Below are 57,178 nucleotides of genomic sequence, written 5' to 3'. Positions count from 1 at the left end.
GGCAGATCCCCGAGATGTACTACGAGGCCGCCTCCGTGGATGGTGCCTCGAAGCTCGCGAAGTTCTTCCGCATCACCCTCCCGCTGCTCACGCCGATCATCTTCTTCAACGTGGTGCTGCAGGTCATCAATGCCTTCCAGTCGTTCACACAGGCGTTCGTGGTCTCCGGCGGCACCGGCGGGCCCTCGGATTCGACGATGTTCTACACGCTGTACCTGTACATCAAGGGCTTCACCCAGTTCGACATGGGGTACGCCTCCGCGATGGCCTGGCTGCTGCTGATCATCGTCGCGATCTTCACCGCCATCAACTTCTTCGTCTCCAAGTTCTGGGTGTTCTACGATGACTGATCTGCAGAGTCGACCCGCCGCCGTCCCCGCGGACGAGGCCCCCGCCCGGGTGGTCCCCAGGCCCCGTCCCCGCCGTCTCATGCGCCGCGGTCTGCGGCACGTGGTGATGATCGTGGCGAGCATCGCGATGGTCTACCCGCTGCTGTGGATGGTGGTCTCATCCCTGCGGCCCAATGAGGAGATCTTCCGCAACCCCAGCCTGTTCCCGCTGAGCTTCGATCTGTCGAACTACGCGCGGGGCTGGGAATCCCTCGCCCAGCCGTTCTCTCATTACCTGATGAACTCCACCCTGCTGGTGCTGGGATGCGTGATCGGCAACCTGGTCGCGTGCTCGCTGACCGCCTACGCCTTCGCGCGGCTGAAGTTCTGGGGCCGCAACATCGCCTTCGCGATCATGCTGGCGACCCTCATGCTGCCGATCCACGTGGTGATCGTGCCGCAGTACATCATGTTCTCCCAGACCGGCTGGGTGAACACGATGCTCCCGCTGATCCTGCCGAAGTTCCTGGCCACCGACGCCTTCTTCATCTTCCTGATGGTGCAGTTCATCCGCGGCATCCCCGTGAGCTGGACGAGGCGGCTCGCATCGACGGCTGCGGCCACTTCCGGATCTTCTTCCAGGTGATCCTGCCGCTGATGCTCCCGGCGCTCGCGACCACCACGATCTTCACGTTCATGTGGATGTGGAACGACTTCTTCGGCTCCCTCATCTACCTCACCACCCCGGACAACTTCACCGTGCCGCTGGCGCTGAAGTCGTTCCTGGACACCCAGGGCTCCTCCGACTGGGGCGCGATGTTCGCCATGTCGGTCGTGTCGCTGATACCGCTGTTCCTGGTGTTCCTGTTCGGCCAGCGCTTCCTGGTCAAGGGCTTCGCCACCACCGGCATCAAGTAGTCCCTGTCCCTGTCCCTGTCGCTGCCCGCGCTCGTCCACTCCCGTCCTCCGCACCCTCAGGAGATCCATGCCCACCCGCTATGCCGTGATCGGCACCGGTCACCGCAGCCAGATGTACCTCGATGCGATCGCCGGCCCTCACGCCGATGTCGCCGAGCTGGTCGCTCTGATCGATGTGAACCCCAGCCGTCTCGAGTACCACCGCGACCGGCACGAGGCCTTCGCGCAGGTGCGGCTCGGCGGGCCGGACGAGCTCGAGCAGATCATCGCCGAGGAGTCGGTGGATCGGGTGATCGTCACCAGCGTGGACCGGCTGCACGCCGAGCACGTGGTCCGCGCCCTCGAGGCCGGGGCCGACGTGGTGGTCGAGAAGCCGCTGACGATCGACGCCCCCTCGGCGCGCGCCATCCAGGAGGCGATCGACCGCACCGGCCGCTCCGGTGGTGGTGACCTTCAACTACCGCTACAGCCCGCGGAACACCGCGCTGAAGCAGATCATCGCCTCGGGAGAGATCGGCGAGGTGGTCTCGGTGGTCTTCGAATGGGTGCTGGACACCCAGCACGGCGCGGACTACTTCCGGCGCTGGCACCGCGACAAGGCCAACAGCGGCGGCCTGTTCGTGCACAAGGCCGCCCACCACTTCGACCTGGTCAACTGGTGGATCGCGGACACCCCCGTGCAGGTCTACGCCCGGGGCGGGCTGCGCTTCTACGGTCAGGAGAACGCGAGCGCCCGCGGCCGGGCACCGCTGCCCGAGCGCGGCACGCACGACGGCGTCCACGACCCCTTCGAGCTGGACCTCCGCTCCGACGAACGCCTCGAGGCGCTCTACCTCAAGGCCGAGGAGCACGACGGCTACCGGCGCGACCAGTCCGTCTTCGCCGACGGGATCACCACCGAGGACAACCTCACCGCGCTCGTGGACTACCGACGCGGCGCCGTGCTCACCTACGCCCTGAACGCCCACAGCCCGTGGGAGGGATACCAGGTCGCGGTCAACGGGACCGCCGGCCGGGCCGAGCTCGAGGTCGTCGAGCGGGCCGAGGTGGTGCCGCAGGGAGAGGACGGTCGATCTCACGTCGACCCCAGCGCCGTCGCGGTCACCACTGCGGAGACCGGGGCGCGCGAGCGCGGTGAGCGCCTCGTGGTCCAGAAGCACTTCGAGCCGGCCCGGGAGGTGGAGATCCCCGAGGGCGTCGGCGGTCACGGCGGCGGCGACGCGCTGCTGCTGAGCGACGTGTTCGTCGGCCCGGTCGAGGACGAGCTGGGACGCCCCTCCGACCACCTCGACGGAATCCGTTCGATCGCGGTCGGCATCTGCGGCAACCTCTCCCTCGAGACCGGGGCGCCAGTCGAGGTGGACGCCGCGCTGGGCATCGATCTCGGGCGGGAGCAGGTATGAGCGCTCCCGCTCCCGATGCCGCTGTCCCTGCCCGGGTAGCGCTGATCGGCACGCGCGGCTTCGGCACCTCGCACCTGCGCAACCTCGCGCGGCTCGAGGAGGAGGGGGTCGCGCGGCTGGTCGGCGTGGTGGACGTGGCCGAGCCGCCTGCCGAGCTGCAGACGATGCACCACCGCTCGCTCGGCGAGCTGCTGGATGCTCTGAGCGGTCCGGACCGGCCTGAGATCGTCATCATCGCCACTCCGATCGACACCCATGTGCCGCTCGCGACCGAGGCGCTCGCCGCCGGGCTCGACGTGTACCTCGAGAAGCCGCCCGTGCCGGCGCTCGAGGAGCATTGGACCCTGCTCGCAGCGGCAAAGGATGCGGGACGCTCGGTGCAGGTGGGCTTCCAGGCCCGCGGCGGTGCCGGCGTGGATACGCTGCGCCGCGAGGTCGCCGGCGGCGCCCTGGGCACCGTCACCGCCGTGCACGTGCACGGCGCGTGGCAGCGCGACCGCGCCTACTACGCCCGCTCCGCCTGGGCGGGGAAGCGGCGCCTGGCCGACGGTCGACGGGTCGCCGACGGGGTCGCCACGAACCCCCTGGCCCATGCCGTGCACGCCGGGCTCGCGATCGCCGGGATCGATGAGATCGCGGACGTCGCGGAGGTCACCACCGAGCTGCGCCGCGCCCACGACATCCAGGCCGACGACACCACCTTCCTGCGCATCGACCCCGTCGCCGCGGGTTCCGCGGTGGTGTGCGCCCTGACCACCACCGCGCCCGCGCAGCCCAGCCCCTGGGTCGAGATCAGCGGCCCCGGCGGCTCGCACCGGCTGTTCTACACCGAGGACCGCTCGGTGCGGACCTTGGCCGACGGGACCGTCGAGGAGCTGACCCACGAGCGCATGGACCTGATGGAGAACCTGATCGATCATGTGCGCGACCGCGAGGTGGCGCTGCTGTCCCCGCTGGCTGCGACCGGGGTGTTCAGCGCGGTGCTCGAGGCGATCCAGTCCGTGCCCGACCCGCTGCCGATCGAGACCGGCGTGACCTGGGTGGGGGAGGGCGCGGCCGCGCATCCCGTCGTCGATCACATCGAGGACACCCTGCAGGAAGCGCTCGAGGTGGGCCGGCCCTTCAGCGAGCTCGGCGTGAGCTGGGCCCGCGAGGACGCCGTGCACCGCTGGACCCCGCCGGCCGCCTGAGCCGGTCTCGAGACCGCAGGGGACCGTCTAAAGATCTCGCCCGGCCGCGGGCCGCGCACGGGCCGGTCCCCTCAGCCGGCGAGGGCGCGTGCCTGTCGTCGGGCGCGATGGCGCACGATCGCCAGCACGACGGTGTGCACCAGCATCACCACGGCGGCGGCGAGACCGCCGCCGACGAGCAGGAACGACACCGCGCTGCTCGCCGTCGGGCTGTTCCACAGACCCGAGATCAGCGAGAGCACGTCAGACGACATCATCGCGAGCGAGGCGACGAGCGTGACGAGGGCCGGCACGATCAACGCGTACGGCGACCAGCGCGAGGCCGCGCCACCCAGAGCCACCAGCGCCCCGGCGAGCACGAGCACCACGACCATCGGCTGGACGTCGAGCCGGAACATCCTCATGGCGAAGGCAGCACCTTCGGCGACACCGCGGAAGAGCAGCCCCGCTCCGAGCAGCAGCATCAGCGGGACGACGACCAGCCCGGCGACCGACGCGGCGACATGCGGGTCGGGACGCCGACGGGCGACCAGCAGCCCCAGCCCGAGCCCGCCCATCAGCGGGTGCAGGATCAGCGGGAGCCCGTAGACCATCCCGTCGAGGAACTGGGGCGGGATGACCTCCGCGGCGGTCATGTACACCTCGAGCATGAGCGCCGGGACGATGGAAAGCACGATGCTGACCAGGCCCAGCACCCCGACGGCGAGGAGTCCCGCCGAGCTCGCGATGCCGGTCGCGACGACGCTCGCCAGCAACAGCAGCCCCAGACCCACCCCGAGGAGGATCCGCGACCCCATCGGCGTGCCCAGGAGCTCGACGGGAGAGGAGTCCATGAATCTGCGGGTTCATGAAGTACTGCAGCCAGCCGGAGCCGCCATAGGAGAGCAGGCCCGTCGCGATCGGGGTGACGATCAGTGCATAGACGACGGTGAGCAGGCGTGCGACGAGGCCGGAGCCCCTCATGCGCACAGCGGCCGCCGGGGGCGCGTCAGCGCGGTGGGTGGGCTCCGCTGCGGGGTCTCCGCCCGGGGCCCCCGCCGCCTCGCTCGTGGTCCCCGCCTCGTGATCGATGGGTCGTGGATCGGTGCTCATCATGGCCTCCAGGTGCCGTCGCTCGAAAAGGAGGTCCCGAGACGCCCTGCCAACTTGCACGGTTCCCCTGAGCGAGAGCATAGGTCGTCCGCTGCGCGGGGGCGCGGTCCGTGACCTTCTCGTGAGCCGGCCCGGCCGGCGGACCAGTCGCGATAAAATTGCCAGGCAGCGGCCTGCGGCGATCTTCCAGGGCCGGATCACGACGAGTCGAGGAGAACCGGGTATGGCCGCAACCGGCACTGTGGGCATGAAGGACGTGGCGCGGCATGCCGGGGTTTCCGTCGGCACCGTCTCCAACGTCCTGAACCGCCCCGACATCGTCTCCCCGGATCGTCGCGAACGGGTCGAGGCGGCGATCGCGGAGCTCGGGTACGTGCGTAACGACGCCGCCCGGCAGCTGAAGATGGGCCGCTCGAGCACCGTCGGCGCGATCGTGCTGGATTCCGGGAACCCCTTCTACACCCAGCTCGTGGGCGGGATCGAATCCGCGGCTGAGGATTCACAGCTGATGGTGATCGCCGGCAGCACCGGCAACCGGGAGCAGCGTGAACGGCTGTACCTCTCCCTGTTCGAGGAGCAGCGGGTGCGGGGGATCCTGCTGGCCTCCACCGGGCGCAGCGCGGGGATCGTCGAGTCGATCCGCGGTCGCGGCACGCCGGTGGTGCTGGTCGAGAGCGAGCCCGATGCGCGCGGCTCCTCGGTGAGCGTCGACGGCATCGCCGGCGGCGAGATCGCCGTGCAGCATCTGGCCGGGCTGGGGCGACGGCGTATCGGCGTGGTCGCCGCCCGCCAGGACCTGCGCCAGGTCGCCGACCGTCTGCGCGGAGCGAGGCGCGCCGCCGAGGCGGCCGGCATCGAGCTGGAGGTGCTCGAGGCCGCGGACCTCACCGTGCTCGCCGGGCGCACCGTGGGCGAGGCGGTGGTGGCACGCAGTGCCGCGGAGCGTCCCGACGCCGTGTTCTGCGTGAACGATCTGCTCGCGGTCGGCGTGCTGCAGGCTTTCGCCTTCCGCCACCAGGTCGCGGTGCCGGAGGAGATCGCGCTGGTGGGCTACGACGACATCGCCTTCGCCCGCTCCACCGTGGTGCCGCTGACCTCCGTGTCCCAGCCCGCGGATCTGATGGGTCGCACCGCCCTCGCGCTGCTCGAGGAGGAGATCGCCGACGGCACCGCCCCGCCGCGGCACGTCAGCTTCACGCCGACGCTGGTGGAGCGGGAGTCGACGACGGGCTGAGGGGCGCCGCCCCACGGTCACCGGATCAGAGCGGGGAGCTCTGCTCCGTCGTGCGATGCATGGGCATCAGCCGGTGCAGCTGCGTGACGTGCTTCGGCTCCAGCTCGTCGAGGGAGTGCGCGCCCAGCAACTTCATGGTGCGCACGATCTGCTCGGAGAGGATCGCGATGGTGCGGTCCACGCCCTGCCGGCCGCCGGCCATGAGCCCGTACAGATAGGCCCGACCGATCAGGGTGAACCGTGCGCCGAGCGCCACGGCTGCCACGATGTCCGCGCCGTGCATGATGCCGGTGTCGATGCCGATCTCGGTGTCGGCGCCGATCTCGCGGGCGACCTCCGGCAGCAGGTGGAAGGGGACCGGGGCGCGATCGAGCTGCCGCCCGCCGTGGTTGGACATGATGATCCCGTCCACGCCCAGGTCGGTGAACGTCTTCGCGTCCTCGAGGGTCTGGACCCCCTTGACCACGAGCTTCCCAGGCCACAGGCCGCGGATGATTTCGAGGTCCTCGTAGGTGATGGTCGGATCCATCGCGGAGTCCAGCAGCTCGCCCACGGTGCCGCCGGTCGAGGAGAGCGAGGCGAACTCGAGCGTGGGGGTGGTCAGGAAGTCGACCCACCACCAGGGGCGCGGGAGCGCGTCCAGCACGGTGCGGGCCGTCAGCTGCGGCGGGATCGAGAAGCCGTTGCGGGTGTCGCGGAGCCGTGCTCCGGCCACCGGGGTGTCCACGGTGAACTGCAGGGTGTCGAAGCCTGCCCGTGCGGCGCGCTCCACCAAGTCGTAGGAGACCTCCCGCTTACGCATCACGTACAGCTGGAACCACTTCCGGCCGTGGGGTGCGGCGGCGGCGACGTCCTCGATCGAGGTGGTGCCCAGCGTCGACAGCGTGAAAGGGATTCCCGCGGCCTGGGCGGCGCCCGCTCCGGCGGTCTCGCCCTCGGTCTGCATCAGGCGGGTGAAGCCCGTCGGCGCGATCGCGAAGGGCATCGCGCTGGGGCCGCCGAGCACCTGCCGCGACGTGTCGACCTCGGAGACATCCCGCAGCACTGCGGGGTTGAACTGCACATCGGCGAATGCCTGCCGGGCACGGCTGAGCGAAAGCTCCGATTCCGCGGCGCCGTCGGTGTAGTCGAAGGCGGCCCGAGGGGTGCGACGCTTCGCGATCGCCCGCAGATCCTCGATGGTCAGCGCGGCGTCGAGCCGGCGCCGACGGGCGTTGAGATCGGGGGCCTTGAACTTCATCAGCTCGAGCAGTTCGCGGGGCTGGGGGAGCTGTCTTCTCATGGGTCGTCTGCTTTCGATAGGCGCGACGTGGCACTAGGCCGTATGGCGTGATGATCCTGGAACGTACGACAGATCAACGGGCGGGGATCGACGGGCTGAACCGCTCCAGCTCCATGCTCGCCCGCACCAGCTCGCGCAGCGAGCCGTGTCCACCGGGGACCGCGCCGAGCGTGCGGGCCTGCAGGGCGACGTTCCCCAGCGCGGTGGCCTCCATCGGGCCCGCGACCACGTCGATGCCGAGGGCGTCGGCGGTGAGCTGGTTCAGCAGGGCGTTGCGGCTCCCGCCGCCCACCACGTGCAGCTGCTCCGGCAGCGGCATCCGGGTGAGGCGGCAGGCGGTGTGCAGCTCCTCCCGGTAGGTCTCGGCGAGGGATTCGAGGATGCAGCGCACCAGCTGCGCGGGCGTGCGGGGGTGCTCGTCCTCCCCTTCGAGGGGGCGGGCGGCGAGCATCACCCGGTCCGCCATCCGGCCGGGGGCGAGGAAAGCCGGATCGGTGGGATCGATGCGGAAGCGATGGGCGGGCATCACGGCCGCGGCGGCCAGCAGATCGCCGAGGTCCACCCGGGCGCCCTCCTCCTCCCACTGCCGGATCGACTCGCTGACCAGCCACATCCCGGCCACGTTCTTGAGGAAGCGGGTGGTGCCGTCGACTCCGCCCTCATTCGTGAATCCGGCCTCGTGCGCGGCCGGGGTGCTGACCGGTGCGCTCAGCTCGAGCCCGATCAGGGACCACGTGCCCGAGGAGATGAAGGCGACGGGGTGCGCGTCCTCCGCGGCGGGCACGGCGAGCACTGCCGAGGCGGCGGTGTCGTGGGAGCCGACGGCGGTCACCCGCACCTGGCCGATTCCGAGCTCGGCCGCGAGCTCCGGCAGCACCGTGCCCAGGCGCTCGCCGGGGAGATCAGCGGGGCCAGGAGGTCCGGGTCCACACCGGCAGCGGTCAGGAGCTCCTCGGACCATCCCTGCCCGCCCACAGCGAGCATCCCGGTGCTCGAAGCGTTCGTGCGCTCGGTGCGCCGCTGCCCGGTGAGCAGGTAGCCGAGGAGGTCAGGGACCATCAGCAGCGTCGAGCCGGGGGCAGCGTCGCCGGGCGGTCGTCGGCCACCAGCTGGTAGAGGGTGTTGAAGGGCTGCTGGGCGATGCCGGTGAGCGCGTACTGGCGCTCGCGCGGCACCTGCTCCGCGAAGGAGTCCGCGACGCCGTCCGTGCGGTGATCGCGGTAGGCGACCACTTCGCCGAGGACCTCGCCGCTGCCGGGGACGGGAGTCCCGTCGGCCGCGACGGTGTCTGGGCCCACCAGGCCGTAGTCCACCGCCCAGGAGTCGATCCCGATCGAGGCGAGGCCGTCCAGGCCGCGTTCGACAGCCCCTGCGTGCGCGGCTCGCAGCCCCTGCTTCACCTCCGCCCACAGGGCGTGGATGTCCCAGCTCAGCTGGCCGTCCTCGTCCCGCAGCCGGTTCTCGAAGCGGTGCGCCGCGATCAGCTCGACGCGGCCGTCCGCGAGGATGCCCAGCATCACCCGGCCCGACGTCGCCCCGAGGTCCACCGCGGCGACGGCCAGCGGGCCGCGGGCTGCCTGCGCCCCGCTCATCGTAGGAACGCGGCCGCGACCCCGGCGTCGACCGGGATGTGCAGGCCGGTGGTGTGCGAGAGGTCCCCCGCGGTGATCGCGAAGACGGCGCTGGCGACATTCGCGGGCAGCACCTCGCGCTTGAGCAGGGTGCGCTGGGCGTAGAACTCGCCGAGGTTCTCCTCCTCGACCCCGTACACCTTCGCGCGGGAGGCACCCCAGCCGCCGGCGAAGATGCCGGAGCCGCGCACCACCCCGTCGGGGTTGATGCCGTTGACGCGGATCTGGTGGCCGCCGAGCTCCGCTGCGAGCAGCCGCACCTGGTGGGCCTGATCGGCCTTGGTCGCCGAGTAGGCGATGTTGTTGGGCCCGGCGAACACGGAGTTCTTCGAAGAGATGTAGATGATGTCCCCGCCCATGGCCTGGTCGATCATCACCCGGGCCGTCTCGCGGGAGACCAGGAACGAGCCCCGCGCCATCACATCGTGCTGCAGGTCCCAGTCCTTCGCGGTGGTCTCCAGCAGCGGCTTGGACAGCGACAGGCCAGCGTTGTTGACGATCAGGTCGAGCCCGCCGAAGGCGAGGACCGCCTCGGCGACGGCCTGCACCACGGCCGCCTCGTCGGAGACGTCGGCGCGCAGCGCCACCGCCTTGTCGGGTCCGCCCAGCTCCTCGGCGACCTGCTCGGCGTTCTCGAGGTTCAGATCGGCGATGACCACGCAGGCGCCCTCGGCGACGAGCCGCTCGGCGGTCGCCTTCCCGATCCCGGAGCCGCCGCCGGTGACGAGCGCGACCCGGGTCGCGAGCGGCTTGGGTGCGGGCTTGCGCTGCAGCTTCGCCTCTTCGAGGGCCCAGTACTCGATGCGGAACTTCTCCGACTCGTCGATCGGGGAGTAGGTCGAGATCGACTCCGCGCCGCGCATCACGTTGATGGCGTTGACGTAGAACTCGCCGGCCACTCGCGCGGTCTGCTTGTCCGCGCCGAAGGAGAACATGCCCACGCCCGGGATCAGCACGATCGCCGGATCGGCGCCGCGGATCGCGGGGAGTCCGCCTCGGCGTGACGCTCGTAGTAGGCGGTGTAGTCGGCGCGGTACGCCTCGTGCAGCTCCTTGAGCCGTGCCACCGAGTCCTCGAGGCTCGCGTCGGAAGGAAGGTCCAGCACGAGCGGCTTCACCTTGGTGCGCAGGAAGTGGTCGGGGCACGACGTACCCAGCTCGGCCAGCGGTGCGAGCTTTTCACTGGCGAGGAACTCGTGGACCGCCTCGGTGTCGGTCCAGTGCCCGACCATCGGGGCGTCGGTCGAGGCCAGCCCCCGCACGAGCGGGAACAGGGCCGACGCCTTCGCCCGGCGCTCCGCCTCGGGCAGTGCAGCGCGGGCGGCATCATGCGCCCCGAACGGCTCGGACGATCCGGTGCGCTCGAGGAACTCCGTGGCCTCGCGGATGATCCGCAGCGAGTTCTCCTGCGCCTGCTCGGAGGTCTCGCCCCACGCGGTGATGCCGTGCCCGCCGAGGATGCAGCCGATCGCGGCCGGGTTCTCCTCCTTGATCGCAGAAATGTCGAGGCCCAGCTGGAAGCCGGGACGGCGCCACGGCACCCACACCACCGTCTCGCCGAAGCATTCGCGGGTCAGGCGCTCGCCGTCGGCCGCGGTCGCGAGAGCGATCCCCGCATCGGGGTGCAGATGGTCCACGTGCGCGGCGTCGACCAGGGCGTGCATCGCGGTGTCGATCGACGGTGCGGCCCCGCCCTTGCCATGCAGGCAGTAGTCGAAGGCTGCGACCATCTCGTCCTCGCGGTCCACCCCGGGGTAGACCTCCTTCAGAGCCCGCACGCGGTCCAGGCGCAGCACTGCGAGGCCCTTCTCCTCGAGGGTGCCGAGGTCGCCGCCCGAGCCCTTGACCCACAGCAGCTCGGTTTCCTCGCCGGTGACCGGATCGGTCGCGGAGCCCTTGGCGGAGGTGTTGCCGCCGGCGTAGTTGGTGTTCGCCGGGTCGGCGCCGAGCTCGTTGGAACGGGCGATCAGAGCGTCGATCGTCTCGCGGGCAGTGGTCATGGCGAGAGGACTCCTTCGGGAGATCACGAGATGGTTCAGGCAGTTGTCGAAAACGCGGCGCGAGAGGCGCGCCGACGGGGAGCGCTCAGGCGCCCCAGCCGGCCTGGTTGCCGCCGACGCGCTCGGCGGCGACCTTCTCCTCGTAGCCGCTGGCACGGAACGCGGCGAAGGGATCGGCGGGCAGGCCCCGCTCTTCGCGCAGCGCGGCCAGGGCCGGGCGCACGTCGGTCCAGAACGCGTCCATCAGAATCGCGTTGGCCTCCATGACGTCGTTGCGCTCCTGCGCATCGGCGAGGGCCTCACGATCCACCAGCAGGGTCTTCGCGAGGGTCTCCTGCACGTTCAGCACGGAACGGATCTGGGCCTGGATCTTGGACTCGAGGTAGTGGCACTGATCGAGCATGAAGTTCACGCCCGCCTCGGGCCGGTGCGCACCCTGCTGCACGATTTCGAACAGGATGCGGAACAGCTGGAACGGATCCGCAGAGCCGACGATCAGGTCGTCGTCGGCGTAGTTGCGGGAGTTGAAGTCGAAGGCGCCGAGCCGGTTCTGGCGCAGCAGCTGGGCGACGATGAACTCGATGTTCGTACCGGGGGCATGGTGGCCTGTGTCAAGGACGACCAGCGCCTTCTCGCCGAGGGCGAGGCAGTGCAGCAGGCTCGTGCCCCAGTCCGGGACGTCGGTGTGGTAGAACGCCGGCTCGAAGAACTTGTACTCGAGCACCAGGCGCTCGTCGTCCCCGAGGCCCTGGTAGATCTCCTGCAGCGATTCGGCCAGGCGGTCCTGGCGGGCGCGGATCGAGTCCTGGCCGGCGTAGTTGGTGCCGTCGGCCAGCCAGATCTTCATCTCCTTCGAGCCGGTGGCGCGCATGACGTCGATGCACTCGAGGTGATGGTCGATCGCGCGCCGGCGGATGGTCTTGTCCCCGTTGGTGAGGGAGCCGAACTTGTACTCCTCGTCCTGGAAGGTGTTGGAGTTGATCATGCCGATGCGCACGCCCTGCTCGTCGGCGAACTTCTTCAGCTGCCCGAAGTCCTCGACCTTGTCCCAGGGGTAGTGCAAGGAGACCCGCGGCGCGGAGCCCGTGAAGGCGTTGGTCTGGGCGGCGTCCGCGATCTTCTCGAAGGGTCGCGCGGCGTGCCGGGGTGCCGAACACCTTGAAGCGGGTGCCGGAGTTGCCGTAGCCCCAGCTGGGCACCTCGATCGTGAAGTCGGTGAGGTCGCGGGCGACGTCGGCGGGGAAGGCGGTGGGTGTGGTCACGGTGGCGGGCTCCTCGGAGAACATGCCCCGCACGGTCCTGCTCCTCAGCGATGAGGGCAGGGATCCGGGCGGGCCAGAGACGGCTGCGGTCGGAACATCGGTGGTTGAAACGACTCAAGTTCGAGAGTAGCATCGTCGCCGCGCTCCCGACAAGGGAATGCGCAGCGGCTGATGGTGTCCATCGGCCGCGGCAACGACGCCAGCAAGTCGGCACCAGGGAGGCCACCGTCATGATGTCCCCAGATCACCGCGCCCAGAGCGGCGAGGCGCCGGGAGGGCCCATCGCCTCCGCACAGGGAGGGCGCAACTCCGCCGAGCCGCCGGCGCCGCGGTGCGCGGCTGGAAAGCCACGATCGCGGTCTCGATGTCCAACTACATCGAGGCCGGATCCATCATTGCGCTGGCCACCAGCCTCACGTTCTGGCAGGAGTACTTCGGCTTCTCGAACTGGATCGTGGGCCTTGTCGCGGCGCTCTCGGCCAACGCCTTCGGTGCAGGAATCGGTGCGCTGATCGGTGGGCCCCTCGGCGACCGCTACGGCCGCAAGTTCATCTACACCTACGACCTGATCCTGTACATGGTCGGCACACTGTTCGTCATCTGCGCGGTGCAGGCGTGGATGCTCGTGCTGGGCGTCATCCTCACCGGCATCGCCGTCGGCGCCGGCGTGCCCGTCGCCTGGACGTACATCGCTGAGCAGGCACCGCACAAGAGGCGCGCTCGCCATGTCGGCACCGCGCAGCTCGCCTGGTCGCTCGGGCCGGCCATCGTCTTCGCACTCGCCACTGCGCTCGTGCCGCTGGGCCTGTTCGGCTCCCGCATCATCTTCGTGCACCTGTTCGTGATCGCCTTGATCACCTGGTGGGTGCGCCGCGGACTCGCTGAATCCGATATCTGGACCGCGCAGAAGAAGGAGCGCGACGAGGCGGTCGCCGCGGGCCGCAGCGTGAAGCACCGCGGGCTGCGCGAGCTCCTCTCGCATCCGAAGAACATCACGGCCCTCCTCTTCCTGGTCGGCGTCTACGCCCTGTGGAACACGGTCGCCGGACAGATGGGCATCTTCATGCCGCGCGTCTACGAGACCGCAGGCGTCGCTGACCCCGCGCACCAGAACCTCCTGCAGGTGCTGCTGTGGACCATGACCGTGGTCGCCACCTATCTCGGCTTCATGCTGCTCGGCGACAAGGTCGACCGACGATTGCTCTACGGGATCGGCGCCGGGCTGGGCATCGTCGCGTGGATGCTCCTGGTGTTCGCGCACGTCACCACACCCCTGCTCATCCTCTTCGCGGTCCTCTGGGGCATTTCGGCTGGCATCGGCGCGCAGGCCTTCTACGCCCTGTGGACGGCCGAGATGTTCGCGACCGCATACCGAGCGAGCGCGCAGGGCGTGCTGTTCTTCGTCGCCCGCATCGCCGTGGGCTTGCTCAGCTACTTCTTCCCCGTCCTTCTGGCCTCGCAGGGCGTGCCGGCAGTCGGCATGATCATGATCGCGCTGCTGCTCGCCTCTCTCGTCATCGGGGTTGTCGGCGCGCCGAACACGCGCGGGAAGACCCTCGAGGAGATCGAGGTCGAGCGCTACGGCGAGCGGGTGCAGGCCTGAGAGGGAGCCCTCCCTTGCCGGATGTGTGGTGGTGGCATCGAGCCAGGTTCCACGCCGTGAAGGCGGTCGAGGAGCGTCTGCATGTCCAGCTGGCCGATCTCGCGCCCGGGCCGTCGCCCGTCGCGCGGTCTCTGACACTGTCAACGCCTTTTTTGGAGGAAGTCGTATGGGTATGTCCGCGCATGACACGAATGCACAAGGTCCCGTGAACGGTTCCAGCACAGGTGCGGCAGAGCCCGCCCCAGACCTGGCCGCACTGCTCGCCACCAGCCCCGCCCGCAGCCCTCACCGCTGCTGCTTCCTGCTGCACGTGCGCCCGGAGAAGCTCACCGAGTACGTCGCCGCCCATCAGGACGTCTGGGAAGAGATGCGCACTGCGCTGACGGATGCCGGCTGGCGCAACTACTCGCTGTTCCTGCGGGCGGAGGACGGCATGGTCGTGGGCTACTTCGAGGCCGACGACGTCGACGCCGCGCAGGAGGCGATGGGCCGCGCCGCGATCTCCCCGCGCTGGGAGGCGGCGATGGGGAGTACTTCGCCCCCGGCGGCGGGGAGAAGCAGGTGCTGCCGCAGTACTTCCACCTGCCCTGAGCGTCCACACATGGCGGACAGCGCTTGCCGTGCGGCTTGTGCTGTCGCATCCTTCTCGGATCACCTCTCGTCCCGACCCGCAGGAGACCCCGTGCCCGCCATCTCGGACACACCCCAGCCCGCCGTCCCCATGCGCGATCGCCTGCCCGCCCTGCGCGGCGCCGCCACCTGGGACGAGGTCGATCCCGCCGCGCTCGCGGCCTGGGACGCCCCGTACGGCCCGCACGAGCAGTGGGACCTGCGCATCGAGGACCGCGAGGTCCCAGGCCCATACGGGCCGGTGCCCGTGCGGGTCTACACCCCGGCCGCCCCCGCGACCGCTGCACGGCCGGTCCTGGTGTGGTGCCACGGCGGAGGCTTCATGCACGGGGACCTCGACATGCCCGAGGCCGACGCGGTCGCCCGCGGCGTCGCGGGCCGCGCGGGAGCGGTCGTCGTCTCGGTCGACTACCGGCTGTGCGACGAACCGCCCGAGCTCGGCGGTCGTCGTGCCCGCCGCCTCCCCGGCCCCGAGGTCGTGGTGCGCGCCCCGATCCCTCTCCAGGACCTGGTCGCAGCGGTGCGATGGACGCGCCAGAACGCGACTGAGCTCGGGATCGACGGACAGCGTCTCGCGCTCGGCGGGGCGAGCGCCGGCGGGAACCTCGCCGCGGCGACCACGCTCCACCTCGCCCAGCGGGGTGAGAGCCCGGCGGCGTCGCTGCTGCTGTACCCGGTCGCGCATCCGGTGAGTCCCGAGCCCACCGCGGAGGAGACCGAGGTGCTCGCGGGCGTCCCCCAGATGATGCGGTTCAACCGGTCCACGATGACCCTGATGTCGGAGAACTACCTCGGCAGGCCGCTGGCTGACGCCACGACCGACGACTTCCCGGGCCTGGGCACGCCCGAGCAGCTGTCCGTGCTGCCCCGGACGTATATCGAATCGGATGAGTTCGACGATCTGCGCATCAGCGCGCGCCGGTACGCCGAGCAGCTCACCGCGGCAGGCGTCGCGGTCGAGTACGTGGTGCGCGAGGGCGTCGCCCACGGCCATCTGAACCGGATCGGACTGCCCGAGGCCGCGCAGACCATGGACCGCCTGGCCGAGATCCTCACCGACCTCTGACCCCGGCACTGCCCCGAGAGGACCTTCCCCCGATGACCGTCACCGCCCCCGCCGAGATGGAGCGCCGCCTGCGCACCCTCGCCGACGCCACCTCCCACGGACCGCTCAGCCCGCAGGACGAGGCCGCCTGGAACGCCCCCTACGGCCGCCCCGAACGCTGGGACCTGCGCATCCAGGACTGGGAGGCACCGGGCCCGCACGGCCCCGTCCCGGTGCGGGTCTACACCCCGATCGCCCCGGCGAGCGGTCCGCGTGCCGTGCTCGTCTTCTGCCACGGGGGCTCCTTCCAGCACGGGGACCTGGACATGCCCGAGGGCGACCACACCGCTCGCGGGGTAGCCGGCCGGGCCGATGCCGTGGTCGTCTCCGTCGACTACCGGCTGTGCGACGAGCCGGCCGGTGGCAGCCCCGCCCGTCAGCTCCCCGGCACCGATCCAGCCCTCGAAGTGCGCGCACCGATCCCGTGCGATGACGTGATCGCCGCGGTGGACTGGACCCGCGCCCACGCCGAGCAGCTCGGCATCGACCCGGACCGCCTCGCGCTCGGTGGGGCGAGCGCCGGTGGGAACCTCGCCGCGGCCGCCTCGCTGCGCCTGGCCGCGCAGGGACGGGCCCCCGCGCTGTCCCTGCTGATGTACCTGGTCGCGCATCCGCTGAACCCTGAGGCCACCGAGGAGGAGGCCGCGGCGCTCGCCGAGTTGCCCGAGATGCTGCGTTTCACCCCGCAGAAGATGCGCCGCATGAGCGAGAACTACCTCGGCGGGCCCCTCGAAGACGCCACCGCCCACGACTTCCCGGGCCTGGGCACGCGTGAGCAGCTGTCCGTGCTGCCCCGCACCTACATCGAGTCCGACGAGTTCGACGACCTGCGCACCAGCGCCCGCCGCTACGCCGAGCAGCTCGCCGAGGCCGGGGTCGAGGTCGAGTACGAGGTGCGCGGCGGCGTCACCCACGGCCACCTGAACAAGATCGGTCTGCCCCAGGCCGCCGACTCCCGCGATCGCATGGCCGCCCTGCTGAAGGAGATCTGAGACAGTGGAGCACGGGATCCTCACCGACCGCGCCGGCACCGCCGCCGCCTACGCCGCGGGCGCCGACTACGTCGAGCCCACCATCCTGCACAACCTCCTGGTCCAGGACGCCGACGGGACCTGGCAGGAGGCGCCGCTGACCGACGCCTGGCAGCCGGCGCCCCTCCTTCGCCGTCATCGCGCCGGCTGGCCTCGGCCTCGCCGACCCCGCCGCCGACCCCGGCGTCATCGCCGGTCACCTGCGCCTGGTGATGACCGCCGCGGCCCGGCGTGCCCGCCCCGGCGCCACGATCGTGCTGGGCAGCGGCGCCGCACGATCCACCCCCGAGGGCGTGGACCCCGCCGCGGCGCGGGCCCAGCTCGCCCGCTCCGTGCGCCTGGCCCGGGACCTCGCCGCCGAGCACGGCCTCGAGGCGATCCTCGAACCGCTCCACCGCGGGGAGACCGACCAGATCAACAGCATCGCGGAAGCCATCGCCTTCCTCGACGAGCACGATCTCGGCGACATGCGCGTGGTCGCCGACCTCTTCCACATCATGGCCGAGCAGGAGAGCCTCGAGGTGGTGCGCGAGCACGCCGGACGCGTCGCCCACGCCCACATCGCCGACACCGACCGTCGGCCGCCCGGCCAGGGCGACTGGCCGCTGCGCGCCTTCCTCGCCTCCCTGCGCGAGGGCGGCTACCGCGGCGCCGTCTCGATCGAATGCCACTGGCAGGACCTCGCCGCCGAGGCGGCGGGCGCGCTCGCCGCGCTGCGCGAGGCCGACGGGATCCCCGCCGCCCCCACCACCCGCGAGACCCCCGAATCGCAGGCCGCTGCCGGTGAGCTGGTCACCGTCTCACCCGCCCCCACCACCGCCCGCACCGCGCTGATCAGCCACAACGGCGGCTGGTGCTGGTTCCAGGACGAGCGCGCCCTGGTCGACGCCGCGACCGGCACGCTGCTGCTCGGAGCAGTCGCCTCCACCGGCGGGGCCGACGGCGAGCGGCGCGGAGGGGACGTGAACCTGCACGTGGTGGACCTCGACCGGCTCGGTGAACCGGGCTCCGCCCGCACCGTCGTGCTCCATGAGAGCCTCGAATCCGATGACCACGACAACCCGGCGCTGTGGCGCCGGGCCGACGGGCGCTGGGTCGCCGTCTACAGCCGTCACAAGAGCGACGACCTCACCCGCTGGCGGGTCAGCGAGACCGCCGACCCGACTGTCTGGGGCGAGGAGCGAGCGCTGGACTGGACCACTCTGTTCGAGTCCCCGGAGCAGATGCGGACCCTCGGCGGCGGGCGCGGCGTCACCTACCAGAACGTGCACCGTCTGGACGGCGTGCTGCACTGCTTCGTGCGCGCCATCAACGATGACCCCTGCTATCTCGTCTCCCACGACGACGGCGAGACCTGGGAGTTCGGCGGACGCCTGCTGACCCGCGCGAAGGTCGGCTACGTCAACGGATACGCCCGCTACGCCTCCGGCACCCACCTCGGCGCCGAGGACCGGATCGACCTGGTCATCACCGAGCACCATCCCCGCGACTACGCCACCTCCATCTGGCACGGCTACCTCGCAGGCGGCCGCCTGCATCGGGCCGACGGGACCGCGGTGGGCGAGCTGGGCCGCGGCCTCGCACAGACCGCGCCGCGGGCCGAGGACCTCACCTGCGTGCTCGCCAGCGGCTCCACCTGGGGCGGCGCCACGATGACCCACGCCTGGACCACCGACCTGCGACGCTTCGCGGACGGCACGCTGGTGGCGCTGATGACCGCCCGGGCTGACGACACCCTCGGCACCGACACCAGTCGCCGCGAGACCGCACCGATCGACCACCGCTTCCTGTGGGCCGTGCTCGCCCCGGGCCAGAGCGAATGGCAGGTACGCCACCTCGCGCACGCCGGCCCGCAGCTGCTCGCCCACGAGGAGGACTACACCGGCCTCGGCACGATCGACCCGTCGGACCCGGACTCCCTGTGGATCTCCACCGTGGTCGATCCGCGCGACGGCACCGCGCTGAGCGTCCACGAGATCTTCCACGGCCGCACCCGCGATGCCGGGAGCAGCTGGACCTGGACCCCGGTCACCGAGGGCTCGGCCGTGAGCAACTTCCGCCCGATCGCCGTGCCCGGCGACCCGGAGCGTGAGGTGCTCTCCTGGTACCGCGGCGAGATGCGCTCCTCGCAGAACTACGACGCGGAGGTGCTGGTGCGGGTGGACGCACGACGCCCCCGCGCGTGACCGCCTGGTCGGTCGTGGCAGCGACCCGCTCCTGAGGCCGCCCGCCGCTCTACAGTGATCCCATGTCAGCAGCCAGGAATGCACGTGAGGGCGCCGAGGCCGTCGAGGATGCCGCACAGGACGTCACCGAGCATCCCGCCTTCCAGGCCGTCGCCCGTGGCGGCTTCGTGATGAGCGGGATCGTCCACGCCCTGATCGGGGCGATCGCCCTGCGCATGGCCTTCGGCGGCTCCTCCGAGAACGCGGACCAGTCCGGTGCGCTGCAGGCGATCGCCTCGGCGCCGGGGCGGGAACATCCTGCTGTGGATCGGCGGGATCGCGATGGCCGCGCTGGCGCTGTGGCACCTGGCCGAGGCATGGTTCGGCGCCCGTGCCTCCTCCCGCGAGGCGAAGAAGCGGGTGTGGCACGTGGTCAAGGCGCTCGGCAAGGCCGTGGTCTATGCGGCGCTGGCCGTGACCTCCCTGCGCTTCGCGGCCGGTGCCGGCAGCGATTCGGGGGAGCAGACCTCGTCGATGACCGCCGGGCTGATGGGCAGCGCCGGCGGGCGCGCCGCCGTGGTGGCGGTGGGCCTGGTGGTCGTCGTGATCGGCTTCGCCCACGTGTACATCGGCGCGAGCCGACGCTTCGAGGACCAGCTGCGCGTGCCCCGCGGCAAGGAGGTGGCCCGCGCGATCGTGGTGACCGGCGTGCTCGGCTACATCGCCAAGGGCATCGCCCTGGTGGGCGTGGGCCTGCTGTTCGGCTGGGCCGGCCTCGGCGCGGATCCGGAGAAGGCGACCGGGCTCGACGGCGCGCTGAAGACGATGGCCGATCTCCCCGCCGGTTCCGTGGTGCTCGCGATCATCGGCGCCGGACTCGTGCTCTTCGGCCTCTACTCGGTGCTGCGCTCGCGCTACGCGCCGATGTGAGCTCAGCCCACCGCCGGATACCGCAGCAGCACCGCCCCGTGTGGGGGATCCGCACGTCGAGCGCGGTCGAGCCGGGGGCGACGCCGCGTGCCTCGTCGGACTGCACGCTCACCGCACGTGCCGGCACGATCTCGCCCGACCACAGCTCCCGCACCTCACCCTCGAGCATTGCGGGCAGGCCCACGTCCTGACTGTCGAGGGAGACCGCGAGCTCGTCCTCGCCGGTGTTGAAGGCGGCGACATAGCGCTCGCCGCGGGGCCCTCCGGCGGTCCACAGGATCAGCGGATCCTCCCGGAATACCTCGCGCGCGCCGTGCCCCTCGCGGTGCACCGCGAGCACGTCGGCATTCGACAGCAGCGCGATCGTCGCCGGATCGGAGCTGGGCAGGTCCCCGCCCACCATCAGCGGGGAGCGCGCGATCACCCACAGCGTCATCAGGGTGCGGCGCTCGTCCGGGGTGAGCAGGTCATCGCGGGGTTCGCCACGCTCGGCACGGATCCCGATCCGGCCCAGCGGCAGCATGTCGCCGTCGGCCCAGCCCTCGGGACCGGCATGCGGGGCCCAGCGGGCGAAGCGGGCGAAGTTCGCCTCGATGTCCTCCCACTGGTCCCACAGATCATCGCAGATCCGCCACATGGTGGCGTGCTCGCGCAGGTGCGGAAGGCGGGTCAGCGACAGGTCCCGTCCCGGGGAGAGGCTCAGCCGCACCGGCCGCCCGCAGCCCTCGATCGCCGCGGAGAACGCCTCGATCTCGGCGGCCTGGTACGGCCACAGCATGTCGTCGACCTTGAGGAAGTCCACGCCCCATCCCGCGTACAGCGCGAGCACCGAGTCGTAGTAGGCGTGAGCTCCGGGCACGGAGTGGTCGATGCCCACCATGTGCGGGTTCCACTCGCAGGAGTTGGTGGGGTCGGCGATGTCCGAGGCGCGCAGGTCGGTGCCGAGGACCGGGGCATCCGCCTCGACGGCGCGGCGCGGGATCCCCCGCATCACGTGGATCCCCAGGCGCAGGCCGAGCGCATGGACCTGCTCCGCGAGCGGCCCGAAACCGGCCCCGTCCGCGGCGCTCGGGAAGCGGCCCGGGTCCGGCAGCAGCCGGCCGTGCTCGTCCATCACCAGCGGGGCGCCGACGTTGTAGCCATGAGAGCGGGCCGAGGGGTCCGACCAGTCGATGTCGACCACCACCGTGTCCCAGCCGTAGGGCGCCAGGTGCTCCGCGAGGAAGCGGGCATTGGCCAGCACCTCCGCCTCGGTGACGGTGGTGCCGTAGCTGTCCCAGGAGTTCCAGCCCATCGGCGGGCGAGCGGCAGCGGTCATGGGGTCACTCTCCGAGCAGTCGGTCGACGTAGGCGTTGCTGAAGGTGCGACGCGGATCCAGCTGCTCGCGCAGGGTCAGGAAGTCGCCCAGCCGCGGGTACTGCGCGCGCACCTGTCCCGGTGCGAGGGTGAAGACCTTCCCCCAGTGCGGCCGGGGCGTGAACGGAGCCAGGCGCTCCTCGATCTCGGGCAGCAGCGCCTCGACCTGCGCTGGGAGCTGCTTCCAGGTGAAGTGCACGCAGGCGCTGTCGCGGCCGTGCGCGGGGAGAGCCACAGCTCGTCGGCGGCGACGGTCCGCACCTCCGAGGCGTGCAGCAGCGGGCGGATCCGCTCGCCGAGCTCGCTCACCGTGGCCAGCGTCGCGGCCAGGTCCTCCCGCGCGACGAAGTACTCCGACTGGATCTCCTCGCCGCTGCTCGGGGTGAACTCGAGCCGGAAGTGCGGCAGGCGCTCATGCGGGGGACCGGGCTCACCGCTCTGGTCGGTGCAGAAGTCCGCCGGCATCCCGGGCAGCGGATGCACTGGCCGACGGGCACGCCGCCCGCCCAGCCAGGTCTCCGGCAGCTCCTCGTTCACGCCGACGACCTGCTTCACCCAGGCCTGGTCGATCCGCCCGTCCCAGTGGTGGAACAGGCTCACGCTGCTCCCGCCCGCGAGCATGGCCAGCAGGTCCTCGCCGCCCATGCGTTCGGCGGGGAAGTCGAGGTGGACGCTCTGGCGCATCGGTGCGGCGGGGATCAGATCGAGCGTCAGATGGGTGACGATGCCGAGCGTGCCGAGCGCGAGCACCGCCCCGTCGAAGATCTCCGGATCCGCGTCACGGGACAGCGAGATCAGGTCACCGCCGGCAGTGACCAGCTCGATCGCCCGCACCGCGGAAGCCAGCGAACGGTGACCATCCCCGAGCCGTGGGTGCCGGTCGCGCTCGCCCCACCCACCGAGATGTGGGGGAGGGAGCCCATGTTCGACAGCGCCAGGCCGTGCTCGGCCGCCGCGAGCGCCAGCTCCCGTACCGCACCCCGGCCGCGACCCGCGCGGTGCGCGCCGGGGTGTCGAAATCGAGGTCCGCTGGCATCTTCGACAGGGTCACCAGCGGCCCGTCGCTCGCCGCGACCTGTGAGAACGAGTGCCGCGTGCCGAGCGCGCGGATCCGTGGGCTGCGGCCCACCAGAGCGCGCAGCTCCGCGACCGTGGTCGGGGCATGCAGTGGTCCGGGCCCGTAGTTCACGGTCCCGGACCAGCTGCGGCCGGGCACCTCGAGGGCGTCCGTCATGGTGCCGGCGTCCCTCAGAACCCCTGGGCGAGGCGGTGGAAGACCTGGTTGGTGCGCAGGTCCTGGGTGAAGGAGCGCACCGTGGTGTCCTCGTCGATGATCGCGAGCTCGAGATCGCCGATGGTCGCGAGATCCTCCCAGACCTCGAGGCCCACGGCGGTCGTCATCACCGTGTGGTGGGCTGCGCCGGCGGTCAGCCAGCACTCGGCGGAGGTTGCGAAGTCGGGGGCGGGCTCCCAGACGGCGCATGCCACCGGCAGCTTAGGGAGCTCCTGTGCGGGTTCGACCACCTTCACCACGTTGGCGACCAGGCGGAACCGCTCGCGCATGTCGGAGAGGGCCACCACCACGGCGGGGCCGGGATCGGCCGTGAACTTCAGGCGCACCGGGTCCTCGCGGTCGCCGATGCCCAGGGGATGGATCTCGAGGGAGGGCTTCGCGGTGGTCAGCGAGGGGGAGACCTCGAGCATGTGGGCGCCGAGGATCTGCTCGCGGCCGGGGGTGAGCTCGTAGGTGTAGTCCTCCATCAGAGAGGCGCCACCGGGCAGGCCGTGGCCCATCACCGCCGCGACCCGCACCAGGATCGCGGTCTTCCAGTCGCCCTCGGCGCCGAAGCCGTAGCCGTCGGCCATCAGGCGCTGCACGGCGAGGCCCGGCAGCTGACGCAGCCCGCCGAGATCCTCGAAGTTGGTGGTGAACGCACCGAAGCCGCCCTCGTCGAGGAAGGTGCGCAGGCCGATCTCCTGGCGGGCGCCGTAGCGCAGCGACTCGTGGCGCTCCCCGCCCTGCTTCAGCTCGGGCACCACCTCGTACAGCTCTTCGTACTCCGCGACCAGCGCGTCGATCGCGTCGTCCGAGACGGCGTCGACCACCTCGACCAGGTCGTTCACGCCCCACGTGTTCACGGAGACGCCGAGCCGCAGCTCCGCCTCGGTCTTGTCGCCCTCGGTGACGGCGACGTTCCGCATGTTGTCGCCGAAGCGGGCGAGCTTCAGGGAATGCATCTCGGCCCAGCCCGTGGCGGCGCGGGCCCAGCGGCCCACCTTCTCCTGCACGCCCTCGTCGCTCGCATGGCCCACGACGGTCTTGCGATTCACACCGAGCCGGGTGGCGATGTAGCCGAACTCGCGGTCGCCGTGCGCGGCCTGGTTCAGGTTCATGAAGTCCATGTCGATGGTCGCCCACGGCAGCTCGACGTTCGCCTGCGTGTGCAGGTGCAGCAGCGGGGTGCGCAGCGCATCCAGGCCCTGGATCCACATCTTCGCCGGCGAGAAGGTGTGCATCCAGGCGATGACGCCCACGCAGGCAGGGTCCGCGTTCGCGGCCAGGGCCATCTCGCGGATCGCGTCCCGGTCGGTGAGCACCGGCTTCCAGACGATCTTCACCGGGATCGAGGACCCGGCGTCGAGAGTCTCGGCGATCACGCGGGACTGCTCGGCGACCTGGTCGAGGGTCTCGGGGCCGTACAGGCCCTGGCTGCCGGTCAGGAACCAGATCTCGCGGGCTTCGAAGGGGTTCTGCATGGTGGTGTCCTCGTCGTTAAGGGGAGTTGGGGGGCGGAGCCGGCGTCAGCGCTGGCCGTAGACGTTCTGGTAGCGGTCGTAGAGCGAGTCGATCAGGCGCTGCTCGATGGGCAGCGGGTCTCCGAGCTGGCGGGAGATGTGCACGGTGCGCGCGACCTCCTCGACCATCACGGCGGCCTTCACGGCGGCGCGGCCGTCCCGGCCGATGGTGAAGGGGCCGTGGTTCTGCATCAGCACGGCCGGGCTGCGATGCCCCTCGAGGGTCTCGACGATGCCGCGGCCGATCGAGTCGTCGCCGATCACGGCGAAGGGACCGACGGGGACCGGGCCGCCGAACTCGTCGGCCATCATCGTCAGCACGCAGGGGATCTCCTGGCCGCGGGCGGCCCAGGCGGTGGCGTAGGTCGAGTGGGTGTGGACCACCCCGCCCACCTCGGGCATGTGCGAGTACACGTAGGCGTGGGCGGCGGTGTCCGAGGAGGGGGTCAGCGTGTCGGGGGTGCCGTCGACGATCTTCACGCCGTCGAGCGTGCACACCACCATCGACTCCGCGGTGAGCTCGTCGTAGGAGACGCCCGAGGGCTTGATGACCATCAGGCCCGGCACCTCGGGGGCGGTGGCGGGCACCCGCTCGGAGACGTTCCCCGCGGTCCAGACCACGAGGTCGTTGCGCGGCAGCTCGGCGTGCAGGGCGGCGACGCGCTCGCGCGTGGCGGCGACGGCCTCCTGGGTGTCGACGGGCAGGGTGGCGAGGACGAGGGTCATAGGGGCTCCTGGGAGGGCGCGGGTGAGTGGAAGTCGGGGGAGGGTCAGTCGAGCAGCTCGCCGGCCAGGCGCTCGACCTGCAGGCCGGTGCGGTAGCCGGAGAGCCACTGCGCATGCCCGGCCATCCCGGTCTCCTCGGGGAGAGGGTGCTGAGCTCCTGGGAGGCGAAGATCTCCTCGGCCAGGAAGCTGCTGAGCGGGTCCTGCGCACCGTCGCGGGTGCGGGCGGTGTGTGCGGCGAGCAGGGCCATGCCCCACGCGCCGCCCTCGCCGGCGGATTCGCCGACGGCGACAGGCGTGGCGAGCGCGTCGGCGAGCACCTGCTGGGCGATGCCTGCGGTGCGGAAGATGCCGCCGTGGGCGTACATGACATCCAGCTGCACGCCCTCGTCCTTCAGCAGCGCCTCCATGCCCACCGCGAGCGCCCCGAAGGCGCCGTAGAGCTGGGAGCGCATGAAGTTCTCGAGCGTGAAGCGGGCCTCCTGCTCGCGCACCAGCAGGGGGGCGGCCGGAGGGGACGCCCGTCTGGTGCTCGCCGGAGACGTAGTTATAGCTCAGCACGCCGCCGGCGTCGGCGTCGCCCTCGGCGCCCGCGCCGAACAGGGTGCTGTACAGCTCCTCGGGGCCGACGGGGTGGCCCAGCAGCTCGGCGAAGCGAGCGAACAGGCCCAGCCAGGCATCGAGGTCGGTGGTGCAGTTGTTGGTGTGGATCATCGCCACCGGATCACCTGCGGGGGTGGTGACCATGTCGATCTCCTCGCGCGGGCCCGACAGCTGCCCCTCGAGGACCACCATCGCGAAGGCGCTGGTGCCGGCGGAGACGTTGCCGGTGCGGGGAGCGATCGCGTGGGTGGCCACCATCCCGGTGCCGGCGTCGCCCTCCGGCGGAGCGGTCACGGCGCCGGACTGCAGGGCGCCGCTGGGGTCCAGCAGCGCCGCGCCCTCGGCGGTGAGTGATCCGGCGTCCTGGCCTGCCACCAGCACCTCGGGGAGGACCTCGGGCGGACCAGGGCAGATCAGCCACGCCGTCGAGGGCGGAGAAGCGTTCGAGCTGCGCGGCGTCGAAGCCGTCTCCGGTCCCGGCGATGGGGAACATGCCGCTGGCGTCCCCGACTCCGAGCACCTTGTGGCCGGTGAGCTGCCAGTGGACGTAGCCGGCCAGCGTGGTGAGGAAGCCGAGGCGCTCCACGTGCTCCTCGCCGCCGCGGATCGCGTGGAGCAGGTGGGCGACGCTCCAGCGCAGCGGGATGTTCAGCTCGAGCGCGCGGCTGAGCTCGCCGGCGGCCTCGGTGGTGTAGGTGTTCCGCCAGGTGCGGAACGGGGCGAGCTGGGCGCCGTCAGCGTCGAAGGGGAGGTAGCCGTGCATCATCGCGGAGATGCCGAGGCTCGCCAGCTGGGTGAGGTCCGCGCCGTGGCGCTCCTGCACATCGCGCACCAGATCGGCGTAGCAGTCCTGGATGCCGGTCCACACGCTGTCCAGGGAGTAGGTCCAGCTCTCGTCCTCGAAGCGGTTCTCCCAGGCGTGGGAGCCGGTGCCGAGCACCGCGCCGGCGTCGTCGATGAGCGCCGCCTTGATGCGGGTCGAGCCGAGCTCGAGACCCAGGTGGGCGCCACCGGCGCCGATCAGGGCGGCGGGGTCGGAGTACTCTGTGGAGGTCACGGCAGCGTGCGTCATGCACCCATCCCACCAGGGAAGTCCCGGGATGTCAACGTTCACATTCAAGGTCGGCGGGGTGCTCCGAGGGCGCTGTAATACGCCCCGTGGCCGGGGTCAGTGGGTGCGCTCAGGGCGGGTCGAGCGGCGCACCACCAGTCGCGGTGGCAGGGTGCTGGGAGTGCCCGGGGGCAGCTCCCGCTCCTCGAGCAGGCACAGCAGACGTTCGAGCGCGAGGCGGCCCAGCTCGGCGAACGGCTGCGCGACGGTGGTCAGCGAGGGCACCTGGTACTCCGCCCCGAGCGTGTTGTCGAAGCCCACCACGGCGACGTCCTCCGGGATCCGCAGCCGGTGCTCGTGCAGCGCGTGCAGCACACCCATCGCCATCATGTCGTTCGCTGCGAAGATCGCATCCGGCAGGCCGTCCCTGACCAGCGCGTTCGTGAGGTCGTAGCCGGTGCGCGGGGTCCAGTCCCCGGGCCCGACGACCTCACCGTCGAGGCCGTGCAGCGCGATCGCCTGCTCGAAGCCCTCGCGCCGGGCGCGGGCATCGAACCAGTCCTGCGGGCCCGCGGTGTGCACCACCGACCGGGCGCCGGTGCGAGCCAGGTGCTCGACAACCAGGTGGGCTCCGAGCCCCTGGTCCACGCCGACCACCTGGATGCCCGGGGTGCGCGGCGGCACGGCGCTGACCACCACGACAGGGGTCGAGCGGGCCACCGCGGTGACCGCCGGGACCATGCCCTCGTGCGCGGCGACCACCAGGATCCCGTCGGCCCCGGAGCCCAGGAGTTCCGCGCCGACCGCGTGACCTGCGCTGTCCTCGGCGCCGACGGTGGTCAGCAGCACCGAGTAGCCCGCGCGACGGGCGGCGGTCTCGATCGCGGTGGTGGTCTCTGTGGGCCCGAACAGCGCCGAGCCGTCGTTGAGCATCCCGATGAGGGAGGAGCGCGTGGTCTTCAGGGCGCGGGCGGCCCGGTTGCGGGTGTAGCCCAGCTCCGTGATCGCCTCGAGCACGCGGGAGCGGGTGGCCGGGCGGACGATCTCCGGCTCGTTGAGCACCCGCGACACGGTCTGGTAGGAGACTCCGGCACGGTCGGCGACATCCGCCATGGAGGGGCGGCGAGCGGTGGGGGCCATGGGGAGGGCTCCTGTCCGGACGGTGTGCTCATCGGGCTGTGCGGCGCCGTGGCCTGCGAGATCGTTTCACATCGTGCAGGGGGCTCCCGTGGGTCGCGGCGGGTGGCCTCCGTTGCCGACTTGTGACCCGCGGCGGTCCTGGATGCGTGACACCACGAGCATGTGAACGTTAGCATTCGGGACGTTCCACACCACCGATGGTGTGCGGACCGCGGACACGGGCCCACTCGTGGGGTGTCCCCTGCTGCAGGGAGCAGACGGTGATTTTCGAGGAGGAAAAACCCATGAGCATGCACAATCGCAGGACTTTCATGCTGGGAGCGACGGCCACTGCGGCGGCTCTCGGACTGGCCGCCTGTGGCGGCGAGGGTGCCGGTTCCGGCGGTCCTGATACCGACGCCGAGCCGAGCGAGCAGACCGTCGGCGTCGCGATGCCGACCCAGACCTACGAGCGCTGGGTCGCGGACGGCAACAACATCAAGAAGGGCCTGGAGGAGAAGGGCTTCACCGTCGACATGCAGTACGCCGACGACGATATCCCCACCCAGCAGCAGCAGATCGACCAGATGATCAACTCGGGTGTGGACACCCTGCTCATCGCCTCGATCGACGGTGCCTCCCTCTCGTCGCAGCTCGATGCCGCCGCCGCTGCGGGCATCCCGGTCATCGCCTACGACCGCCTGCTCACCGACAGCGAGAACGTCGACTTCTACGTCACCTTCGACAACTACAAGGTGGGCGTGAACCAGGCCAACGCCCTGCTGTTCGGCCTGGGGCTGCTCGACGAGAGCTTCGAACCGGCGGACGACGCCCCCGAGGGCCCGCTGAACATCGAGCTGTTCGCCGGCTCGCTCGACGACAACAACGCTCACCTGTTCTGGCAGGGCGCCGTCGACACGCTGCAGCCCTACCTCGATGACGGCACGCTCGAGGTGCTCTCGAAGCAGCTGGACATCGAGCAGGCCGCCACCCAGCGCTGGGAGCAGGAGACGGCGCAGAAGCGCATGGAGAACCTGCTGACCACGCACTACAACGGCGGCGAGGAGCTCGCCGGCGTGCTGGCACCCGCCGACCCGCTGTCCCGCGGCATCATCAACGCGCTGCAGAACTCGGGCCTGGGCCCCACCATCGAGGAGGGCCTGCCGGTGGTCACCGGGCAGGACGCCGAGATCGCCTCGATCAAGCTGATCGCCGACGGCGTGCAGTCCTCGACGATCTTCAAGGACACCCGCGACCTCGCCGACCAGGCGATCGTCAGCGCGGAGTCCATCCTGAAGGGCGAAGAGCCGGAGGCCAACGACACCGAGACCTACGACAACGGCGTGAAGGTCGTTCCCTCGTACCTGCTCGAGGTCCAGATGGTGCTGGAGAACAACTACGAGGAGATCATGGTCGACTCGGGTTACTACACGCCGGAGCAGGTCGAGTCCGGCCAGCTCTGAGCGGGACGGCCCCAGCAGAATCCCGGTGGGGTCCCGGCATGCGTCGACGCATCGCCGGGGCCCCCTGCCCGAAGGAGGGCTCCTTGACCGAAAACATCCTCGAGATGCGGTCCATCACCAAGAGATTCCCCGGCGTCGTCGCCCTCAAGGACGTGTCCCTGACAGTCGGCGAGGGCGAGATCCACGCGATCTGCGGCGAGAACGGCGCGGGCAAGTCCACCCTCATGAAGGTGCTCTCCGGCGTCGAGCCGGCCGGCACCTATGAGGGCGAGATCCACTACCGCGGCCGCCCCGTCCGGTTCGCAGGCGTCAACGATTCCGAGGCCGAGGGCATCGTGATCATCCACCAGGAGCTCGCCCTGGTGCCCCACCTGTCGATCGCCGAGAACATCTTCCTCGGCAACGAGCAGGCCACAGCCGGCGTGATCAGCTGGCACGAGACCAACGCGAAGGCGGCCGAGCTGCTCGCCCGCGTGGGCCTCAAGGAGAAGCCGGTCACGCCCGTCGGCCAGCTGGGCGTGGGCAAGCAGCAGCTGGTCGAGATCGCCAAGGCGCTCACCAAGAACGTGAGCCTGCTGATCCTCGACGAGCCCACGGCGGCGCTGAACGACGATGACTCCGCGCACCTGCTCGGGCTCATCCGCGGGCTGCGCGACGAGGGCGTCACCAGCATCATCATCTCCCACAAGCTCGGAGAGATCGCGGCGGTCGCGGACGCGACGACCGTGATCCGCGACGGCTCGACCATCGAGACCATCGACATGCGCGTGCCCGCCGAGCAGAAGCACACCCTCGTCCCCCGCATCATCAAGGGCATGGTGGGACGGGACATCGAGAACCTCTACCCGGAGCGCCACGCCGAGATCGGTGAGGAGATCTTCCGGGTCGAGGACTGGCATGTCGGCCATCCCACCCAGGCCGGACGCACCGTCGTGGACGGCGCGGCGCTGAACGTCCGCGCCGGGGAGGTCGTCGGGATCGCGGGACTGATGGGCGCCGGGCGCACCGAGCTCGCGATGAGCCTGTTCGGCCGCTCCTACGGACGCGACATCTCCGGCACCGCCTACATGCACGGCCGCCCAGTGCGTCTGCGCACCGTCTCCGAGGCGATCAAGGCGGGCATCGCCTACGTCTCCGAGGACCGCAAGCAGTACGGGCTGAACCTCATCCAGGACATCCGCACGAACGTCACCGCGGCCTCGCTGGAGAAGGTCACCCATGGCGGCTGGATCAACGGCAATGAGGAGATCGAGGTGGCCGAGCGCTACCGCTCCTCGCTCAACATCAAGACGCCGACGGTGATGGCGCAGGTCGGGAAGCTCTCCGGCGGCAACCAGCAGAAGGTGGTGCTCAGCAAATGGCTGTACACCGGACCGGATCTGCTGATCCTGGACGAGCCCACCCGCGGCGTCGACGTCGGCGCGAAGTTCGAGATCTACTCGATCATCAACGAGCTCGCCGCGGCGGGGAAGGCGATCATCGTCATCTCCTCGGAGCTGCCCGAGGTCATGGGCCTGTCCGATCGCATCTACACATTGTCCACGGGCCGCATCACCGGCGAGGTCGCCGCCCAGGACGCCACGCAGGAGCACCTCATGGAGCTCATGACCATGGAGAGGGAGTGAGTGCGCCTCATGGCGGGAACTTCTGACATCAAGGAACTTCTGACGCGGAACATGCGTCAGAGCGGCATCTACATCGCGTTCGTGTTCATCATCGTGCTGTTCACGATCCTCACCGGGGTCAGCTGCTCAGCCCCGGCAACCTCACCAACCTGGTGCTGCAGTACTCCTACATCCTGATCCTCGCGATCGGCATGGTGCTGATCATCGTGGCCGGTCACATCGACCTCTCGGTGGGGTCGGTGGTCGCGCTCACCGGAGCCGTCGCCGCTGTGGTGGTCATCGGCAACGGCATGCCCTGGTGGGTGGGCGTCCTCGCGGCGCTCGGCACCGGTGTGCTGGTGGGGCTGTGGCAGGGCTTCTGGGTCGCCTATGTGGGCATCCCCGCCTTCATCGTGACCCTCGCGGGCATGCTCATCTTCCGCGGCCTGACCATGCAGGTGCTGAACAACGTCTCGCTCTCGCCGTTCCCCAAGGAGTACCAGTACATCTCCGGCGGGTTCCTCAACGGGATCCTCGGCGGCAACGGCTATGACGCCTTCACGCTGATCCTCGCCGCCGCCCTGGTGGTCGTCTTCGCGGTCCAGCAGTACCGCGGGCGCATGGCGAAGCTGAAGTACAAGCAGCCCGTCGAGGCGTATCCGCTGTTCTGGCTGAAGAACGCCGCCGTGGCCGCGGTGGTCATGGCCTTCGCCTGGCAGCTCGCGCACTCGCGCGGCCTGCCGGTGGTGCTGATCCTGCTGGCCGCCCTGGTGCTGATCTACGGCTTCATCAGCCAGCGCACCATCTTCGGCCGGCACATCTACGCGATGGGCGGCAATCTCCAGGCCGCGCAGCTCTCCGGCGTGAAGACCCGCCGGGTCAACATGCTCCTGTTCGTGAACATGGGCCTGCTCTCCGCGGTCGCCGGCATCGTCTACTCGGCCCGCTCCAACAGCGCGCAGCCGGGCGCCGGCAACATGTTCGAGCTCGATGCCATCGCCGCGGCCTTCATCGGCGGTGCGGCGGTGACCGGCGGCGTGGGCAAGGTCCACGGCGCGATCATCGGCGGCCTGATCATGGCCGTCATGTCCAACGGCATGTCGATCATGGGCATCGACCAGTCCACCCAGTCCGTGGTCCGCGGCGTGGTGCTGCTGGTGGCCGTGGCCTTCGACGTCTGGAACAAGAAGCGGTCCCAGAGCGGGGCCTGAGCCTTCGACCGCACGGCGTCCCGGACCCTCCTGAGAGGGCCCGGGACGCCGTCGTTGAGTGCGCAGGTTGTCGTTCGGCATGAGGCTCGACTGATCTCCACGAATGCGTGGGGAAGTGTTGACGCCCACATTACAACGATGTAAATTCGGTTCAGGCAGATATGGACCGCCGGGCTGTGAGCCGCGTGCGGACTCTGCTGCAGCGGCTGAGCCCTACCACGAAGAGGTGGACGGAATGATGCATGATTCTTCTCCCGCGGGGACCCGGGGATCCCGGTCGGCACCGCCGGACGGTCGTCCGGCGCGCGATCCGGGCGGCGGTACCTTCCTCGGCCGGCGCGCCCTGATGCAGGGAGCCGGTGCCCTCGGCGCACTGGGTGCCGTCGGCGCGCTGTCCAGCTGTGCCGGCTCCTCGGCCCGGGCTGCTGACGACATCGCCTTCTGGCACCTCCTGTCCGGGCCCGACGGCGTGACCATGGGCGAGATGCTCGACGGGTATATGGCCACCGACGGCGCCGCCTCGGTGACACAGACGGTGCTCGCCTGGGGCGCCCCCTACTACACGAAGCTCGCGATGGCCTCGGCCGGAGGCCGCGCGCCGGACCTCGCCGTGATGCACGCGGCACGCGTGCCCGGCTACGCCCCCGGCGGCCTGCTCGACGAGTGGGACCTGGACCTGCTCGGAGAGTTCGGTATTCGCCAGGAGGATTTCCCCGAGCTGATCTGGGAAAAGATGGTCGTGGACGGGAAGCTCACCGCGATCGCGCTGGACTCCCATCCGTTCGTCCTCTACTACAACACCGAGATCGCTGAGGCGGCAGGTGTGCTGGGTGATGACGGGCTGATCCTGCCCACCGACAACCCCGAGGACTTCCGCGCTCTCGCCCTCGAGCTCGGCGGGAAGGCCCCCAGCGGGTACGGGCTCTCCTTCGGATATCTGGGTGACGGCTCCAACCAGTGGCGGATGTTCTCCACGTACTACACGCAGCTGGGCGGCACGATCGAGCTGCCCGTCGGCGGGAAGATGGTGTATCAGGAAGAGCTGGTCGTGGAGACGGCCGAATGGATCCTCTCGCTCATCGACGGCGAGGTCGGCAATCCCGGCCATGACGGCGGCACCGCGATCTCCGAGTTCGCCACCGGCGGCTCCGGCGCCTTCTACGGCGGCGTGTGGGAATCGGGCAACTACAAGAGCCAGGGCGTTCCCTTCGATATGACGATGGTCCCCGGGGTCTTCGGGGAGCCCGCCGCCTACGCCGACTCCCACGCCTTCGTGCTGCCTCATCAGATGAGCCCAGATCCCGAGCGCCGCCGCAACGTCCATGCCGTCGTCGCCGAGCTGCTGAAGAACTCGATCAGCTGGGCCGCAGCCGGGCACATCCCGGCCTACTCGCCGGTGGTCGAGGACCCCGCCTACGCCGAGCTGGTCCCGCAGTCGCACTACGCCGATGCGGTGGACCACCTGGTCTACGACCCGCCGGCCTGGTTCAGCGGGTCCGGGTCCGACTTTCACACCTATTTCGGCAATGACATGCAGAACGTGTGGGCGCGGCGCGTCGATCCCCTCACGGGGTGGAACGACTTCGTGGCCCGCATCAACGCCCTGCTCCTCAAGCCCACCCCGATGTGATCGCCATGCGATCCCTCGACCTTGCCGTTCCCGTGCCGCCCTGTCCATTCGTCGAAGGAGACGATCGATGACCACCGCCGACGGCCTTGCCGCCCCTCCCCGAGGGGTTCGCCCCGCCGACCATCTCTCCGTCGGCCGCTCGCGCCGACGTCGCGCCGACAACCTGCGCGGCTGGCTCTACTGCGCCCCGTTCCTCCTCGCCTTCGGACTGTTCCTGATCTGGCCCACCTTCTACGGACTGTGGATGAGCTTCACGGGGACCAGCCTCGCCGGGACGAACACCCAGTTCGTGGGCCTGGACAACTGGACGGAGGCGCTCGGCGACCCGCAGGTGTGGTCCTCGCTGGTCAACACCGCCTGGTTCACTCTGCTCTCGACGATCCCGCTGGTGCTGGTCGCGATGTTCCTCGCGGTGCTGGTGAACATCGGCCTGCCGGGCCAGTGGTTCTGGCGCCTGTCGTTCTTCATGCCGTTCCTGCTGGCCTCGACCGTGGTCTCGCAGTTCTGGAACTGGATGTACAACCCGCAGCTGGGCCTGATCAACACCTTCCTGGGTTGGTTCGGGATCACCGGGCCGGCGTGGTTGCAGGATCCGAACACGGCCATGATCGCCGTGGTCATCACCACCGTGTGGTGGACCATCGGCTTCAACTTCCTGCTCTATCTCGCCGCGTTGCAGAACATTCCCGACCAGCTCTACGAGGCCGCTTCTCTCGACGGTGCGGGCGGATGGCGGAAGTTCCTCTCGATCACCCTCCCGCAGCTCGCGCCCACGACCGTGCTGGTGCTCGTGCTGCAGATGCTGGCCTCGCTCAAGGTCTTCGACCAGATCTACCAGATGACCGGCGGCGGTCCCGGCGGGACCACCCGCCCGGTGCTGCTGTATATCTACGAGGTCGGCTTCACCGGATACCGCCTGGGGTATGCCTCGGCGATCTCCTACATCTTCTTCTTCATGATCATCATCGTCTCGATCGCCTACATGGTGATCGCATCCCGACGGAGTGTGAAGGCATGAGCGCCGCGAACCCCACCACTGTGACCCTGACGCCCGTCGTCCCGCGGGCGGCTGTCACGGCCCGCACCGCCTCTTCAAAGCGCCGTCGCGGGCCAGCACCTGCCCGCATCGCCGCTTTCGTGATCCTCGCGGTGCTGGCGACGGCCTGGCTGGTGCCGGTGCTGTGGGCGGTGCTCACCTCCTTCAAGACCGAGGCTGAGGCCGCGGCGATGCCGGTCACGATCGTGCCCGACGGCGGATTCACAGTGGCGGCGTACGTGAAGGTGCTGTCCGAGGGGCTCGTCCCGCGCTGGGCGTGGAACAGCTTCATCACCTCCGCGGCGGTCACCCTGATCACCGTGACGATCTCCGCCCTGGCCGGCTATGCGCTCTCGCGGCTGCGGTTCGCGGGGCGGACGATGCTGATCACCCTGATCGTCGCTTCGATCATGATCCCCGGGCAGATCCTGATAGTGCCGCTGTTCCACCTGATGCTCAATCTGAACATGGTGGACACCTACTGGGGCATCATCCTGCCGCAGGTGGTCGCGGCACCGATGGTGTTCATCCTCAAGAAGTTCTTCGACCAGATCCCCTTCGAGCTCGAGGAGGCCGCGCTGATGGACGGCGCGAGCCGGTTCAGGATCCTCCGATCGATCGTGCTGCCGCTGTCGAAGCCGATTCTCGGCGCGGTCTCGATCTTCGTGTTCATCGGAGCGTGGAACAACTTCCTGTGGCCCTTCATCGTGGTCAACGACTCGAACCTGATGACGCTGCCCACCGGTCTGCAGACCGTGATCAGCGCCTACGGCATCCAGTACGCGCAGAACATGGCCCAGGCTGTGCTCGCGGCCCTGCCGCTGATCATCGTGTTCATGTTCTTCCAGCGCCAGATCATCAAGGGCATCGCGACCACCGGCATCGCCGGCACCTGAGTTCCTGGACGGGAGCGGGCGCCCGTCGGCCCCGCGGCGATCAGTGCCGCAGGGCCGACGGGCGTTTTGCGCTGGGTCCGGGAGCCGGGAGCGCTCAGACCTCCTGGGTGCCCCACAGGCTGCGGCCGTCCGGGCCGAGCACGGTGAAGGTGGTCGTCCAGGCGCCAGCGCTCTCGCGCCAGCCGCGGGCGAACACTCCGCGGAAGGTCTGCCCGTCGAGGAGCACCGTGGCGCGGTGCCCGGCCTCGAGGCGCCAGCGCCCGGTGCGCGCTCCGGTGATCGTCCCGTTGCGGTGCAGGCGGATCCGCTGGGAGCCCACGATCTCCGGGCTGATGGCCCGGCCATGGTCCACGAGCTGCCAGTCGCCCTCCAGCTGCGAGCGGTGGGGAGCGCCCGCGCTGATCGGCGGGCTCTCCCGCGTAGCGGTGCGGGGCGATGACCGGCCAGCCGTCGTGGCTGAAGTGGATGCGGTGCACGCGGACCTGGTGGAGCTCCCCGGTGTCCGGGAACCGGCTGTGCAAGAACAGGAAGACGTCCTGCTCGTCGGAACTGGCCCAGGCCGAGACATGACCAGGGGAGACATAGCCCGCGCCGGGACCCTCCGCCTCGACGTCGGTGAAGCGATGGTTGCCCAGGAGCTTCGCGCCGTACGGCTCGATCGAGGCGTCGTCGAACAGCGGCAGACCCGGATCGGACTTCGCCTCGCGCAGGTCCTGTCCCATCGGGTCGAGATAGGGGCCCTCCACGCTGCGGGATCGGCCGACGCGCAGGTTGTATCCGCCGATCGCGTCGAGCCCGCCGAAGGTCACCAGCAGGTAGTAGTAGCCCGTACGGCGTGAGTGCAGGATGTACGGGGCCTCGATGCGTGCATGGTTGCCGCCGATGATGAGGTGGATGCCGTATCCCTGCCCGGGCGTGGGGTGACCGGTGGTCGGGTCGAGCTCGAGCAGGAAGATGCCGCCCGAGTACGAGCCGTAGACCAGTCGGTGGTGTCCCTCGGCATCGATGAACGCGTGGGGGTCGATGGCGTTGGGATGGACCTGCCCGTCGTAGATGGCGCCGTCCTCGCTGGGCTCGTCCCACATGCCCGACCTCAGGAAGATCCCCTCGTCCCGATACGGGCCCTCGATGTCGTCGGCGATCGCGGTGCCCATGGCCGAGCGGGGAGAGGAGCCCTCGCAGGCGCAGTAGTACATGCGGAAGCGTCCGTCGGGCGTCTCGCTGACATCCGCCGCCCACAGGGTGTCGGTGTTCGCCCAGGCGAAGGCGTCGGCGAGCTCTTCGGTGACGTCCTCGAACAGGGGGTTCTGCGGGGTGACGAGGTCCGCGATGCCCTCCCAGTGCAGGAGGTCGTCGCTGCGGGCCGCGGCGAGGTGGGAGCCGAACACGCGGAAGCTGTCGTCGGTCACGATCACGGAGGGGTCGTGCACGGAGACCTCGGTGAAGGTCGGATCCGGCAGGGGTTCAGGCCCCGGTGGGCCGGCTGCCGCGCGGGAGGTTCCGAGCGCGGTGGCCCCGGCTGCGGTGGTCAGGGCGGCGGTCTGGGTGAACAGTCCGCGGCGCGAGATGGACGCCATGCTCAACTCCTTCGTCGAGTCCCCGGGGCAGCCCGTCATCGGGCATCGCGCTCGACGGTGCCGCTCCGGGGAGAGGTGTGTCGCGGTCAGGCGAGGAGAGCGCGGTGAGGAGGGTCGGCACCGATCGATGCAGCAGCTCCGGTCACGACTTTACAACGTTGAAAACTCAGTGACAAGACCTACCGGGGGTGTGGTCATCCCATGGACTCAGCGTCGGTGGTGGAGGATCCGGTAGCGCGTTCCGCTGGCGGAGTCGTGCCAGCCGTGCTCGGGGAGACGGCATCGAGGGAGAAGTCCTCCGGGATCTCGGGCCCAGTGGTGTCGCCCTCGACCTCGAGGTCGATCTCGGTGACGACCAGCAGCTGGGCGAGTTCCATCGCCTCGCGGTACACGCGCCCGCCGCCGATCACCCAGATCATCGGGCGTGCATCGACGGGGAGACGCTGCGCTCGAGAGTCCCGTGGGCGAGACGCAGGGCATCCGGCAGGTCGCGCGCCCGCACTGCACCCTCCTCGGCGAAGGCGTCGTCGCGGGTGATGACGATGTTGGTGCGCCCGGGCAGTGGTCGGAACTTCGGTGGGAAGGATTCCCAGGTGCGTCGGCCCATCACCACCGGCGAGCCCTTGGTGGTGCGGGAGAAGTGCTTCAGGTCCTCCGGCAGATGCCAGGGCATGGTGCCGGCGGCGCCGATCACGCCTCCGCGTGCCTGCGCCCAGATCATTCCGATCTGCGGCGCTGTGTCGTCAGCCTTGCTCATACCGCCACCGGCGCCTTGATGCCCTTGTGGTGCTGGTAGTCGACGATCTCGAAGTCCTCGAGCGCGTAGTCCAGGATTGAGTCCGGCCGACGCGTGATCCGCAGGGTCGGGGACGGGAAGGGCTCCCTGGGACAGCTGCCGGGTGACCTGCTCATGGTGGTTGTCGTAGATGTGGCAGTCGCCACCGGTCCAGATGAAGTCGCCCACCTCGAGATCGGTCTGCTGGGCGATCATGTGCGTCAGCAGCGCGTAGCTGGCGATGTTGAACGGCACCCCGAGGAACATGTCGGCGCTGCGCTGGTACAGCTGGCAGGACAGCTTCCCGTCGTGGACCTCGAACTGGAACAGGGCGTGGCAGGGGGCGAGCGCCATCTTGGGGATCTCGGCCGGGTTCCAGGCGGAGACGATCAGGCGGCGGGAATCGGGGTTGCTGCGGATCTGCTCGATGACGTCGCTGATCTGGTCGATCACGCCGCCGTCGGGCGTGGGCCAGGAGCGCCACTGCGCGCCGTAGACCGGGCCGAGGTCACCGTTCTCGTCGGCCCATTCGTCCCAGATCGTGACGTTCTGCTCCTGCAGCCAGCGCACGTTGGTGTCCCCGCGAAGGAACCACAGCAGCTCGAGGATGATCGAGCGGGTGTGCACCCGCTTGGTGGTGATCAGCGGAAAGCCCTGCGAGAGGTCGAAGCGGATCTGCTTGCCGAACAGGCTGCGGGTGCCGGTGCCGGTGCGGTCGCCCTTGGCGTTGCCGGTCTCCATGACCTCGCGCAGCAGATCTTCGTAGGGGGTCGGGATGGTCACCGGGTGGGCTCCTTCTCGGGGCTGCCGACGGTCGCTTCCGCGGCGGGGGTCAGATCGGTGGGCGCGACGTCCACGGCGGCGACCGTCGAGCCGCGCACCACGAGTGTGTACGGGGTGTCGACGGTCCGGGGCGGACCGTCATAGCCGCGGATCCGCTCATCGAGCAGATCCAGTGCGGTGCTGGCGAGGGACGCCTTGTCCGGGGAGATGGTGCTCAGCGGCGGGGACGCGAAGAGGGCGTCGGGGGTGTCGTCGTAGCCGATCACCGCGACGTCCTCAGGAACCTGGCGTCCGCGGCGGCGCAGGGCGGCGAGCACCCCGATCGCCAGGTCATCGTTGCCGCAGACGATGCCGTCCACCTCCGGCACGCGCTCCAAGAGCGCATTCGCCCCGGCGAAGCCGTTGGGGCGGTGCCAGTCCTCCACCGCTTGGACCACGCCGTCGTCGGCCCGCAGGCCGTGCTCGCGCAGCGCATTCAAGAAGCCGTCGCGGCGCATCGAGCCGGAGCTGTGGGGCTGCAGGCCCTGGGCCGTGTCGATCGCGCCGATGAAGGCGAGGCGCCGGCGCCCGGTGGCGATCAGGTGCGAGGTCGCGTCGAAGGAGGCGCCGATGTTGTCGATCCGCACGTAGTCGCTGCCCTGCGGGAGCTGCTCGGGGAGGTGCTCGCCGATGAAGACGGTGGGTTGGCTGGTGCGCTCCATCCGCGCGAACTGCTCCTCCTCGAGCATCAGCGGATTGAAGATCACGCCGTCGCCGAGCACGCGGTTGAAGCCTTCGAGCACGGTGCGCTCGGCCTCGCGGCCGCCGGAGGTGGAGTGCAGTACGACGGTCTGGCCGCGGCGCTGAGCCTCGTCGATGAACTCCTGGGCGAGGTTCGAGAAGTAGGAGAAGGCCAGGGACGGCACCGCGAGGGTGATCATCTTGGAGCGCCGGTGCGCAGCTGCTGCGCGGCGACCTGGGGGCGGTAGCCGACCTGCAGGATCGCCTCGCGCACCTTCTCACGGGTCGAGTCGCGCACGTGCGGGTAGTCGTTGACCACGTTGGAGACGGTCTTGATCGACACCCCCGCCAGCTCGGCGACGTCGCGCAGCGCGGGAGGGCGCTGACGGCCGGAGGGCGAGGTGGGGGACATGGCTCGATTCTCGCACCGTCCCGGGCCCCGCACCTCCATGTGCGAGCGAGTGCACGTTGGGCGGTGGCCCGACACGCAGGGGACGCGTACGTCGAGATCACCGATTCCTGCCGGATCTGGGCGGTTTCGGTGTTCTCGGCACGCGTGTCGGTCCGGGTGGGGCTGGCCGGGCTGGACCGGTCCGGGTGGGGCTGGCCGGGCTGGACCGGGCCGGGTGGGAATGGTCGGGCTGGACCGGGCCAGCCCGATCCGGGGCGTGGGCGGGCGTTGACGCGGTGACGCTGCTGTGGAAGGCTTATTCCAACGTTGTAGAACTGGCCGCCGCACCGCTGCTCGCGTGCCCGCACCCACCTCCAGAAGGACGCCGACACCGATGTCATCGCACGTCATCCTCACCCTTGACCCTGCCTTCCGCGTCGCCCCGGTGCGCCGCCGCACCTTCGGCGCCTTCGTCGAGCACCTCGGCCGGTGCGTCTACACCGGCATCTACGAGCCGGAGCACCCCGAGGCGGATGAGGACGGCTTCCGCAAGGACGTCCTCGCCATGACCCGCGAGCTCGGCGTGAGCTCGGTGCGCTACCCGGGCGGCAACTTCGTCTCCGGCTACCGCTGGGAGGACGGCGTGGGCCCGGTCGAGGAGCGTCCCGTGCGCCACGACCTGGCCTGGCACTCCTCGGACCCGAACACCGTGGGCCTGGACGAGTTCATGGCCTGGGCGAAGAAGGCCGAGGTGGAGCCGATGTATGCGGTGAACCTCGGCACTCGCGGGGTGCAGGAGGCGCTCGACGTGCTCGAGTACGCCAACGCGCCCGCCGGCACTCATCTCTCCGACCAGCGCGTGGCCAACACCGGCTCCGCCGAGAAGCACGACATCCGCATGTGGTGCTTGGGCAACGAGATGGACGGTCCCTGGCAGATCGGCCACAAGAACGCCGAGGAGTATGCGCGCGTCGCCACCGAGACCGCCCGCGCGATGCGCATGGAGGACCCGGATCTCGAGCTGATCGCCTGCGGCTCCTCGAACGCGCAGATGCCCACCTTCGGTGCCTGGGAGAACACGGTGCTGACCGAGGCGTATGACTTCGTGGACATGATCTCCGCTCACGTCTACTACTCGGAGAAGGACGGCGACCAGGCCTCCTTCCTCGCCTCGGCCGACGACATGGACCACTTCATCGACTCCGTCGTCGCGACCGCCGATCACGTGCGCGCCAAGCTCAAGCGCGACAAGCGCATCATGATCAGCTTCGACGAGTGGAACGTCTGGTACCAGCACCGTGCCGAGTCCCGCCCGCCCAGCGGCGACGACTGGCCCGTCGCGCCGGTGCTGCTCGAGGACATCTACTCCGCGATGGACGCCGTGGTGTTCGGGAACCTGCTGATCTCGCTGCTGCGCCACAGCGACCGCGTCGCCTCCGCGTCGCTCGCCCAGCTGGTCAACGTGATCGCCCCGATCATGACCGAGCCCGGCGGTCGCGCCTGGCGCCAGACCACCTTCCACCCCTTCGCGCTCACCTCCCGCCACGCGAAGGGAGAGGTGCTGCAGGTCAACCTCGAGGCTCCGAGCTTCGAGAACCAGCGCTTCGGCACCAGCACCTCGGCCGACGCCGTCGCCACCTGGGACGAGGAGTCCGGCGACCTCACCGTGTTCGTCGTGAACCGCGACGCCTCCGGGGCGCTCGACCTCGGCGTGGACCTCGCCTCCTTCGGGGACCTCGAGCTCGTCGAGGCGGTGACCCTGCACCACGAGGACCCGTACGCGGCGAACTCCGCCGACGCCCCGGACACCGTCGTCCCGCAGCCGAACTCCTCGGTCGCCCTCGATGGCGGGAAGCTCTCCGGCGAGCTGCCCGCCATCTCCTGGACGATGGTCCGCCTCGCGCGCACCGCCGCCTGAACCATCCCTGCCCGCCACGATCACGAGGACCCTTCATGACGCTCCCTGACCACACCCTCACCTCCGACCTGGTCTCCGCGCTGACGCCGTCGGCCACCGGCTCCCGCCCCGCGGGGGCCGGCCCGTCGGCCGGTCGCACCGACGGCCCCGCCCGCGTGGTCGTCAACCTCGACCTGCCCGGCGCCACCATCAACCGCCACGTCTACGGCCACTTCGCCGAGCACCTCGGGCGTTGCATCTACGAGGGCTTCTTCGTGGGTGAGGGCTCCGAGATCCCGAACACCCGCGGCATCCGCGACGACGTGGTCGCCGCGCTGCGCGCCCTGCAGATCCCGAACCTCCGCTGGCCCGGGGGCTGCTTCGCCGACGACTACCACTGGAGGGACGGCATCGGCCCCCGCGAGGACCGCCCCGGATGGTGAACTCCCACTGGGGCGACATCGTCGAGGACAACTCCTTCGGCACCCACGAGTTCATGGACCTCGTCGAGATGCTCGGCACCGAGGCGTACGTCAACGGCAACGTCGGCTCCGGCACCGTCGCGGAGATGAGCGAGTGGATCGAGTACCTCACCCGCGCCGACGACTCCCCGATGGCGTCCCTGCGCCGTGAGAACGGGCGCGATGAGCCCTGGAAGGTGCCCTTCTTCGGTATCGGCAACGAGGCCTGGGGCTGCGGCGGCAACATGCGCGCCGAGGACTACGCGGCGCTGGCCCGCCAGTACTCCACCTATGTGCGCGATCACGGGGGCAACGAGGTCACCCGCATCGCCGCGGGCGCCAGCGACAGCGACTACGCCTGGACCGAGGCGCTGATGCGTGCAGCGACCAACCTGGACTCCAAGGAGGGCAAGGCCGGCCCGTACCAGGCGATCTCGCTGCACTACTACACGATGTCCGGCCCCTGGTCGGACAAGGGCTCCGCCACCGAATTCAGCGAGGAGGAGTGGTACCGCACGCTCTCCCGCGCCGCTTTCGCCGAGGAGCTCGTGGCCCGCCACTCCACCGTCATGGACCAGTACGACCCGCACAAGAAGGTGGGCCTGGTGTTCGATGAGTGGGGCACCTGGTGGAACGTGGAGCCCGGCACCAACCCCGGCTTCCTGTACCAGCAGAACACTGTGCGCGACGCCCTGGTCGCCTCGCTCCACTTCGACGGCTTCCACCGCCATGCGGACCGCCTGCTCATGGCGAACATCGCCCAGACGGTGAACGTGCTGCAGGCGATGATCCTCACCGATCCGGACTCCGGCGCTCTCGTGCTCACCCCGACGTACCACGTGTTCGCGATGAATTCGGGGCACCAGGATGCCGCCTCGCTCGACGCCCATGTGCTGCTGCCCGAGGAGCCCGCTGAGGTCGATGGCCGCGCGCTGCCGCTGCTCTCCGCCTCCGCGTCCACCACCGGGCGGACCGCGCTGGTCTCGCTGTCGAACCTGGATCACGCACAGGAGCGCACCCTGGTGCTGGACCTGCGCGGCCGCTCCGTCACCGGCCACACCGCGACGGTGCTCACCGGGGCGAGCTCCGCGGCGCACAACACGCCCGAGCAGCCTGAGGCCGTGGCCCCGGCGCCGCTGGAGGGCGTGCGCGAGCTCGAGCAGGAGGGCCTTCTCGAGATCACCCTGCCGCCGCACTCCTTCGCGACCGTGGAGCTGCAGCTGGGCTGAGCCGGCGCGGCGGCGTCGGCGACCTCGAGCTGTGCCGTCACCCGGGCACCCGGGTGACGGCACGTCGGCGTCTCGCCCCAGCGCGAGCCGTCAGCGCAGCTCCCCGGCGGTCATCGCCCTCAGCAGCTGCGGCACCTCCTCGATGGTCACCTGGCGGTCCAGGAGCACCATGTCCAGCGAGATCTCGAGCGTCTGCCCGAGCGGGACCTCCCGCGGTTCTTCCCAGGCGAGGCTCGCGCCGACGCCCACGTAATCCGAGGTCCGCACGAACCAGGGATCGACGCGGCCCTGAGCCTGCGCATCCTGCGCCATCACCAGGCTGGACCAGGAGTGCCCGTGACGGCGCTGGACCACGAGGACCTCGCCGCAGGAGCCATGGGCGAGCAGCTCCCCCTGGCCAGCCGCGACCAGGACTCGGGTCTCGTCCCCGCCGGGCAGGCGCCAGAACAGCCCCGTAGCCCGCGCCGGGGCGGCCGCGGGTGGCGGGGCTGTGCAGCTGCAGGGGCGCGGCATCTGCCGTGAGGCTGCTGCGCCAGCTGAGGGCCCAGCCGTGCTCCTCGGGCAGCAGCATCGCCGATAGCGTGCGCTGTTCCGTCAGCAGGTCACGGCCGTCGTGGGCGAGCCAGTGCACCTGGCTATCCAGGGTGCGGCCGTCGTCGGACGCAGTGACCGTTCCGAGCCGCTGTGTGCCGTGGTTCGCCAGCAGGGTGGAGCCGCGGCCCTCGACGTAGGTGCGACCTCCCCAGTAGGTGGTGCCGTTGACATCCGGCAGAGCGAGGGAGGCGCCGTGCTGGTGGCGATGGTCCACGGGCGTGACCACCGTCATCGGCCGTCCGCTGAGCGTGCGCACCGGGTGCAGGTGGGGGCGCGGGCTGTGCACCGGCACCATCGCGCCGCCGCCGACTGCGCTGCTGAGCACCGTTCCCGCGTGCACCAGATCCCATGCACCGTCGCCCTGGACCCATCCCAGCGAGGAGGAATCGAGCTCGCCGGAGGGCTGCTCGGCGGGGGCTCGGACGGTCAGCACCGACGGGGCCCGCGAAGGCGGCACGCGCCCGGTGCTGTCGCCGACCAGCAGGCGGGGGACAGCAGCGCGTTCTCGGTGGGCTCGGGGGCGCTGCCGAGATCCAGCTGCCGGTGCAGCAGCGACCAGGCGATGGCCCCGGTGTCGAGCTCCTCCTGGTCCACGGTCGTCAGCGAGGGCACGGCGAAGCGTCCCAGCTCGATGCCGTCGAAGCCGGTCACCGAGAGGTCCCCGGGCACGTCGACGCCGAACTGGTTGAGGCGGGCCAGGAGGCCGAAGGCGACCAGGTCGTTGAAGGCCATCACGGCGGTCGCCCCGCTCTCCAGCACCTGCTCGGCCACGCGGTGGCCAGCAGTCATGGTGGCACCGCCGAGGATCGTGCGGATGCTGAGCGAAGGGCTGGTGTCCGCGAGGGCGTTCAGCGCGGTCAGCCGCTCGTGATGGGCGGCGCTGCGGGGCGGGCCGGAGACGTAGAGGAGGTCCTGGTGGCCCAGCGATTCGAGATGCCGCACCAGCTGGGACATCCCGCTGGTGTAGTCGATGCCCACGCTCGCGATCCGCGGATCGGCCAGGCTGCGGTTCAGCACCACCACCGGGGAGATCTGCGGCACCAGGGCCTCGAGCTCGAGCTCGTTCATCCGCGGGGCCACGAGCACCACCGCATCGCATTGGCGCCGGGCATCCCGGGCGATGCCGGCCTCCCGCTCGGGGGTCGAGGCCTCGGCGACCAGCACCCCGTACCCGTAGGCCTCCGCCGCCCGCGTGAGGCCGCGCAGGACGCTCTGGAACATCGGGTTGCCGAGATCGGGGATCACCAGGGACACGGTCATGGTGCGCCCGGTGGAAAGGTAGCGGGCGGTGAGGTTGGGGCGGTACTGCAGGCGGTCGGCCGCCTCGCGCACCCGGGCGCCGATTCCGGGGTCGACGGTGGTGCGGCCGTTGAGGGCCCGGGAGACGGTGGCGCGGGAGACTCCGGCGGCCTCGGCGACCTGTGTGATCGTCGGCCCCCGCTGATGCGTGCCATCAGATCTCCCGTCCTTCGGTGTCCACTTGGTAGCCCGGCGGCGGTGCCCCGCGGGGAACCGATTGCCAGCCCCGTGGCCGCACACGGTACCAGCGCTCGGGACGCGGAGGGAATGGGCTTTCCGGCACCGTGGTGGCGCGTGGAAACTCCGAGGCTGAATCGTAGCAAGTTACTGGCCTGCAGAGATGGCTGAATTCGCGGAAGAGCGGCGCGGCACTGCTCGAAGAGTGTTCGCCTCGCCTGTTGACAGCTCCGGGAGCCCGCCCCCACACTCGAGCCTCACGGATACCGGTTTCCAGTAGATCGGTTTCCCGGGAGCTGGCCGACACCCTCGCCGACGGCTTCTTCGTCCTTCACTCGGTCACGGATGGGAGCCCCCTCATGACCACCTCGCAGTCCGCACCCGTCACCGCCTCGCTCGCGCGCTTCTCCGCCCCGGGCGCCCTGATCGGCTCGGTGAAGGGGTGAGCGCCGAGCGTACGAGCGACAGCAGCAGGGAACGCCTGCGGGAGCTGTTGGAGCTCGAGCGCCTGGCGCCGGCTACTCCGGCGCGGCTCGAGATGAGCGAGGGGAGGCAGCGGATCCGCTGCAGCCGCAGGAGGTGGAGCTGCAGCTGGCCGACGGCACGAGCATCCCCTCGTTCCTGCTGCGCCCCGAGGCCGCAGCCGCGAACGGCGCGGCCATCGTCCTGGTCGCCGGCCATGGGCGCGGGATTGACAGCCTGGTCGCCACGGCGGAGTCCACGGAGTTCAACGCCGGGACCGCGTACGCCTTCGCGCGGGCAGGTTTCACGGTGCTGTGCCCGGAGGTGCTGAGCTTCGGGCGGCGCCGATTCGCTCGCCCGGAGGGCGCGGCACCCTATGAGCAGGGCGAGAACTCGTGCGGGATCGATGCGGCACGATTCATGCTGCGCGGCATCCCGCTGATGGGCAGGCGGGTCGCCGATGCGCTCGCCGCCCATGACGCCGTCGGGCGGCTGCCGGGTGTGGATCCGGAACGGGTGGGTGTCGCCGGCGGCTCCGGGGAGGGGCGGTGGCGCTGCTGCTGGCCGCAGCGGAACCGAGGATCGCGGCGGCGCTGGTCGCAGCGTACTTCTGCTCGTTCGAGGCGAGTTTCTGCTCGATCCGGCACTGCCCGTGCAACATCATCCCGGGGATCCTCCCGGATCTCGAGATGGCGGATATCGCCGCCCTCATCGCCCCGCGGCCGCTGGTCATCGAGCACGGGGAGCGTGACCACATCTTCCCGATCGGGGCGACTCGTGCAGCCTTCACGCAGCTGCCTCCGGTGTGGGAGGAGCTGGGCGCCCGGGCCCCCGAGCTCGTCGTCACCGATGACGGGCACAGCTTCCGCGCTGAGCGATCTCTCGCGGCGCTGGCCGAGGCGCTCGCCTGAGGTGGGCCGCTGCTGCGCTACTGGCAAGTCACCGGCGGGGAACCGCCGTCCTGAACGTGGTCAATTCGGCATGAATGAGGAAATGAGCCATTCCTGACGTACGTTGGAGGGTGTGGACGCTGCTGCGACCCGTGCGACGCGCGCGCCACCGATGACTTGAGACCCTGACCCTTCGACGATTGAGAAATTTCTTCATGGCCACTCCCCGACGCAAGCTCTCCGCCCCGCCGCGCCTGCCCCGCAACGGCATGCGCATCACCGCTCTCGGCGGCCTCGGCGAGGTCGGCCGCAACATGACGGTGTTCGAGCATGCCGGCAAGCTCCTGATCGTCGACTGCGGCGTGCTCTTCCCCGAGGAGCACCAGCCCGGCATCGACGTGATCCTGCCGGACTTCACCTCCATCCGGGATCGCCTCGACGACATCGAGGCCATCGTCCTGACCCATGGTCACGAGGACCACATCGGCGGCGTTCCGTACCTGCTCAAGGAGCGGGCGGACATCCCCCTGATCGGCTCCGAGCTCACCTTGGCGTTCATCACCGCGAAGCTCAAGGAGCATCGCATCACCCCCAAGACCATCCAGGTCGAGGCGGGGGAGCACAAGAAGTTCGGTTCGTTCGACCTCGAGTTCGTCGCGGTCAACCACTCGATCCCCGATGCGCTGGCCGTCATGATCCGCACCAAGGCGGGCAGCGTGCTGCACACCGGCGACTTCAAGATGGACCAGTTCCCGCTGGACGGCCGGATCACCGACCTGCGCGCCTTCGCGCGCCTGGGCGAGGAGGGTGTGGATCTCTTCCTCACCGACTCCACCAACGCCGAGGTCCCCGGCTTCACCATGTCGGAGCGGGATCTCATCCCTGCGATCGACCAGGTGTTCATGTCCTCGCCGCGCCGGGTCATCGTCTCGAGCTTCGCCAGCCACGTGCACCGCATCCAGCAGGTGCTCGACGCCGCCCACGCCAATGGCCGCAAGGTCGCGTTCGTGGGCCGCTCGATGGTGCGCAACATGGGCATCGCGCGCGACCTCGGCTACCTGAACATCCCCAAGGGCCTCGTGGTCGACTTCCGCAAGATCCAGTCGATGCCGGACCACAAGATCACGCTGATCTGCACTGGTTCGCAGGGTGAGCCGATGGCCGCACTCGCACGCATGTCCAACGGCGATCACCAGATCCAGGTGGGCGAAGGCGACACCGTGCTGATGGCCAGTTCGCTGATCCCCGGCAACGAGAACGCGATCTACGGGATCATCAACAAGCTCACCGATTTGGGCGCGAACATCGTCCACAAGGGCAACGCGAAGGTGCACGTCTCCGGCCACGCGAGCGCCGGCGAGCTCGTGTACTGCTACAACATCGTGCGCCCGAAGAACGTCATGCCGGTGCACGGCGAGTCCAAGCACCTGCATGCCAACGCTGAGCTGGCCCGTCGCACCGGCGTTCCCGAGGAGAACATCGTCATCGCGCAGGACGGCATGACGGTCGACCTGATCGACGGCCACGCGAAGATCTCCGGCAAGGTCGAGGCCGGTCTGGTCTATGTCGATGGCCAGACCATCGGCGCGGCCACCGAGGACACCCTCGCCGAGCGTCTTCTGCTCAGCGGCGGCGGCGTCGTCACCGTCGTGGCCCTGATCGACCCCGACACCTACCAGCCCGTCGAGCCGGTCGAATTCCTCACCAAGGGCTTCGTGTACGACAAGCGCACCTTCGACGGCGCGCAGAGCCAGGTCACCAAGGCGCTGACCCGCGCCAAGCAGGACAAGGTCGACGACATCGGCGCGATCGAGAAGATCATCGTCGAGACCGTCAGCGGCTACCTGCGCCGCATCTACCGTCGCGAGCCCGCCGTCATGGCCGTGGTGATCGACGCCTGATCCCAGGCACACCCGAGGCCCCTCCGCTCCCGCTCAGCGCGGGAGGGGAGGGGCCTTTGTCGTCGTCAGCGGCGGGAGGTCCGGCGCTCACGGGGTGCGCTGGCGCTTCCGATGGGCCGACGGGCTCATGCCGTGCTGAGCCCGGAACCGGCGCGAGAAATACAGCGCATCGCGGAACCCGACCCGGCGGGCCACGGCCGTGACGGGATCGTCGGTCAGCTCCAGCAGGGGGGCGGCGAGCTCCATCCGCTGCGCTTCGATGTAGCGAGCGGGCGGTGTGCCGACTTGGGCTGAGAACAGGTGGGCCAGGCGCGAGGGGGAGAGGTGGGCGACGTCCGCGAGGCGGGCCATGTCGAGCTCCTCGCCGAGGTGGGCGTCGATGTGCTCAAGGACCCGCAGCACTCGTTCGTCGAGCTGGTGCCGGCGCGGGTTCTGAGTGTCGTACCAGAGCAGCGCCGCTTCGATCCCGTTCAGCGCGAACAGCTCCGGGCGGCCGACAGCAAGGCGTCCTGCCCGGGCTGCGCTGCGCAGGTGCTGACGAACTCGGCGATCCACCTCCGTGCCGAGCCGGATGCGGCCGATCCCGGGAGCGGCGTCCGGCCAGTTCAGCAGTGCGGCCCAGGTCGCGGGCGGGTGCACGTGGCAGAACAGCAGGGTCCAGTGCCCGGTGGTGGGGTCGGTGCCGTAGTCGTGCATGGTGCCGGGGCGCAGCAGGATCCCATCGCCGGGGGTGGTGGTGAGCGGAGCGCCGCCCGGCGCGTGCACGAGGCCCGCGCCGGCGACGGTGTGCAGCAGCAACCAGTCCTCGGTGCCGTGCGAGCGCCGCACGCGATAGCTCGAGTCCTGGACGAGCTCGCCGGCGAGCACACGCCCGATCTGCGGTGCCGGCACCTCTAGGGCCGGTCCCTGTGGGGCACGGGCTCGCTTCGGTGCAGCAGGATCATCCATGTTCTTACTCTCCGATCACCTGGTCCGCGGCTCTGCGCAGCACCAGACTGACATCATGACGACCACATCGACCACTCCCGCCGATACTCCGGACACCTCCGACATCACCGGGCTCGAGATCTTCGACGGCAATCATGTGAGCCCGCGCCTCCTCGCCGACGCCTATGCCCGCAACGGTGCGGTCCACCTGCGGGGCGTGCTCACCGCCGAGGAGATCGCCGAGCTCCGCGAGGCCTTCACCACCCACATCGAGACCGATGGCAGCGGAGGGTCCTTCGACGAGATCCCCGAAGGGGACCCGCTGCGCGCCTATCCGCGGATGATCCAGCCGCACCGCGACGATCACCTGCCGGGCCGCCTGGCGCGGCGCTGGCTGCTCGAGGAGCGGGTGATGGGGCGAGTGATCGAGGCGGTGGGTTCGGTGTGGGCGGCGCAGTCGATGTTCTACTTCAAGCCCGCCGGTGCCCGCGGTCAGGCCATGCACCAGGACAACTACTTCCTGCAGTCCCACCCGGAGACCTGCATCGCGGCCTGGATCGCGGTCGATGACTGCGACGCCGAGAACGGGGCGCTCGGGGTGGTGCCCGGCACCCACCGCTATGAGATCGAATGCCCCGAGGAGGCCGACGCCGCGGAATCGTTCACCACTATCACGGTGAGCATCCCCGAACATCTGCGGGTCGAGCAGACGGAGATGAAGGCCGGCGACATGCTCATCTTCCACGGCAGCCTGGTGCATGGTTCGAAGCCCAACACCAGCACCGACCGTTTCCGTCGCTCGCTGATCTTCCACTACATCCCCGAGGGCAGTCGTGAGGTGGCCGCCACCTACCAGCCGCTGCTCGACGCCGACGGTGCAGAGGTGCGGATCGACGCCTCCGAGTACGGCGGGCAGTGCGGCGAGGGCTGGGTGGCGCGAAACCACTGATCCCGGTCGCGGCCGGGCCGGGCTGGGCGCGGCCTAAGCCGCGAGAGAATGGACGACATGACCGACCACGTCCACTCGACCCCCGCGGCGCGGACTCGCCTTCGGGATGATCTGCTTTTCCGTGCGGCAGCGGGCGTCTGGGTGATCACCGGAGGGCTGGTCGCCGCGGTGACAGGCCCGCTCGGGCTCGAGCACGGTTCCTGGGCTGCGGCCTTCCAGGTGCTCGTCGGCGGTGTGCTGCAGGCAGGACTCGGCGTCGCTCAGCACGCCCTCGCGCCGCGGCGTCCCTCGCCCGGCATCCTCCGCGCGGAGCTGCTGACCTGGAACCTGGGATGCCTCGCGGTGATCGCCGGGACGGTGCTCTCCTCCCCGTGGATCGTCGACGGGGGCGGCCTGCTGCTCATGGTGACGATGGCGCTGACGATCCGCGCCGTCGGCCGCGGCGCGAAGGGCCCGGCCTGGGCGCTGTGGACCTATCGTGCGGTGCTCGTGCTGACCGTGGTGAGCATCCCGATCGGGCTGCTCCTCGCACATCTCCGGGCCGGCTGAGCTGGGGTGATCAGCGCGGCCCCGCGCCGCTCACCAGCGCGAGCGCACCGGCCCGGGCGCACCGGCACGAGCTCACTGGTACGAGACGAACCAGGGCCGCGGCTCGACCTCGTAGGTCTGCTCCGGGGTGAACATCGGGGAATCCTCGTCGTAGAAGTTCTTCCACGCCATGAAGATCCCTTCCGGGAGGTCCTGCTGCAGGCTGTTGAAGGTCTCGAGCTTGTCCCCGGGGCGCCGTGGCCGTCGGCGTGCAGGGTGATCGCCAGCTCCGGGCGTGAGGTGTCGACGTCCTGTCGGTCACTGATCATGGAATGGCTGAACTGGTGGAGGATGAGCAGCTTCTGCGGGAGGCCGTGCTCGGCGGTGAGATCAGCTAGCCAGCCGGCGACCTCGTTGATCTCCGCCGCGGAGACCGAGCCGATCTGCTCGAGATGCTTCTGCCCGGGCTCGAGCCGCCACTCCGCATCCAGCGCCAGCCCCACATGGGGTGCGAGCAGCAGCTCCTCGTACAGCTTCGCCTGGGTGAGGAAATCAGTGGTCCCGGGCTGGAGGTCAAGCACCACGTACACCCCGGCCTCGCCGGCGGCGTCGACCCACTCCTGCAGCGACTCCACCGGCAGCTCGCGGGAGTGGTCCCCGTCGCCGCCGGGCTCGGAGGAGGCGATCGTGGTGATGATCTCGAACGCCGGGATGACCGGCTCCTCGCCGAGGTCCGCGTACTCCGCGGCGAGCTCCTGGACCCGCGCGATGGACTCCTCGAGCCCCTGCTCGCCGAGGATCCCGAGGGAGGGGACGCCCGGGGAGCCGTAGGCGGCGATCATCCGCCGGCCGGGGAAGGCCGTCACACCGCCCCCGGGCAGTTCCGGGGTACCGGCCGTGCGGGCGAGGGCATCAGCGAAGTCGTCCGCCGCGCCGAAGCTCTCGCCGAGGGCCAGCACGCCGACGGCGGCATCGTCCCCCGCGGCCTCGGTCACCGCGGCGACGGACTCGCTGCTGCGCCCGAGCGCCCCGCCGGGGATCTCTGTCACGCTGCCGCCGGCGGCCTCGACCACGGCGGCGGCGAGCGCCTGCGCGGGGAGCTCCAGCTCCGGGTCGACGAGCAGCGTCACCGGGACCGCCTGCTCACCGGTGGCGGCCTCCGGCAGCTCCGCCTCCGCCGCCGCCTCCGGGTCGGCGGGGTCGATCTCGATGATCTCCGCACCGTCGCCGAGCGCGCTGAGGTCGGTGCCGGTCGCGGTCACCACGGTGCGGGCTCCGAGTCGCGAGATCTCGTCGGCGACCATCTGGTCGGTGCCGACCAGCAGCAGGGCAGGCCGGTGCGGGCGCTCACCGGGGCGAGCACCGCGACGGTGTCCGGGGAGGCGATCACGGCGGCGTCGGCCGCAGCGAAAAGCGCCGAGCTGAGCGCGAGGGCGGTCTGTGCGAGATCCTGCCCAGGCAGCACGGTCGAGGCCGGGGCCTCACCGACGAGTTCGACGCTGAGCTGGGATGATCCCTCGCTGCAGGCGCCGAGCGTGCCCGCCAGCGCGAGCGCGGCGACCCCCGCGAAGCCTCGGCGGGTGATCACTGCTCGTCCGTGTCCTCGTGCACTCACTGCCTCACACGCCTCTCCTCTGCCACCTGCACCCGGGTCGCGGCCATCGTGGCAGACCCGCGGCGCGTTCACACACTCGCGGCAGCGGCCTGCGGGCGCAGGGAGGCGACATTGATCGTGAGCGGTTCCGGACCCCTCAGCCCCACGCTCACCACGCGGTCCCCGCAGCGCACCCGGTGGGTGCCCAGCGCGCCCTCGCCGAGCGCGCGCAGCGTCAGCGTCGTCAGCACGCCGCCGCTCCACGTCATGTCCACAGCGACCCCGGGCCGTGCCCGCAGCCCGCGCACGGACCCGTCGGCCATCATCTGCGGCAGGGCAGGCAGCAGCTCGATCTCACCGCGATGGCTCTGGATCAGGCATTCCGCGAGGGCCGCGACGATGCCGAGGTTCCCGTCGATCTGGAACGGCGGATGGGCGGAGAACAGGTTCGGGTAGAGGCCGCTGCGCTCACCCTCCTCGGTCTCGGCATCGCGCAGGAACAGCTCGAGCAGCGACTGGACCCGGTCCCCGCGGTGCAGGCGCGCCCAGAGGCACGCCTTCCACACCAGCGACCAACCGGTGGCCTCGTCCCCGCGGGCCTCGAGGGAACGGATCACGGCCTGCTCCTGCCGAGGCTCCACCGGCCCGTCGCCGGGGTAGAGGAAGCCCAGGTGGGAGACGTGCCGGTGATGCGGCTCGGCCTCCTCGAGGCCGTTGCGATGCCACTCCAGCACCCTGCCGTCGGCCCCGATGCGCGGGCCCGGCATCAGGGTCAGGGCAGAGGCGGCGCGCTGGACCACCGGGTCCTGCTCCTGGCCGAGCAGGGCGGCTGCGTCCAGCAGATGCTGCGTCGTCTCGTGCAGCAGCCACCGGTCCATCCCGGTGCCTTCGCTGAGGCTCACCGCGGCGCCCTCCGCGGTGCGCCAGAGGTTCTCCGGCGAGGTGGAGGGGAAGGTCACCAGATGGCCGTCGGCGCTCTCGTGCAGGAGGCAGAGCGCGAAGGCGACCGCCTCCTTCAGCGCGGGGAACCGCTGCTGCGCGATCTCCTCGGCGCTGCGCCCGCTGAAGGAGGCCAGGGAGTCGAGCTCCCGCTCGAGCCACAGCCCGCCCATCGGCCAGGTCGACCAGGAGGGCTCCCCGCGCACCGGGTCGGTGTATCCCCAGGGGTCGGAGTTGTGGTGGACGGTCCAGCCGTCGGCGCCGTAGAGGCGACGCGCGGTCTCCTTGCCGGCGGTGCGCAGCATCTCCACGTACTGCTCGAGCGCCTCGGCGGCGTCCGGCACGTGGGCGCTCCCGGCTGCCCAGTGGTTCATCTCGAGGTTGATGTTCAGTGTGTAGTTCGAGGACCAGGGCGCCTCCAGGCGCGCGTTCCACAGTCCCTGCAGGTTCGCGGGCGGCAGGCCGGGGCGCGAGGCGGAGGCCAGCAGGTGCCGTCCGTAGGCGAAGGTCGTCGCGAGCAGCTCCGCCTCGGATGAGCCGCCGAGCTCGAGCGCGACCTCGTCGATGCCTGGCAGCGGATGGTCCCGGTGGCGCCTGCGCAGCTCGTCCTCGCCGCGGGCGAGGGCCGCTTCCGCCTGCGCGTTCGCCTCGTCGATGACCTCCTGCACGGCCCGGTCCGGGGCCTGCCCGAGCCCCTGCCAGGTGGTGACCACCGCGCAGACCAGCAGCAGCCGGCCACCCTGCACCTCTGCACGGACCGCGACCGCGGCGCGGCTCGCCCCAGGGCTGTCCCAGGCGACCTCCTCCTCACGGCGGAACTGTCCGGCGGGGACGTCCGATGGGGCGCGCAGCAGCACGGTGAGGGAGCCGGGGCCGACGTCGCGTCGCTCCTCGATCAGCGGGGACGTGAACTCCAGGGCCGGGCGGGCGTGCGCAGGGCAGGGGGCGGTGTGGGCGAGGACCTCGTCGGCCCGGCTGACGAAGGTGAGCTGCTCCCCGGCGTCGGCGAGCACGAGGTGCTCGGCGTGGGAGAGGTCCAGCAGTCGCTCCGCCGGCGTGCCCGACGGGTCGTCGCCGTCGGCGCCCTCGAGCTGCACGCTCAGGTCGCCGACGGGCAGATAGGCCTGCGACCAGGAGGCGCCCAGATGCTCGATCTCCTGCTGCGCCTCCGGCACCGCGCCGTTCTCGAACAGGGTGCGGGAGCGGGCCAGCGCGTCCGAGGCCTCGCGGCGGGCGGTGCGGTGCGGGAGGTCCGTCTCGGGACCGCCGGACCACAGCGTCGATTCGTTGAGCGAGAACGTCGCGCGGCGCGGATCGCCCCAGACCATCGCGCCGAGTCGCCCGTTGCCGAGGGGAAGGGCCTCGAGCCAGCGTTCGGCGGGACCACGGCGGCGGATGACGGGGGAAGGGGGCACGCAGGAGCCTTTCGTCGGGCGCAGGAAGTGGTGGGGCGTCTTCGCCCCGATGCGCCATGCACCGCCCAGGATGCGGCGTTCTCCTTTCTATGGCCACCCCTGTGATCTGTCCCACCGCTTGCCCGCTGTTGCCGCGGGCTCGGAGGTGGCGGCGGGCGATCCAGGGGGCCCCGAATGGGCAAGGGCTTGCCCGGCGTGGCAACGCATGATCTAATCGACGAAAGGAAAGCGGTTACCGCCGGGTGAAGGCGCCGGCGGACGCACAGCACACAGGGAGCATTCACATGGCCACTCGCAGGATCGGGATCATCGTCAACGGCGCCACGGGGCGCATGGGCTATCGCCAGCACCTGGTGCGGTCCCTGCTCGCCATCCAGGCGCAGGGCGGGGTCGAGCTCGCGGACGGCGACCGCCTGCTGCCGGACCTGCTGCTCGTGGGCCGCAACGAGGAGAAGCTGCGCGGCGTGGCCGAGAAGCACGGCCTGACGAAGTGGACCACCGACGTCGACGAGGCGCTCGCGAACCCCGACTACGAGGTCTACTTCGACGCCCTGGTCACCAACCTGCGGGTCGAGAACCTCAAGAAGGCCATCGCCGCCGGCAAGGCCATCTACACCGAGAAGCCCACCGCGGAATCCTTCGAGGACGCCCTCGAGCTGGCCCGCCTGGCCAAGGAGCACGGCACCGTCAACGGCGTCGTCCACGACAAGCTCTACCTGCCCGGCCTGCTCAAGCTGCGCCGTCTGATCGACTCGGGCTTCTTCGGCGAGATCCTCTCCGTGCGCGGCGAGTTCGGCTACTGGGTCTACGAGGGCGACTGGCAGCCCGCCCAGCGACCCTCCTGGAACTACCGCAGCGAGGACGGCGGCGGCATCGTCGCGGACATGTTCCCGCATTGGAACTACGTCATCGAGGAGCTTTTCGGCCGCATCGAGGACGTCTACGCCCAGACTGCCACCCACATCGGGGAGCGCTGGGACGAGAAGGGCGAGAAGTACACCGCCACCGCCGACGACGCCGCCTACGGCGTCTTCCGCCTCGAGGGCGGCACCGTGGTGCAGATGAACTCCAGCTGGGATGTGCGCGTGCGCCGCGACGAACTGGTCGAGTTCCAGGTCGACGGCACCAAGGGCAGCGCCGTCGTGGGCCTGCACAGCGCCCACATCCAGCCGCGCGAGGCGACCCCGAAGCCGGTGTGGAACCCCGACGTCAAGGACGGCCACGACTACCGCGCCGACTGGATCGAGGTGCCCGACAACGAGCAGTTCGACAACGGCTTCAAGGTGCAGTGGGAGGACTTCCTGCGCCACTACGCAGAGGGTCGCGACTACCCCTTCGACTTCCTCTCCGGTGCGCGCGGCGTACGCCTCGCCGAGGCCGGGCTCACCAGCTCCGCCGAGGGCCGCCGGATCGCACTCGACCCGCTGACGGAGGTGTGAGCATGGCGGACGCCCTGACTCTGACCCTGCTCGACGAGGACGGCGCGCTGAGCCGGATCCCGCTGGATGAGTCGGCCGCTTTCGCGCGGCCCACCTCGCCGCTGCGCTCCCGCGTTATCTACGCCGCGGTGCACGTGGTGCCGCAGGCCCATGGGGACAACACCCCCGGCGCCCCGGCCGACATCGACTGGGACGCCACCCTCGCCTTCCGCCGCACCATGTGGTCCCGCGGGCTCGGGGTGGCCGACGCGATGGACACCGCCCAGCGCAACATGGGCCTGGACCCCTCGGCCACCCGCGAGCTGATCTCTCGCACGGCCGATGCCGCCCGCGAAGCGCTCGCCGAGCCGCAGCTCGCCGCCGTGTTCCCCGAGGGGGCGCGCGTGAGCGACCTGGTGGTCGCCGGCGTCAACACGGACCAGCGCAGCGAGCACGAGCTGAGCCTCGACCAGGTCGTCGAGGCCTATATCGAGCAGCTGCGCGCCACCGAGGCGACAGGCGCAGGCGCGGTGCTGATGGCCAGCCGCCACCTTGCCCGGGTGGCGACCAGCGCCGCCGAGTACGAGGACGTCTACCGCCGCGTGCTCGCCGAGGCGAGCGAGCCCGTCGTGCTGCATTGGCTGGGCACCGCCTTCGACCCGCAGCTCGAGGGCTACTTCGGCAGCGCCGACACCACCGTCGCTGCAGACACGCTGCTGCGCATCATCGAGGCGGATCCCGCGAAGATCCGCGGCGTCAAGATGAGCCTGCTGGACGATGCCGCCGAGATCGCCGTGCGGGAGAAGCTCCCGGCCGGGGTGCGCATGCTCACCGGCGACGACTTCCACTTCTCCCACCTCATCGTGGGCGACGGGGCCTGCACCACCGAGACCGGGGAGAGCAGGTGCTCGGCGAGTACTCCGACGCGCTGCTGGGAGCCTTCGCCGCGACCGCCCC

Annotated in this window: 43 protein-coding genes and 13 pseudogenes (2 of these 56 cut by a window edge); 26 read left to right on the top strand and 30 right to left on the bottom strand. The window is 70.3% G+C overall.

Going from position 1 to position 57,178, the window contains the following annotated elements; all coding sequences use genetic code 11:
- From H3H54_RS17310 to H3H54_RS17295, 4 genes and pseudogenes are all read left to right on the top strand, one after another.
- Window positions 1-350: the end of a carbohydrate ABC transporter permease gene (locus H3H54_RS17310; protein WP_262424828.1), read on the top strand. It extends 589 nt beyond the left edge of the window; the window shows 350 of its 939 coding nt (coding positions 590-939); its start codon lies off the left edge, out of view; the stop codon is at window positions 348-350.
- Window positions 343-1,247, top strand: a pseudogene (locus H3H54_RS17305) (carbohydrate ABC transporter permease). Before H3H54_RS17310 ends, H3H54_RS17305 begins: the two are co-directional and overlap by 8 nt.
- Before the next feature lie 67 nt (window positions 1,248-1,314).
- Window positions 1,315-2,650 (top strand): annotated as a pseudogene (locus H3H54_RS17300) (Gfo/Idh/MocA family protein).
- Entirely contained in the window at window positions 2,647-3,840 is a 1,194-nt protein-coding gene (locus H3H54_RS17295) for a Gfo/Idh/MocA family protein (protein ID WP_262424827.1), read from the top strand. Before H3H54_RS17300 ends, H3H54_RS17295 begins: the two are co-directional and overlap by 4 nt.
- 71 nt (window positions 3,841-3,911) lie before the next feature.
- Here H3H54_RS17295 and H3H54_RS17290 read toward each other — a convergent pair whose 3' ends face one another.
- On the bottom strand, window positions 3,912-4,673 hold the full coding sequence (locus H3H54_RS17290; RefSeq protein ID WP_262424826.1) for a hypothetical protein: 762 nt from the start codon (window positions 4,671-4,673) through the stop codon (window positions 3,912-3,914).
- Between the two features lie 482 nt (window positions 4,674-5,155).
- Here H3H54_RS17290 and H3H54_RS17285 point away from each other — a divergent pair, with 482 nt between their 5' ends.
- Window positions 5,156-6,166, top strand: a complete 1,011-nt coding sequence (locus H3H54_RS17285) for a LacI family DNA-binding transcriptional regulator (protein WP_262424825.1) — start codon at window positions 5,156-5,158, stop codon at window positions 6,164-6,166.
- A 25-nt stretch (window positions 6,167-6,191) separates the two neighbouring features.
- Here the strand turns inward: H3H54_RS17285 and H3H54_RS17280 are convergent, their stop codons facing one another.
- The 6 genes and pseudogenes from H3H54_RS17280 to rhaI all read right to left on the bottom strand — a co-directional run bounded on the left by H3H54_RS17280 (window position 6,192) and on the right by rhaI (window position 12,364).
- Window positions 6,192-7,448, bottom strand: a complete 1,257-nt coding sequence (locus H3H54_RS17280; RefSeq protein WP_262424824.1) for an alpha-hydroxy acid oxidase — start codon at window positions 7,446-7,448, stop codon at window positions 6,192-6,194.
- 73 nt (window positions 7,449-7,521) lie between these two features.
- Complete coding sequence (locus H3H54_RS17275) at window positions 7,522-8,280, bottom strand: FGGY-family carbohydrate kinase (RefSeq protein WP_262424823.1); 759 nt, start codon at window positions 8,278-8,280, stop codon at window positions 7,522-7,524.
- On the bottom strand, window positions 8,277-8,507 hold the full coding sequence (locus H3H54_RS17270; protein WP_262424822.1) for an FGGY family carbohydrate kinase: 231 nt from the start codon (window positions 8,505-8,507) through the stop codon (window positions 8,277-8,279). The genes H3H54_RS17275 and H3H54_RS17270 overlap by 4 nt, the downstream gene beginning before the upstream one ends.
- On the bottom strand, window positions 8,507-9,040 hold the full coding sequence (locus H3H54_RS17265) for an FGGY family carbohydrate kinase (RefSeq protein ID WP_262424821.1): 534 nt from the start codon (window positions 9,038-9,040) through the stop codon (window positions 8,507-8,509). Before H3H54_RS17265 ends, H3H54_RS17270 begins: the two co-directional genes overlap by 1 nt.
- Window positions 9,037-11,078 (bottom strand): annotated as a pseudogene (locus H3H54_RS17260) (bifunctional aldolase/short-chain dehydrogenase). The gene H3H54_RS17265 and the pseudogene H3H54_RS17260 overlap by 4 nt, the downstream one beginning before the upstream one ends.
- 85 nt (window positions 11,079-11,163) lie before the next feature.
- Window positions 11,164-12,364 (bottom strand): annotated as a pseudogene (gene rhaI / locus H3H54_RS17255) (L-rhamnose isomerase).
- A gap of 307 nt (window positions 12,365-12,671) precedes the next feature.
- Between rhaI and H3H54_RS17250 the strand changes: the two are divergent.
- The 4 genes from H3H54_RS17250 to H3H54_RS17235 all read left to right on the top strand — a co-directional run bounded on the left by H3H54_RS17250 (window position 12,672) and on the right by H3H54_RS17235 (window position 18,895).
- Window positions 12,672-13,943, top strand: a complete 1,272-nt coding sequence (locus H3H54_RS17250) for an MFS transporter (RefSeq protein WP_262424820.1) — start codon at window positions 12,672-12,674, stop codon at window positions 13,941-13,943.
- Window positions 13,944-14,148: 205 nt separating this feature from the next.
- Window positions 14,149-15,639: an alpha/beta hydrolase fold domain-containing protein gene (locus H3H54_RS17245; RefSeq protein WP_262424819.1), complete on the top strand. Its 1,491-nt coding sequence runs from the start codon at window positions 14,149-14,151 to the stop codon at window positions 15,637-15,639.
- 32 nt (window positions 15,640-15,671) lie between these two features.
- Window positions 15,672-16,670, top strand: a complete 999-nt coding sequence (locus H3H54_RS17240; protein ID WP_262424818.1) for an alpha/beta hydrolase — start codon at window positions 15,672-15,674, stop codon at window positions 16,668-16,670.
- A 251-nt stretch (window positions 16,671-16,921) separates the two neighbouring features.
- Window positions 16,922-18,895, top strand: coding sequence for a sugar phosphate isomerase/epimerase (locus tag H3H54_RS17235; RefSeq protein ID WP_262424817.1), 1,974 nt, complete (start codon window positions 16,922-16,924; stop codon window positions 18,893-18,895).
- A 65-nt stretch (window positions 18,896-18,960) separates the two neighbouring features.
- Here H3H54_RS17235 and H3H54_RS17230 read toward each other — a convergent pair whose 3' ends face one another.
- Complete coding sequence (locus tag H3H54_RS17230) at window positions 18,961-19,083, bottom strand: hypothetical protein (protein WP_262424816.1); 123 nt, start codon at window positions 19,081-19,083, stop codon at window positions 18,961-18,963.
- Here H3H54_RS17230 and H3H54_RS19250 point away from each other — a divergent pair.
- Both H3H54_RS19250 and H3H54_RS17225 read left to right on the top strand, forming a co-directional pair.
- Window positions 19,066-19,122, top strand: a pseudogene (locus tag H3H54_RS19250) (hypothetical protein); the annotation flags it as partial. The gene H3H54_RS17230 and the pseudogene H3H54_RS19250 sit on opposite strands and share 18 nt — an antisense overlap.
- A gap of 28 nt (window positions 19,123-19,150) precedes the next feature.
- Window positions 19,151-19,804: a DUF1206 domain-containing protein gene (locus H3H54_RS17225; RefSeq protein ID WP_262424815.1), complete on the top strand. Its 654-nt coding sequence runs from the start codon at window positions 19,151-19,153 to the stop codon at window positions 19,802-19,804.
- Here H3H54_RS17225 and H3H54_RS17220 read toward each other — a convergent pair.
- The 9 genes and pseudogenes from H3H54_RS17220 to H3H54_RS17190 all read right to left on the bottom strand — a co-directional run bounded on the left by H3H54_RS17220 (window position 19,737) and on the right by H3H54_RS17190 (window position 27,476).
- Window positions 19,737-21,122, bottom strand: coding sequence for a glycoside hydrolase family 27 protein (locus H3H54_RS17220; RefSeq protein ID WP_262424814.1), 1,386 nt, complete (start codon window positions 21,120-21,122; stop codon window positions 19,737-19,739). The genes H3H54_RS17225 and H3H54_RS17220 overlap by 68 nt on opposite strands.
- Before the next feature lie 4 nt (window positions 21,123-21,126).
- On the bottom strand, window positions 21,127-21,360 hold the full coding sequence (locus tag H3H54_RS17215; protein ID WP_262424813.1) for a D-arabinono-1,4-lactone oxidase: 234 nt from the start codon (window positions 21,358-21,360) through the stop codon (window positions 21,127-21,129).
- A gap of 600 nt (window positions 21,361-21,960) precedes the next feature.
- Window positions 21,961-22,395, bottom strand: coding sequence for a hypothetical protein (locus H3H54_RS17210; protein ID WP_262424812.1), 435 nt, complete (start codon window positions 22,393-22,395; stop codon window positions 21,961-21,963).
- Window positions 22,396-22,409: 14 nt separating this feature from the next.
- A complete protein-coding gene (gene araA, locus H3H54_RS17205) occupies window positions 22,410-23,918 on the bottom strand; it encodes an L-arabinose isomerase (RefSeq protein WP_262424811.1) in 1,509 nt (502 codons plus the stop codon).
- Window positions 23,919-23,963: 45 nt separating this feature from the next.
- Entirely contained in the window at window positions 23,964-24,683 is a 720-nt protein-coding gene (locus H3H54_RS17200; RefSeq protein WP_262424810.1) for an L-ribulose-5-phosphate 4-epimerase, read from the bottom strand.
- Between the two features lie 286 nt (window positions 24,684-24,969).
- Window positions 24,970-25,137: pseudogene (locus tag H3H54_RS19810) on the bottom strand (FGGY-family carbohydrate kinase); the annotation flags it as partial.
- A gap of 121 nt (window positions 25,138-25,258) precedes the next feature.
- Window positions 25,259-25,477: pseudogene (locus H3H54_RS19805) on the bottom strand (ATPase); the annotation flags it as partial.
- Window positions 25,407-26,342, bottom strand: a complete 936-nt coding sequence (locus tag H3H54_RS19800; protein WP_395963018.1) for an FGGY family carbohydrate kinase — start codon at window positions 26,340-26,342, stop codon at window positions 25,407-25,409. The gene H3H54_RS19800 and the pseudogene H3H54_RS19805, both read right to left, overlap by 71 nt.
- A 111-nt stretch (window positions 26,343-26,453) precedes the next feature.
- Entirely contained in the window at window positions 26,454-27,476 is a 1,023-nt protein-coding gene (locus H3H54_RS17190; protein ID WP_262424809.1) for a LacI family DNA-binding transcriptional regulator, read from the bottom strand.
- A 290-nt stretch (window positions 27,477-27,766) separates the two neighbouring features.
- On the opposite strand from H3H54_RS17190, the gene chvE reads away from it, so the two are divergent.
- From chvE to H3H54_RS17160, 6 genes and pseudogenes are all read left to right on the top strand, one after another.
- The gene (chvE, locus tag H3H54_RS17185; protein ID WP_262426526.1) at window positions 27,767-28,918 is read left to right on the top strand and encodes a multiple monosaccharide ABC transporter substrate-binding protein; all 1,152 of its coding nucleotides are present in this window, start codon (window positions 27,767-27,769) and stop codon (window positions 28,916-28,918) included.
- 83 nt (window positions 28,919-29,001) lie between these two features.
- A complete protein-coding gene (gene mmsA / locus H3H54_RS17180) occupies window positions 29,002-30,543 on the top strand; it encodes a multiple monosaccharide ABC transporter ATP-binding protein (RefSeq protein ID WP_262424808.1) in 1,542 nt (513 codons plus the stop codon).
- Window positions 30,544-30,552: 9 nt separating this feature from the next.
- Window positions 30,553-31,733, top strand: a pseudogene (mmsB, locus tag H3H54_RS17175) (multiple monosaccharide ABC transporter permease).
- 346 nt (window positions 31,734-32,079) lie between these two features.
- Window positions 32,080-33,363, top strand: coding sequence for an extracellular solute-binding protein (locus H3H54_RS17170; protein ID WP_262426525.1), 1,284 nt, complete (start codon window positions 32,080-32,082; stop codon window positions 33,361-33,363).
- 67 nt (window positions 33,364-33,430) lie between these two features.
- The gene (locus tag H3H54_RS17165) at window positions 33,431-34,381 is read left to right on the top strand and encodes a carbohydrate ABC transporter permease (RefSeq protein WP_262424807.1); all 951 of its coding nucleotides are present in this window, start codon (window positions 33,431-33,433) and stop codon (window positions 34,379-34,381) included.
- Window positions 34,378-35,295: a carbohydrate ABC transporter permease gene (locus H3H54_RS17160; RefSeq protein WP_262424806.1), complete on the top strand. Its 918-nt coding sequence runs from the start codon at window positions 34,378-34,380 to the stop codon at window positions 35,293-35,295. Before H3H54_RS17165 ends, H3H54_RS17160 begins: the two co-directional genes overlap by 4 nt.
- 94 nt (window positions 35,296-35,389) lie before the next feature.
- Here the strand turns inward: H3H54_RS17160 and H3H54_RS17155 are convergent, their stop codons facing one another.
- The 7 genes and pseudogenes from H3H54_RS17155 to H3H54_RS17125 all read right to left on the bottom strand — a co-directional run bounded on the left by H3H54_RS17155 (window position 35,390) and on the right by H3H54_RS17125 (window position 39,562).
- Entirely contained in the window at window positions 35,390-35,863 is a 474-nt protein-coding gene (locus H3H54_RS17155; RefSeq protein ID WP_262426524.1) for a lipocalin-like domain-containing protein, read from the bottom strand.
- Between the two features lie 205 nt (window positions 35,864-36,068).
- Window positions 36,069-36,872: pseudogene (locus H3H54_RS17150) on the bottom strand (family 43 glycosylhydrolase); the annotation flags it as partial.
- A 194-nt stretch (window positions 36,873-37,066) separates the two neighbouring features.
- Entirely contained in the window at window positions 37,067-37,291 is a 225-nt protein-coding gene (locus tag H3H54_RS17145; RefSeq protein WP_262424805.1) for a dihydrofolate reductase, read from the bottom strand.
- A complete protein-coding gene (locus tag H3H54_RS17140; protein WP_316249236.1) occupies window positions 37,288-37,545 on the bottom strand; it encodes a dihydrofolate reductase in 258 nt (85 codons plus the stop codon). The genes H3H54_RS17145 and H3H54_RS17140 overlap by 4 nt, the downstream gene beginning before the upstream one ends.
- An 80-nt stretch (window positions 37,546-37,625) precedes the next feature.
- Window positions 37,626-38,430: pseudogene (locus H3H54_RS17135) on the bottom strand (thymidylate synthase).
- On the bottom strand, window positions 38,427-39,350 hold the full coding sequence (locus tag H3H54_RS17130; protein WP_262424803.1) for a LacI family DNA-binding transcriptional regulator: 924 nt from the start codon (window positions 39,348-39,350) through the stop codon (window positions 38,427-38,429). Before H3H54_RS17130 ends, H3H54_RS17135 begins: the two are co-directional and overlap by 4 nt.
- Window positions 39,347-39,562 carry a LacI family DNA-binding transcriptional regulator gene (locus H3H54_RS17125; RefSeq protein ID WP_262424802.1) on the bottom strand — a complete coding sequence of 72 codons (216 nt, stop codon included), beginning with the start codon at window positions 39,560-39,562 and terminating at the stop codon, window positions 39,347-39,349. Before H3H54_RS17125 ends, H3H54_RS17130 begins: the two co-directional genes overlap by 4 nt.
- Window positions 39,563-39,935: 373 nt before the next feature.
- Here H3H54_RS17125 and H3H54_RS17120 point away from each other — a divergent pair, with 373 nt between their 5' ends.
- Together H3H54_RS17120 and H3H54_RS17115 are read left to right on the top strand one after the other, a co-directional pair.
- Window positions 39,936-41,459: an alpha-N-arabinofuranosidase gene (locus H3H54_RS17120; protein ID WP_262424801.1), complete on the top strand. Its 1,524-nt coding sequence runs from the start codon at window positions 39,936-39,938 to the stop codon at window positions 41,457-41,459.
- A 35-nt stretch (window positions 41,460-41,494) separates the two neighbouring features.
- Window positions 41,495-43,128, top strand: a pseudogene (locus H3H54_RS17115) (alpha-N-arabinofuranosidase).
- Window positions 43,129-43,218: 90 nt separating this feature from the next.
- On the opposite strand, the pseudogene H3H54_RS17110 reads toward H3H54_RS17115, so the two are convergent.
- Window positions 43,219-44,017: pseudogene (locus H3H54_RS17110) on the bottom strand (PmoA family protein).
- 131 nt (window positions 44,018-44,148) lie between these two features.
- Window positions 44,149-45,261, bottom strand: a complete 1,113-nt coding sequence (locus H3H54_RS17105; protein WP_262424800.1) for a LacI family DNA-binding transcriptional regulator — start codon at window positions 45,259-45,261, stop codon at window positions 44,149-44,151.
- Window positions 45,262-46,208: 947 nt separating this feature from the next.
- On the opposite strand from H3H54_RS17105, the gene H3H54_RS17100 reads away from it, so the two are divergent.
- Entirely contained in the window at window positions 46,209-46,571 is a 363-nt protein-coding gene (locus H3H54_RS17100) for an alpha/beta hydrolase family protein (RefSeq protein WP_262424799.1), read from the top strand.
- A gap of 194 nt (window positions 46,572-46,765) precedes the next feature.
- Window positions 46,766-48,451, top strand: a complete 1,686-nt coding sequence (locus H3H54_RS17095; protein WP_262424798.1) for a ribonuclease J — start codon at window positions 46,766-46,768, stop codon at window positions 48,449-48,451.
- 87 nt (window positions 48,452-48,538) lie between these two features.
- Here the strand turns inward: H3H54_RS17095 and H3H54_RS17090 are convergent, their stop codons facing one another.
- Complete coding sequence (locus H3H54_RS17090) at window positions 48,539-49,342, bottom strand: helix-turn-helix domain-containing protein (RefSeq protein WP_262424797.1); 804 nt, start codon at window positions 49,340-49,342, stop codon at window positions 48,539-48,541.
- A 112-nt stretch (window positions 49,343-49,454) separates the two neighbouring features.
- On the opposite strand from H3H54_RS17090, the gene H3H54_RS17085 reads away from it, so the two are divergent.
- Both H3H54_RS17085 and H3H54_RS17080 read left to right on the top strand, forming a co-directional pair.
- Window positions 49,455-50,327, top strand: a complete 873-nt coding sequence (locus H3H54_RS17085; protein WP_262424796.1) for a phytanoyl-CoA dioxygenase family protein — start codon at window positions 49,455-49,457, stop codon at window positions 50,325-50,327.
- A gap of 57 nt (window positions 50,328-50,384) precedes the next feature.
- Window positions 50,385-50,876 (top strand): hypothetical protein, encoded by a 492-nt coding sequence (locus H3H54_RS17080; protein ID WP_262424795.1) that lies wholly within the window; start codon window positions 50,385-50,387, stop codon window positions 50,874-50,876.
- On the opposite strand, the gene H3H54_RS17075 is transcribed toward H3H54_RS17080, so the two are convergent.
- The 3 genes from H3H54_RS17075 to H3H54_RS17065 all read right to left on the bottom strand — a co-directional run bounded on the left by H3H54_RS17075 (window position 50,801) and on the right by H3H54_RS17065 (window position 54,803).
- Entirely contained in the window at window positions 50,801-52,159 is a 1,359-nt protein-coding gene (locus H3H54_RS17075; RefSeq protein WP_262424794.1) for a hypothetical protein, read from the bottom strand. The two genes, H3H54_RS17080 and H3H54_RS17075, sit on opposite strands and share 76 nt — an antisense overlap.
- Window positions 52,114-52,443, bottom strand: coding sequence for a hypothetical protein (locus H3H54_RS17070; RefSeq protein WP_262424793.1), 330 nt, complete (start codon window positions 52,441-52,443; stop codon window positions 52,114-52,116). Before H3H54_RS17070 ends, H3H54_RS17075 begins: the two co-directional genes overlap by 46 nt.
- A 95-nt stretch (window positions 52,444-52,538) precedes the next feature.
- Window positions 52,539-54,803: a glycoside hydrolase family 95 protein gene (locus H3H54_RS17065; RefSeq protein ID WP_262424792.1), complete on the bottom strand. Its 2,265-nt coding sequence runs from the start codon at window positions 54,801-54,803 to the stop codon at window positions 52,539-52,541.
- 284 nt (window positions 54,804-55,087) lie between these two features.
- On the opposite strand from H3H54_RS17065, the gene H3H54_RS17060 reads away from it, so the two are divergent.
- The 3 genes and pseudogenes from H3H54_RS17060 to H3H54_RS17050 form a co-directional block, all read left to right on the top strand.
- Window positions 55,088-56,242, top strand: a complete 1,155-nt coding sequence (locus tag H3H54_RS17060) for a Gfo/Idh/MocA family protein (RefSeq protein ID WP_262424791.1) — start codon at window positions 55,088-55,090, stop codon at window positions 56,240-56,242.
- Between the two features lie 2 nt (window positions 56,243-56,244).
- Window positions 56,245-57,039, top strand: a pseudogene (locus H3H54_RS17055) (DUF993 family protein); the annotation flags it as partial.
- Between the two features lie 86 nt (window positions 57,040-57,125).
- On the top strand, window positions 57,126-57,178 hold the beginning of the coding sequence (locus tag H3H54_RS17050) for a DUF993 family protein (RefSeq protein WP_316249235.1). Its footprint extends 349 nt past the window's final position; the window shows 53 of its 402 coding nt (coding positions 1-53); the start codon lies at window positions 57,126-57,128; its stop codon lies beyond the right edge, outside the window.

The organism is Brachybacterium sp. Z12, from assembly GCF_014400405.1.
GTDB lineage: Bacteria > Actinomycetota > Actinomycetes > Actinomycetales > Dermabacteraceae > Brachybacterium.
This window is presented reverse-complemented; position numbering and strand designations above follow the sequence as displayed.

What these genes read in the sequence shown, in the direction of transcription:
- H3H54_RS17165 (WP_262424807.1), top strand. Translation starts at nt 33,431, where the DNA reads ATGACCACCGCCGACGGCCTTGCCGCCCCTCCCCGAGGGGTTCGCCCC.
- H3H54_RS17140 (WP_316249236.1), bottom strand. Translation starts at nt 37,545, where the DNA reads ATGCCCTGGCATCTGCCGGAGGACCTGAAGCACTTCTCCCGCACCACC.
- H3H54_RS17190 (WP_262424809.1), bottom strand. Translation starts at nt 27,476, where the DNA reads ATGGCCCCCACCGCTCGCCGCCCCTCCATGGCGGATGTCGCCGACCGT.
- H3H54_RS17120 (WP_262424801.1), top strand. Translation starts at nt 39,936, where the DNA reads ATGTCATCGCACGTCATCCTCACCCTTGACCCTGCCTTCCGCGTCGCC.
- H3H54_RS17080 (WP_262424795.1), top strand. Translation starts at nt 50,385, where the DNA reads ATGACCGACCACGTCCACTCGACCCCCGCGGCGCGGACTCGCCTTCGG.
- H3H54_RS17295 (WP_262424827.1), top strand. Translation starts at nt 2,647, where the DNA reads ATGAGCGCTCCCGCTCCCGATGCCGCTGTCCCTGCCCGGGTAGCGCTG.
- H3H54_RS17075 (WP_262424794.1), bottom strand. Translation starts at nt 52,159, where the DNA reads ATGGTCGCCGACGAGATCTCGCGACTCGGAGCCCGCACCGTGGTGACC.
- araA (WP_262424811.1), bottom strand. Translation starts at nt 23,918, where the DNA reads ATGCAGAACCCCTTCGAAGCCCGCGAGATCTGGTTCCTGACCGGCAGC.
- H3H54_RS17085 (WP_262424796.1), top strand. Translation starts at nt 49,455, where the DNA reads ATGACGACCACATCGACCACTCCCGCCGATACTCCGGACACCTCCGAC.
- H3H54_RS17095 (WP_262424798.1), top strand. Translation starts at nt 46,766, where the DNA reads ATGGCCACTCCCCGACGCAAGCTCTCCGCCCCGCCGCGCCTGCCCCGC.
- H3H54_RS17170 (WP_262426525.1), top strand. Translation starts at nt 32,080, where the DNA reads ATGCAGGGAGCCGGTGCCCTCGGCGCACTGGGTGCCGTCGGCGCGCTG.
- H3H54_RS17235 (WP_262424817.1), top strand. Translation starts at nt 16,922, where the DNA reads ATGACCGCCGCGGCCCGGCGTGCCCGCCCCGGCGCCACGATCGTGCTG.
- H3H54_RS17280 (WP_262424824.1), bottom strand. Translation starts at nt 7,448, where the DNA reads ATGAGAAGACAGCTCCCCCAGCCCCGCGAACTGCTCGAGCTGATGAAG.
- H3H54_RS17285 (WP_262424825.1), top strand. Translation starts at nt 5,156, where the DNA reads ATGGCCGCAACCGGCACTGTGGGCATGAAGGACGTGGCGCGGCATGCC.
- H3H54_RS17145 (WP_262424805.1), bottom strand. Translation starts at nt 37,291, where the DNA reads ATGATCTGGGTGATCGGCGGCGGGCGCGTGTACCGCGAGGCGATGGAA.
- H3H54_RS17160 (WP_262424806.1), top strand. Translation starts at nt 34,378, where the DNA reads ATGAGCGCCGCGAACCCCACCACTGTGACCCTGACGCCCGTCGTCCCG.
- H3H54_RS17130 (WP_262424803.1), bottom strand. Translation starts at nt 39,350, where the DNA reads ATGATCACCCTCGCGGTGCCGTCCCTGGCCTTCTCCTACTTCTCGAAC.
- H3H54_RS17265 (WP_262424821.1), bottom strand. Translation starts at nt 9,040, where the DNA reads ATGAGCGGGGCGCAGGCAGCCCGCGGCCCGCTGGCCGTCGCCGCGGTG.
- H3H54_RS17125 (WP_262424802.1), bottom strand. Translation starts at nt 39,562, where the DNA reads ATGTCCCCCACCTCGCCCTCCGGCCGTCAGCGCCCTCCCGCGCTGCGC.
- H3H54_RS17155 (WP_262426524.1), bottom strand. Translation starts at nt 35,863, where the DNA reads ATGTCTCGGCCTGGGCCAGTTCCGACGAGCAGGACGTCTTCCTGTTCT.
- H3H54_RS17290 (WP_262424826.1), bottom strand. Translation starts at nt 4,673, where the DNA reads ATGGACTCCTCTCCCGTCGAGCTCCTGGGCACGCCGATGGGGTCGCGG.
- H3H54_RS17210 (WP_262424812.1), bottom strand. Translation starts at nt 22,395, where the DNA reads ATGACGGACGCCCTCGAGGTGCCCGGCCGCAGCTGGTCCGGGACCGTG.
- chvE (WP_262426526.1), top strand. Translation starts at nt 27,767, where the DNA reads ATGCACAATCGCAGGACTTTCATGCTGGGAGCGACGGCCACTGCGGCG.
- H3H54_RS17060 (WP_262424791.1), top strand. Translation starts at nt 55,088, where the DNA reads ATGGCCACTCGCAGGATCGGGATCATCGTCAACGGCGCCACGGGGCGC.
- H3H54_RS17200 (WP_262424810.1), bottom strand. Translation starts at nt 24,683, where the DNA reads ATGACCCTCGTCCTCGCCACCCTGCCCGTCGACACCCAGGAGGCCGTC.
- H3H54_RS17240 (WP_262424818.1), top strand. Translation starts at nt 15,672, where the DNA reads ATGACCGTCACCGCCCCCGCCGAGATGGAGCGCCGCCTGCGCACCCTC.
- H3H54_RS17270 (WP_262424822.1), bottom strand. Translation starts at nt 8,507, where the DNA reads ATGGTCCCTGACCTCCTCGGCTACCTGCTCACCGGGCAGCGGCGCACC.
- H3H54_RS17220 (WP_262424814.1), bottom strand. Translation starts at nt 21,122, where the DNA reads ATGACCGCTGCCGCTCGCCCGCCGATGGGCTGGAACTCCTGGGACAGC.